Origin of the sequence: Mesorhizobium sp. dw_380 (genome assembly GCF_018588885.1) — a bacterium.
Lineage (GTDB): Bacteria > Pseudomonadota > Alphaproteobacteria > Rhizobiales > Rhizobiaceae > Mesorhizobium.
Window position 1 is genome coordinate 1 of the sequence record NZ_JAFFIW010000037.1, and the last position, 55094, is coordinate 55094.

General features: G+C 64.1%; 54 protein-coding genes (1 of these 54 running past the window's edge). 27 read left to right on the forward strand and 27 right to left on the reverse strand.

The window, feature by feature from the left end:
- Window positions 1-672 precede the first annotated feature (672 nt).
- Window positions 673-1185 carry a hypothetical protein gene (locus JT360_RS26180; protein ID WP_214475262.1) on the reverse strand — a complete coding sequence of 171 codons (513 nt, stop codon included), beginning with the start codon at window positions 1183-1185 and terminating at the stop codon, window positions 673-675.
- 406 nt (window positions 1186-1591) lie between these two features.
- On the opposite strand from JT360_RS26180, the gene JT360_RS26185 reads away from it, so the two are divergent.
- A complete protein-coding gene (locus tag JT360_RS26185; protein WP_214475264.1) occupies window positions 1592-3202 on the forward strand; it encodes a GmrSD restriction endonuclease domain-containing protein in 1611 nt (536 codons plus the stop codon).
- 155 nt (window positions 3203-3357) lie between these two features.
- Here JT360_RS26185 and lepA read toward each other — a convergent pair whose 3' ends face one another.
- Entirely contained in the window at window positions 3358-5163 is a 1806-nt protein-coding gene (gene lepA, locus JT360_RS26190; RefSeq protein WP_214475265.1) for a translation elongation factor 4, read from the reverse strand.
- 220 nt (window positions 5164-5383) lie between these two features.
- Between lepA and JT360_RS26195 the strand changes: the two genes are divergently transcribed.
- The 4 genes from JT360_RS26195 (at window position 5384) to msrA (ending at window position 8780) form a co-directional block, all read left to right on the forward strand.
- Window positions 5384-6460 carry a TadE/TadG family type IV pilus assembly protein gene (locus tag JT360_RS26195; protein ID WP_214475267.1) on the forward strand — a complete coding sequence of 359 codons (1077 nt, stop codon included), beginning with the start codon at window positions 5384-5386 and terminating at the stop codon, window positions 6458-6460.
- A gap of 306 nt (window positions 6461-6766) precedes the next feature.
- Complete coding sequence (locus JT360_RS26200) at window positions 6767-7465, forward strand: DUF1223 domain-containing protein (protein ID WP_214475269.1); 699 nt, start codon at window positions 6767-6769, stop codon at window positions 7463-7465.
- 98 nt (window positions 7466-7563) lie between these two features.
- Window positions 7564-7845, forward strand: coding sequence for a hypothetical protein (locus JT360_RS26205; RefSeq protein ID WP_214475270.1), 282 nt, complete (start codon window positions 7564-7566; stop codon window positions 7843-7845).
- 209 nt (window positions 7846-8054) lie between these two features.
- The gene (msrA, locus tag JT360_RS26210) at window positions 8055-8780 is read left to right on the forward strand and encodes a peptide-methionine (S)-S-oxide reductase MsrA (protein WP_214475272.1); all 726 of its coding nucleotides are present in this window, start codon (window positions 8055-8057) and stop codon (window positions 8778-8780) included.
- Window positions 8781-9045: 265 nt separating this feature from the next.
- Here the strand turns inward: msrA and JT360_RS26215 are convergent, their stop codons facing one another.
- From JT360_RS26215 to JT360_RS26225, 3 genes are all read right to left on the reverse strand, one after another.
- Window positions 9046-9546, reverse strand: coding sequence for a hypothetical protein (locus tag JT360_RS26215; RefSeq protein ID WP_214475274.1), 501 nt, complete (start codon window positions 9544-9546; stop codon window positions 9046-9048).
- Between the two features lie 91 nt (window positions 9547-9637).
- On the reverse strand, window positions 9638-9928 hold the full coding sequence (locus tag JT360_RS26220) for a hypothetical protein (protein WP_214475276.1): 291 nt from the start codon (window positions 9926-9928) through the stop codon (window positions 9638-9640).
- Window positions 9906-10178 (reverse strand): DUF4242 domain-containing protein, encoded by a 273-nt coding sequence (locus JT360_RS26225; protein WP_214475278.1) that lies wholly within the window; start codon window positions 10176-10178, stop codon window positions 9906-9908. The genes JT360_RS26220 and JT360_RS26225 overlap by 23 nt, the downstream gene beginning before the upstream one ends.
- 220 nt (window positions 10179-10398) lie before the next feature.
- Between JT360_RS26225 and JT360_RS26230 the strand changes: the two genes are divergently transcribed.
- Window positions 10399-12993: an ATP-binding protein gene (locus JT360_RS26230; protein WP_250889094.1), complete on the forward strand. Its 2595-nt coding sequence runs from the start codon at window positions 10399-10401 to the stop codon at window positions 12991-12993.
- Window positions 12994-13002: 9 nt separating this feature from the next.
- Here the strand turns inward: JT360_RS26230 and JT360_RS26235 are convergent, their stop codons facing one another.
- Window positions 13003-14007, reverse strand: coding sequence for a cytochrome d ubiquinol oxidase subunit II (locus tag JT360_RS26235; protein WP_214475281.1), 1005 nt, complete (start codon window positions 14005-14007; stop codon window positions 13003-13005).
- 321 nt (window positions 14008-14328) lie between these two features.
- Window positions 14329-15690: a cytochrome ubiquinol oxidase subunit I gene (locus JT360_RS26240; RefSeq protein WP_214475282.1), complete on the reverse strand. Its 1362-nt coding sequence runs from the start codon at window positions 15688-15690 to the stop codon at window positions 14329-14331.
- 319 nt (window positions 15691-16009) lie between these two features.
- Between JT360_RS26240 and JT360_RS26245 the strand changes: the two genes are divergently transcribed.
- On the forward strand, window positions 16010-16936 hold the full coding sequence (locus tag JT360_RS26245; RefSeq protein WP_214475284.1) for an ABC transporter ATP-binding protein: 927 nt from the start codon (window positions 16010-16012) through the stop codon (window positions 16934-16936).
- Window positions 16937-16950: 14 nt separating this feature from the next.
- Window positions 16951-17712 (forward strand): ABC transporter permease, encoded by a 762-nt coding sequence (locus JT360_RS26250; protein WP_214475363.1) that lies wholly within the window; start codon window positions 16951-16953, stop codon window positions 17710-17712.
- A gap of 307 nt (window positions 17713-18019) precedes the next feature.
- Here the strand turns inward: JT360_RS26250 and JT360_RS26255 are convergent, their stop codons facing one another.
- Window positions 18020-19057: a phosphatidylglycerol lysyltransferase domain-containing protein gene (locus tag JT360_RS26255; protein ID WP_214475286.1), complete on the reverse strand. Its 1038-nt coding sequence runs from the start codon at window positions 19055-19057 to the stop codon at window positions 18020-18022.
- 442 nt (window positions 19058-19499) lie between these two features.
- Here JT360_RS26255 and JT360_RS26260 point away from each other — a divergent pair, with 442 nt between their 5' ends.
- The gene (locus JT360_RS26260; protein ID WP_214475288.1) at window positions 19500-20687 is read left to right on the forward strand and encodes a flavin-containing monooxygenase; all 1188 of its coding nucleotides are present in this window, start codon (window positions 19500-19502) and stop codon (window positions 20685-20687) included.
- 78 nt (window positions 20688-20765) lie between these two features.
- Here the strand turns inward: JT360_RS26260 and JT360_RS26265 are convergent, their stop codons facing one another.
- On the reverse strand, window positions 20766-22769 hold the full coding sequence (locus JT360_RS26265; protein ID WP_214475290.1) for a PhoX family protein: 2004 nt from the start codon (window positions 22767-22769) through the stop codon (window positions 20766-20768).
- 109 nt (window positions 22770-22878) lie between these two features.
- On the opposite strand from JT360_RS26265, the gene JT360_RS26270 reads away from it, so the two are divergent.
- Together JT360_RS26270 and JT360_RS26275 are read left to right on the forward strand one after the other, a co-directional pair.
- Window positions 22879-23553: a hypothetical protein gene (locus JT360_RS26270; protein WP_352128438.1), complete on the forward strand. Its 675-nt coding sequence runs from the start codon at window positions 22879-22881 to the stop codon at window positions 23551-23553.
- 292 nt (window positions 23554-23845) lie between these two features.
- Window positions 23846-24400 carry a hypothetical protein gene (locus tag JT360_RS26275; protein ID WP_214475292.1) on the forward strand — a complete coding sequence of 185 codons (555 nt, stop codon included), beginning with the start codon at window positions 23846-23848 and terminating at the stop codon, window positions 24398-24400.
- A gap of 193 nt (window positions 24401-24593) precedes the next feature.
- On the opposite strand, the gene JT360_RS26280 is transcribed toward JT360_RS26275, so the two are convergent.
- Together JT360_RS26280 and JT360_RS26285 are read right to left on the reverse strand one after the other, a co-directional pair.
- Window positions 24594-25256, reverse strand: a complete 663-nt coding sequence (locus JT360_RS26280; RefSeq protein ID WP_214475294.1) for a response regulator — start codon at window positions 25254-25256, stop codon at window positions 24594-24596.
- Window positions 25253-26644, reverse strand: coding sequence for a sensor histidine kinase (locus tag JT360_RS26285; protein WP_214475295.1), 1392 nt, complete (start codon window positions 26642-26644; stop codon window positions 25253-25255). Before JT360_RS26285 ends, JT360_RS26280 begins: the two co-directional genes overlap by 4 nt.
- Before the next feature lie 167 nt (window positions 26645-26811).
- Between JT360_RS26285 and JT360_RS26290 the strand changes: the two genes are divergently transcribed.
- The 4 genes from JT360_RS26290 (at window position 26812) to JT360_RS26305 (ending at window position 30251) form a co-directional block, all read left to right on the forward strand.
- Window positions 26812-27150 carry a hypothetical protein gene (locus JT360_RS26290; protein ID WP_214475297.1) on the forward strand — a complete coding sequence of 113 codons (339 nt, stop codon included), beginning with the start codon at window positions 26812-26814 and terminating at the stop codon, window positions 27148-27150.
- A 28-nt stretch (window positions 27151-27178) separates the two neighbouring features.
- Window positions 27179-27880 carry a phosphatase PAP2 family protein gene (locus JT360_RS26295; protein WP_214475299.1) on the forward strand — a complete coding sequence of 234 codons (702 nt, stop codon included), beginning with the start codon at window positions 27179-27181 and terminating at the stop codon, window positions 27878-27880.
- A 300-nt stretch (window positions 27881-28180) separates the two neighbouring features.
- The gene (locus tag JT360_RS26300) at window positions 28181-28459 is read left to right on the forward strand and encodes a helix-turn-helix domain-containing protein (RefSeq protein WP_214475301.1); all 279 of its coding nucleotides are present in this window, start codon (window positions 28181-28183) and stop codon (window positions 28457-28459) included.
- 67 nt (window positions 28460-28526) lie between these two features.
- Window positions 28527-30251, forward strand: coding sequence for a SulP family inorganic anion transporter (locus JT360_RS26305; RefSeq protein WP_214475303.1), 1725 nt, complete (start codon window positions 28527-28529; stop codon window positions 30249-30251).
- Between the two features lie 56 nt (window positions 30252-30307).
- Here JT360_RS26305 and JT360_RS26310 read toward each other — a convergent pair whose 3' ends face one another.
- The 3 genes from JT360_RS26310 to JT360_RS26320 form a co-directional block, all read right to left on the reverse strand.
- Window positions 30308-30952 (reverse strand): DNA-3-methyladenine glycosylase, encoded by a 645-nt coding sequence (locus tag JT360_RS26310; RefSeq protein WP_214475304.1) that lies wholly within the window; start codon window positions 30950-30952, stop codon window positions 30308-30310.
- A gap of 13 nt (window positions 30953-30965) precedes the next feature.
- Window positions 30966-31346 carry a nuclear transport factor 2 family protein gene (locus tag JT360_RS26315; protein ID WP_214475306.1) on the reverse strand — a complete coding sequence of 127 codons (381 nt, stop codon included), beginning with the start codon at window positions 31344-31346 and terminating at the stop codon, window positions 30966-30968.
- Window positions 31347-31440: 94 nt separating this feature from the next.
- Window positions 31441-32361 (reverse strand): LysR family transcriptional regulator, encoded by a 921-nt coding sequence (locus tag JT360_RS26320; protein ID WP_214475308.1) that lies wholly within the window; start codon window positions 32359-32361, stop codon window positions 31441-31443.
- Between the two features lie 102 nt (window positions 32362-32463).
- Between JT360_RS26320 and JT360_RS26325 the strand changes: the two genes are divergently transcribed.
- Window positions 32464-33264, forward strand: coding sequence for an SDR family NAD(P)-dependent oxidoreductase (locus tag JT360_RS26325; protein WP_214475310.1), 801 nt, complete (start codon window positions 32464-32466; stop codon window positions 33262-33264).
- A gap of 121 nt (window positions 33265-33385) precedes the next feature.
- Here the strand turns inward: JT360_RS26325 and JT360_RS26330 are convergent, their stop codons facing one another.
- Window positions 33386-34246, reverse strand: a complete 861-nt coding sequence (locus JT360_RS26330) for an SMP-30/gluconolactonase/LRE family protein (protein ID WP_214475312.1) — start codon at window positions 34244-34246, stop codon at window positions 33386-33388.
- Window positions 34247-34360: 114 nt separating this feature from the next.
- Here JT360_RS26330 and JT360_RS26335 point away from each other — a divergent pair, with 114 nt between their 5' ends.
- Window positions 34361-35161 (forward strand): helix-turn-helix domain-containing protein, encoded by an 801-nt coding sequence (locus JT360_RS26335; RefSeq protein WP_214475314.1) that lies wholly within the window; start codon window positions 34361-34363, stop codon window positions 35159-35161.
- 2 nt (window positions 35162-35163) lie between these two features.
- Here the strand turns inward: JT360_RS26335 and JT360_RS26340 are convergent, their stop codons facing one another.
- Genes JT360_RS26340 through JT360_RS26350 form a run of 3 tightly spaced genes read right to left on the reverse strand, consistent with a single transcriptional unit; the run spans window position 35164 to window position 37434 of the window.
- Window positions 35164-35970, reverse strand: a complete 807-nt coding sequence (locus JT360_RS26340) for a YiiX/YebB-like N1pC/P60 family cysteine hydrolase (protein ID WP_214475316.1) — start codon at window positions 35968-35970, stop codon at window positions 35164-35166.
- Window positions 35971-36022: 52 nt separating this feature from the next.
- The gene (locus tag JT360_RS26345; RefSeq protein WP_214475317.1) at window positions 36023-36964 is read right to left on the reverse strand and encodes a CHAD domain-containing protein; all 942 of its coding nucleotides are present in this window, start codon (window positions 36962-36964) and stop codon (window positions 36023-36025) included.
- Window positions 36961-37434 carry a CYTH domain-containing protein gene (locus JT360_RS26350; protein ID WP_214475319.1) on the reverse strand — a complete coding sequence of 158 codons (474 nt, stop codon included), beginning with the start codon at window positions 37432-37434 and terminating at the stop codon, window positions 36961-36963. The genes JT360_RS26345 and JT360_RS26350 overlap by 4 nt, the downstream gene beginning before the upstream one ends.
- A 93-nt stretch (window positions 37435-37527) precedes the next feature.
- Here JT360_RS26350 and JT360_RS26355 point away from each other — a divergent pair, with 93 nt between their 5' ends.
- From JT360_RS26355 to JT360_RS26370, 4 genes are read left to right on the forward strand one after another with little or no spacing between them, the layout of a single operon-like run.
- The gene (locus JT360_RS26355) at window positions 37528-38208 is read left to right on the forward strand and encodes a CerR family C-terminal domain-containing protein (protein WP_214475321.1); all 681 of its coding nucleotides are present in this window, start codon (window positions 37528-37530) and stop codon (window positions 38206-38208) included.
- A 19-nt stretch (window positions 38209-38227) separates the two neighbouring features.
- Window positions 38228-39181, forward strand: coding sequence for an HlyD family secretion protein (locus JT360_RS26360; RefSeq protein ID WP_214475323.1), 954 nt, complete (start codon window positions 38228-38230; stop codon window positions 39179-39181).
- The gene (locus JT360_RS26365) at window positions 39178-40098 is read left to right on the forward strand and encodes an ABC transporter ATP-binding protein (protein ID WP_214475325.1); all 921 of its coding nucleotides are present in this window, start codon (window positions 39178-39180) and stop codon (window positions 40096-40098) included. Before JT360_RS26360 ends, JT360_RS26365 begins: the two co-directional genes overlap by 4 nt.
- The gene (locus JT360_RS26370; RefSeq protein ID WP_214475327.1) at window positions 40095-41231 is read left to right on the forward strand and encodes an ABC transporter permease; all 1137 of its coding nucleotides are present in this window, start codon (window positions 40095-40097) and stop codon (window positions 41229-41231) included. The genes JT360_RS26365 and JT360_RS26370 overlap by 4 nt, the downstream gene beginning before the upstream one ends.
- Window positions 41232-41466: 235 nt before the next feature.
- Here JT360_RS26370 and JT360_RS26375 read toward each other — a convergent pair whose 3' ends face one another.
- Entirely contained in the window at window positions 41467-42444 is a 978-nt protein-coding gene (locus JT360_RS26375) for a threonine/serine dehydratase family protein (RefSeq protein WP_214475328.1), read from the reverse strand.
- A gap of 147 nt (window positions 42445-42591) precedes the next feature.
- The gene (locus tag JT360_RS26380; RefSeq protein ID WP_214475330.1) at window positions 42592-42915 is read right to left on the reverse strand and encodes a hypothetical protein; all 324 of its coding nucleotides are present in this window, start codon (window positions 42913-42915) and stop codon (window positions 42592-42594) included.
- A 176-nt stretch (window positions 42916-43091) separates the two neighbouring features.
- On the opposite strand from JT360_RS26380, the gene mbfA reads away from it, so the two are divergent.
- Window positions 43092-44075: an iron exporter MbfA gene (gene mbfA / locus JT360_RS26385; RefSeq protein ID WP_214475332.1), complete on the forward strand. Its 984-nt coding sequence runs from the start codon at window positions 43092-43094 to the stop codon at window positions 44073-44075.
- Between the two features lie 213 nt (window positions 44076-44288).
- Here the strand turns inward: mbfA and JT360_RS26390 are convergent, their stop codons facing one another.
- Together JT360_RS26390 and JT360_RS26395 are read right to left on the reverse strand one after the other, a co-directional pair.
- Window positions 44289-44633 (reverse strand): antibiotic biosynthesis monooxygenase family protein, encoded by a 345-nt coding sequence (locus JT360_RS26390; protein WP_214475334.1) that lies wholly within the window; start codon window positions 44631-44633, stop codon window positions 44289-44291.
- Complete coding sequence (locus JT360_RS26395) at window positions 44630-45016, reverse strand: NIPSNAP family protein (protein WP_214475336.1); 387 nt, start codon at window positions 45014-45016, stop codon at window positions 44630-44632. The genes JT360_RS26390 and JT360_RS26395 overlap by 4 nt, the downstream gene beginning before the upstream one ends.
- A gap of 172 nt (window positions 45017-45188) precedes the next feature.
- On the opposite strand from JT360_RS26395, the gene JT360_RS26400 reads away from it, so the two are divergent.
- Window positions 45189-45863, forward strand: a complete 675-nt coding sequence (locus JT360_RS26400) for an ArsR/SmtB family transcription factor (protein WP_214475338.1) — start codon at window positions 45189-45191, stop codon at window positions 45861-45863.
- Window positions 45864-46118: 255 nt separating this feature from the next.
- On the opposite strand, the gene ligD is transcribed toward JT360_RS26400, so the two are convergent.
- Window positions 46119-48629 (reverse strand): DNA ligase D, encoded by a 2511-nt coding sequence (ligD, locus tag JT360_RS26405; protein ID WP_214475340.1) that lies wholly within the window; start codon window positions 48627-48629, stop codon window positions 46119-46121.
- 12 nt (window positions 48630-48641) lie between these two features.
- The gene (gene ku / locus JT360_RS26410; protein WP_214475342.1) at window positions 48642-49505 is read right to left on the reverse strand and encodes a non-homologous end joining protein Ku; all 864 of its coding nucleotides are present in this window, start codon (window positions 49503-49505) and stop codon (window positions 48642-48644) included.
- Window positions 49506-49589: 84 nt separating this feature from the next.
- Between ku and JT360_RS26415 the strand changes: the two genes are divergently transcribed.
- Window positions 49590-49856, forward strand: coding sequence for a hypothetical protein (locus JT360_RS26415; protein WP_214475346.1), 267 nt, complete (start codon window positions 49590-49592; stop codon window positions 49854-49856).
- Complete coding sequence (locus tag JT360_RS26420) at window positions 49853-49993, forward strand: hypothetical protein (protein ID WP_214475348.1); 141 nt, start codon at window positions 49853-49855, stop codon at window positions 49991-49993. Before JT360_RS26415 ends, JT360_RS26420 begins: the two co-directional genes overlap by 4 nt.
- A gap of 318 nt (window positions 49994-50311) precedes the next feature.
- Here the strand turns inward: JT360_RS26420 and JT360_RS26425 are convergent, their stop codons facing one another.
- The 3 genes from JT360_RS26425 to JT360_RS26435 form a co-directional block, all read right to left on the reverse strand.
- A complete protein-coding gene (locus tag JT360_RS26425; protein WP_214475350.1) occupies window positions 50312-50695 on the reverse strand; it encodes a DUF1850 domain-containing protein in 384 nt (127 codons plus the stop codon).
- Window positions 50692-52806 (reverse strand): TRAP transporter permease, encoded by a 2115-nt coding sequence (locus JT360_RS26430; protein WP_214475352.1) that lies wholly within the window; start codon window positions 52804-52806, stop codon window positions 50692-50694. Before JT360_RS26430 ends, JT360_RS26425 begins: the two co-directional genes overlap by 4 nt.
- A 228-nt stretch (window positions 52807-53034) precedes the next feature.
- Window positions 53035-53994 (reverse strand): TAXI family TRAP transporter solute-binding subunit, encoded by a 960-nt coding sequence (locus JT360_RS26435; protein ID WP_214475354.1) that lies wholly within the window; start codon window positions 53992-53994, stop codon window positions 53035-53037.
- A gap of 262 nt (window positions 53995-54256) precedes the next feature.
- On the opposite strand from JT360_RS26435, the gene JT360_RS26440 reads away from it, so the two are divergent.
- Both JT360_RS26440 and JT360_RS26445 read left to right on the forward strand, forming a co-directional pair.
- Window positions 54257-54625 (forward strand): YciI family protein, encoded by a 369-nt coding sequence (locus JT360_RS26440; RefSeq protein ID WP_214475356.1) that lies wholly within the window; start codon window positions 54257-54259, stop codon window positions 54623-54625.
- 7 nt (window positions 54626-54632) lie between these two features.
- On the forward strand, window positions 54633-55094 hold the 5' end (the start) of the coding sequence (locus JT360_RS26445; RefSeq protein ID WP_214475358.1) for an RNA polymerase sigma factor. Its footprint extends 783 nt past the window's final position; 462 of the gene's 1245 nt are visible here — the first part of the coding sequence; its start codon is at window positions 54633-54635; the stop codon falls past the right edge of the window.

Below are 55094 nucleotides of genomic sequence, written 5' to 3' on the forward strand. Positions count from 1 at the left end.
AACGCTGTCGCTTTTCTGCAAACGATGGCGATTGGCGAAAGCCGGGATGACAGCGTCCTTCGCCCCGTTTACGGGGAGAAGATGGCGGCAGCCAGATGAGGGGCGGCGCCAGCGCCTGTCTTGTTGCGACCGACGTGGACATCGGGGCGAGTAAAGCCGAGGAGGTTTCGAGGAGGCGCCCCCGGGCGACGCAGCGCGCCCTTGGTCCCCGTTTGCGGAAATGGCCGGCGCGATGCCGGTGAGACAATTGCCTGAGCCCCGCGCCGGCCACTTAGCGACCTGATGAAGGTCCGCCGCCCGAATTTTGTACCGGTCCCGTGCTGCACGATCAACCAAGCCGGGAAATTGGTACGGTTTCGTACCGAGCCCTGATTTATCGCCGGCTACGGAGAGCGTTCGGCTGTCAATGCGGGGCGGATATGCTTCGGGACTATCGCCGAAGTCAGCGCCGCCCCTCATCTGGCTGCCGCCATCTTCTCCCCGTAAACGGGGCGAAGGACGCTGTCATCGAGGCCTTCGCCAATTGCCAACGTTGAAAAAGTGGCGCTGCCATCGAGGCCAGCTTCTTTCTCCCCGTTTACGGGGAGAAATGCCCGGCAGGGCAATGAGGGGCGGCGCCAACGTTTGTCTTCCTGTCGCGGATTTCGACGGGAGCGGACATCGCCTCCCCCTTCACCGCTCATCCCTCAGCAGCGTCCAGATCCAGCCGACAAAAGTCAGCACCAGGAACGGATAGCCGGCGGCGGGCAGCGGCGCCGAGGTCGGCAGCAAGGGCGCGCCCCAGAGGATCATGCCGGCGGAGACGACAAACAGCACGGCGGCAACGAACGCGGTGAGCCGCATCCAGAGTGCAAAAGTCTTCGGCGCGCTGACCATGACCAGTGCGGCCGCCCAAAGCGTGATGCCGCCGACATAGGAGGGCACGCTGGCCTCCAGCCCCGCCGCATTGCCTGATAGCAGCAGGGTCTCGCCGGCAAGGAAGGTCAGGAAGCCCGCGGCAACGCAGTCATTGCCCAGCCGCTGGTATTTCATCGTCAGCAGTGCGGTCGCCACCACCAGTGCCGCGCCATCAATCGTCCAGAGTGTTTCGCGCAGCGGAGCGCTGGCGACGAAGGTGCCGGCGAGGCCGAAAGCGCCGCCGATGGCGAGGCCGATTGCGGCGACGGTGTCTGATGTGGTGCGCATGTGATGTTTCCCCAGCCGTGCGGAGAGGATACTGCAGGGTGGGACGTTTTCAATGGGTGGTCCGAAGTACAGTGGGAGGCGCACAAAGTGGATTGTGTTGACTGGGTCCTCGGGTAGCTCAAAATTGACCGGCCAAGGCAGCTAACCACGACCACGGCTCGATCAACTGGACGGTGTTGCTGGATGCCCTATTGCCAGTGAAGCGGATAGCGGAGGTTGAGAGCTCGGCGCTACTAGGGGACCTTTTGCCCCGGCATCAAGAATTATTCAGCCTTCGCGGAGCAACCGACTGGACAATGCAAGGGCGTCCGACTAGGATAATAATCCCAAAGTATACTTAACGCACTCACCGACTCTGCGGATCGAGCGTGATTGCCCACCATAGACAGTATAAGGATTGCAGCCAATGGCAGGCAAGCGCCTAAACTTGGATGCGCTGATTAAGCGCGAGAACGCCGATACTGTCACCCATGGACCCGGAACCATCGGCCAGGGAGGAATTCCGGTCTCAGAGCTCGCGCAAGGGCGGCTGCATTTCAGTTTGCTTCGTAAGCCTGACTTCCAGCGAGTGACCAATGACTGGGATATCGACAACGTCGTTACTCTAATCAAAAGCTTTCGTGACGGTAGCCTCATCCCGGCGCTAATCCTGTGGAAGTCTGAAGCGGGATATACTTTTGTCGTCGATGGAGCCCACCGTCTCAGCGCCTTGATCGCATGGGTGAACGACGATTATGGGGCCGGACCGATTTCCAACAAATTCTTCGACGGCCGCATCCCACGTCAGCAGCTAGAATACCACCGAGAATGCCGCAAATTGGTGGCGAACATCGGCACTTATGCGGATCTCAGCAAAGCTCTTTCTGACGAAAATCCATCTCCGGAACGTATTCGCTGGGCGTCCAATATTGGCCAACCGCTGTACGCACAATGGGTGGTTGGCGATGCGGAAATCGCCGAAAAATCTTTTCTGGCAATCAACCAGAGAGGTATTCAAATTAGCGATACTGAGAAATACATGATCATCGCACGAAAGAAGCCGAATGTTCAGGCCGCGAGGGCATTAATCAGAGCGGCAACCGGCCATGAATATGTTTCGGACTTCGATCTCTCGACCAAGGAGGCTATCTCGAGGGTTGCATCCAACACTTATGGAATAATGTTCGAGCCTGAGAGCGCGGAGCTAGGGCAGTCGATCGAGATGCCGGTGGCTGGCAAGCCTTATACCGCCGAGGCACTTCGTATAACGCTGGAACTGATTAATTTCACAAACGACATTGGTGCACTCCGAGCTCAGGAAGAGTTGCCGGACGATAGGGATGGGAAGCAGACCGTCCGATTCCTTGAGAGAGCCTACGGCGTCGTCAAGTATGTAGCTGGTAGTGGTAACGCGAGCTTGGGGCTTCACCCTTCCGTGTATTTCTGGGGCGCTGCAGGAAAGCATCACCCGTCGGCGTTTTTGGCCGTGGTCAGTTTCATCCAGTATCTCAACTTCAATAAACGGCTAATGGAATTTTGTCAGCACCGGGCTATGTTTGAGGAATTTCTGGTCAGAAACCATTCGATAATCAAACATATTCTAGGCAAGTTTGGTGGTTGGACGAAGAGTGTCCCCACCGTCCTGGCGATGTACAAGATAATTCTCGATGATCTTCGTGACGGAAAGGACTTCGATCAAATCCGATCTGGAATAATCGCAGACCATCGCTTTAGCGGTTTGGCTGAACTCATTGAGTTAGAGGGTGCGCCCAACAAGAAGGTCACGCGCGAAACCAGCCAGACGGTTCGCCGTCGCGAAATGCTTAAAACCACGTTGCGCTGCGCCATCTGCAATGCTCGATTGCCGACCACGGCGTTTAGTGACGACCACAAGAGACGAGTACAAGACGGGGGGCGGGGAAATGAAGAAAACCTGCAGCTAACCCATCCCTACTGCAATCATGGCTTTAAGGAATATCTCGTTTCTGAAGGGCTTCCGTTTCCCACGCGTCCATATTTTCTAGCCGAAGCCGCATAACAGCCGTTCAAAAAAGCGAACTCATCGGCTGAACCACCCAAGCGAATTCTCCAGACCGCTCTGACTGCTCTGGCTAACCGTTCTAATCTTTAGCTTTGGTTTCGGACGATATCAGTCGTCAGGCGCGATAAGGTGCGTGCCTTGCACTGGTCATCTCAATCCCCCATCTTCAGCGCCTGAATAAACGCCTCCTGCGGGATATCCACCTTGCCGAACTGGCGCATCCGCTTCTTGCCTTCTTTCTGCTTGTCGAGCAGCTTGCGTTTGCGCGAGACGTCGCCGCCGTAGCATTTGGCGGTGACGTCCTTGCGCAGCGCCGAGATGGTTTCGCGGGCGATGACCTTGCCGCCGATGGCGGCCTGGATCGGGATCTTGAACAGATGGTGCGGGATCAGCTCCTTCAGCTTCTCGACCATCTGCCGGCCGCGCTTTTCCGCCGCCGTGCGGTGCACCAGCATGGACAGCGCGTCGACCGGCTCCTCATTGACCAGGATCGACATCTTCACCAGATCGCCCTCGCGATAGTCGGTGAGATGATAGTCGAACGAGGCGTAGCCCTTGGAGATCGACTTCAGCCGGTCATAGAAATCGAAGACCACTTCGTTGAGCGGCAGATCGTAGGTCAGCATGGCGCGCTTGCCGACATAGGAGAGGTCGGCCTGGATGCCGCGCCGGTCCTGGCAGAGTTTCAAGATGCCGCCGAGATAGTCGTCGGGGGTGAGGATCGTGGCGCGGATCCATGGCTCCTCGATGGCCGAGATCTTCACCACGTCGGGCATGTCGGCCGGGTTGTGCAGCTCCTTCATCGAGCCGTCATTGAGGAGCAGCCGGTAGACGACGCTCGGTGCGGTGGCGATCAGGTCGAGGTTGAATTCGCGCTCCAGCCGCTCCTGGATGATTTCCAGATGCAAGAGGCCGAGGAAGCCGCAGCGATAGCCGAAGCCGAGCGCGGCGGAGGTTTCCATCTCGTAGGAGAAGCTGGCGTCGTTGAGGCGCAGCTTGCCGACGGCGGCACGCAGATCCTCGAAATCGGCGGCGTCGACCGGGAACAGGCCGCAGAACACCACCGGCTGCGCCGGCTTGAAGCCGGGCAGCGCATGCGCGGTGGCGCGCTTGTCCTCGGTGATGGTGTCGCCGACGCGGGTGTCGGCCACTTCCTTGATCGAGCCGGTGAAGAAGCCGAACTCGCCAGGGCCGAGCTCGTCGACATTGACGCGGGCCGGCGTGAACACGCCGGTGCGCTCGACCAGGTATTTCGCGCCGGTGCCCATCATGCGGATGGTCTGGCCCTTTTTCAAAACGCCGTCGATGATGCGCACCAGCACGATGACGCCGAGATAGGCGTCGTACCAGGAGTCGACCAGCATCGCCTTCAAGGGAGCGGTGGCATCACCTTCGCGCGGCGGCGGCAATTGGTGGACGATGGCTTCGAGCACGTCGGGAATGCCGAGGCCGGTCTTGGCCGAGATCAGCACGGCGTTGGAAGCGTCAATGCCGATCACCTCCTCGACCTGCTCGCGGATGCGCTCGGGCTCGGCTGCCGGCAGGTCGACCTTGTTCAGCACCACGACGATCTCGTGGTTGTTGTCGATCGCCTGGTAGACATTGGCCAGCGTCTGCGCCTCGACGCCTTGGCTGGCGTCGACCACCAGCAGCGAACCCTCGCAGGCGGCGAGCGAGCGCGATACTTCGTAGGCGAAGTCGACATGGCCGGGCGTGTCGATCAGATTGAGGATGTAGTCCTCGCCATTATTGGCGCGGTATTTCAGCCGCACGGTCTGCGCCTTGATGGTGATGCCGCGCTCGCGCTCGATGTCCATCGAGTCCAGCACCTGCTCCTTCATGTCGCGCAGCTCCAGCCCGCCGGTGGACTGGATCAGGCGGTCGGCAAGCGTGGATTTGCCATGGTCGATATGGGCGACGATGGAAAAATTCCGGATGTGGTCGAGGGGCGTGCTCATGCCGCGCGCTTTAGCAGGGGCGGCCAGCGGCGGCAAGGCTTGCGGCGCAAGGGCCGCCCTGGCGGTCACAAAGTGGCGGGCGGGGCGGCGAGCGGGGCAAAAAAGCCCGAGATACCGGCCCGGCGGACAGAGATGCTTAAACTTTGATCGATAGGATTAGACCTTGCTTTGCCGGCGCGTGGTATCTGCGCGAAGGCTAATGTCTGTCGGGGGGTAGAAAATGCTGAGAATTGCAGGCCGGTTCGCCCGTTCCCGCAGCGGGTCGATGGTCCCGCTGTTCTTTCTCATGCTGGTGCCGCTCATAACCGCTGTCGGCTTCTCGGTCGACTATACCAGCGCGGTCCAGACCCGGTCCAACCAGCAGCAGGCGCTAGATGCCGCGCTGCTGTCGATCACCACCATGGACACCACCTCGACGCTGCCGCAGCGCCAGACGGCACTGCAGGATTCCTTCATCGCCAACGGTGGCCAGGGCACCGCGACGCTGCAAACCTTCGTGGTTGCCGCCAATGGCGCCGCCAGCGCCCAGGCCACGGCAAGTTACGCCATGCCGACCGCTTTCATGCAGATCGCCAGGATCAACACGGTGCCGGTCGCAGTTGTGTCGGCGGTGAACAAGACGCCGGCCCTGGTGCAGACCACCTTCAAGGTTTCCAAGGTGTCGGGCTGGTGGAACAAGACGATGACGCTCTACGGCACGCAATTCGGAGCGACGGTCGCCAAGCCGATGATGTCGATCGAGTATACCTATAACGGCTTCGGTGATCCGAAGGGCTACGGCACCACGAACGTGTATACGATCACCAACAATGGTGGCGCCGACGTCAAGACGCTCGTCCAGTCGCAAGTGTGCACCACCGCCAGCGTGACCACTTTCACCGGTCTGCCTGCCGACGCGATCCTCCAGACCAGTGGCAGCAGGAAGTATTCAACCACCTGCGTCAACACCATGTATCCGGCCAACAGCGCCGGCGCGGCGATCGATGTCAGCCAGATGGGCGGCCTCTCCCTGCAGATGTACGTGCCGTCGGGCAACCCGCAATATCTCAAATCGGACGATGCGACGACCTCCAACCGACTCTATAGCGGCGTGGACGCGAACGCCCTGACCGAGACCGCGACCGGGCAGAAGGTCGACATCTTCACCATCGTGCCTTGTGGCGTCACCAGCTATCAAGCCTGGGAGGACGGTGGCACAACGGTGCCGACTCCGTCCTCAAATGCCGACTTCTTCTACAACGTCACCGGCAAGTGCGACTTCAACAAGCGGCCCTCGGACACAGCGCTGACGCAGTAGGGATGACACTGATGATCTCCCCCCTCGAGGGGGAGATGTCGCCAATAGGCGACAGAGGGGGTCGGCACGACGGGGCGCCAGCCTCCCTATGCCGCAAAGGGGGCCGCATCCGGTCGAACCGACCCCCTCTGGCCTGCCGGCCATCTCCCCCTCGAGGGGGGAGATCACCCGTGGCGGCGGCCGCGCCAGGTCTCCGGCCTCCTTCGGCCCTCATCACAAACCGGTGAGCGTTGTAACGAAGCGGCGGATGGCGGCGAAGTGGGGGGATGACCGGCGCATCGGAGCGCCGCCCCACGGAGCCCGCCGATGCCAAGATCCCGCCAGTTCGTCGCCCTGTCCAGCCTGGGCGCGCTCGCGCTCATGGCGTCGCTCGGCGCGGCGCAGGCCCAGCCGCTCACCGTGGTCGAGCTGTTCACCAGCCAGGGCTGCTCGTCCTGCCCGCCGGCCAACGCCAATCTCATCAAGGTCAAGGACCAGCCTGGCGTGCTGGCGCTGTCCTTCAACGTCACCTATTGGGATTATCTCGGCTGGAAGGACACGTTCGGAAAACAGGAATTCACCCAGCGCCAGGTTTCCTACGAGCCGCCGCTCGGTCATGACGGGCCGTTCACGCCGCAAGTGGTGGTCAACGGCCATGCCGATGTTGTCGGCGCGGCACCAGGCGAGATCGAGCATCTGATCGCGGCCACTGGCAAGACCAGCGGCCCTTCGCTGTCGCTCGACGGCGGCAAGGTCCGTGTCGGCGCCGGCGCCGCGCCCGGCGGCAAGGCCGACGTCTGGCTGGTGCGCTACACCAAGGGCGTCGTGCAGGTGCCGGTGGCGCGCGGCGAAAACACCGGCCGCACGCTGCCGCATGCCAATGTCGTGCATACGCTGACAAAACTCGGCAGCTGGACCGGCGATGCGGCCGCCTATGCGCTTCCCGCCGCGTCCGGCGGCCTCAGCACCGCCGTGCTGGTGCAATCGCCGGGCGGCGGGCCGATCCTCGCCGCCGCCACCAACTAGACATCTCGCCTCAGAAATTGCGCAACGCCGCATGAGCGGCGCCGCAAGACCCCCGGCCGCCAAAAGCGCGAGCCCTCACCACACCCAAGGAGACCACCATGACCGTTCTTTCCCGCCTGACGCTGCCGGCGCTCGCCCTTGCCCTGTGCTCGACGGCGCTGCTGGCCGGCGGCATAGCCCGCGCCGATGACGCCACCAACGCCATGAAGCCGGCCGCCGACGCCATGAAACCGGCAACCGATGCGATGAAGCCCGCCGATCCCATGGCCACCAACTCCATGAAGCCCGCCGCCGATGCCATGAAGCCGGCGGCGGACGCGATGAAACCGGCCGCCGACGCGATGAAGCCGGCGGCGGATGCCATGGCTCCGGCCAATTGACATTGGTCCGTGGCCATCTGTCCCTGGCGGGCTCCCTGTCCAGCCGGGGACAGTCCCCAAGGCAATTGCCGTGAAGCCGTTCTGCGCCCGGAATTGCCTCAAAAACAAAAGGGCGCACGCGAATGTGAGCCCTCGCCGCAAGTCACGGATCGCGCCATCGCGCCCGATCCAATAGAGTGATCCCAATGGAAGCCATGAGGAGTGCAACCATGACCAACATCAACAACCGTTCGACCGGCTTCGTCAGGGGTGCGCTTGCCGCACTCGCCCTGGCCGCCGCGGGCGCCGCCTTCTGGCTGACGCCGGCCGTTTCGGCCGAAGACGCGGTGGTCATCCCGCCGCCGGCGCTGGACGAAAAGGCGGCCACGGGCAGCGAGAAGGCTGTTTTCGCCGGCGGCTGCTTCTGGGGCGTGCAGGGCGTGTTCCAGCACGTCAAGGGCGTCAGCGAGGCCGTCTCCGGCTATACCGGCGGCGCCGAGGAGGACGCCGTCTACGAGACGGTCGGCACCGGCCGCACCGGCCATGCCGAGTCCGTCGAGATCACCTATGATCCGTCAAAAGTGACCTATGGCCAGCTGCTGCAGGTCTATTTCTCGGTCGCCCACAACCCGACGCATCTGAACTACCAGGGACCGGACTCCGGCACCCAGTACCGCTCGACGATCTTCGCCGAGAACGACGCGCAAAAGAAGATCGCGCAGAGCTATATCGCCCAGCTCGACAAGGCCAAGGTGTTCCCGGAGCCGATCGTCACCACGATCGAGACCGGCAAGACCTTCTACCCGGCCGAGAACTACCACCAGGACTTTTTGACGCTGAACCCGACCTATCCCTACATCGTCTACAACGACCTGCCCAAGGTGGCGAACCTGAAGCAGCTGTTCCCGGCGCTGTACAGCGAGAAACCGGTGCTGGTGCTGTCGGCGAGCAACTGAGGCTTGTAATTTTCCCCCTTGCGGGCAGGGCGATCGTATATGACTGGCTTGCGCTCTACGATTACCCCCACCCCTAACCCCTCCCCACAAGGGGGAGGGGGACTCGGTAGGCGCTGACTTCCGCAAACGCCGAGGTTTCGACGTCAAATGGATGGCACGCGGCAGCTTTCCCTCCCCCTTGTGGGGAGGGTTAGGGGTGGGGGTCCTCTTCGTAAAAAACCCATATGCGATCGCCCTGCCCGCAAGGGGGAGGTTCGCGCGCCAGCTACATGGCCTTCATTGCATCGCACGACACATCGGGGTTCATGTCAGCGAAGGTGCCTGTCGGGTTCTTTTTCCAGGCCCAGACATGCAGTTCATAGAAAGCGCCCAGGCCGTAACGGTTGGGGGCGCTGTTGAAGTTGAACAGCTGCCCTGCCAGCGATGCCGGACCTTTCGAGGTGATGTATTCGACGGCCACAAGCTTCAGCTTGCCATCGGCCGTCGGCTCGTACATCACCGCTTCCGGCTTGGCGAGATCGACCGCATCGTCTTTCAGGTAGGCCGCATTGACGTAGTGGATGCCCATGGCGCCGCCGGTGATGCCGCTGGCGCAAGGGATCGGCGCATAGCCTTCGGCAGTGGCCATCGCCACATTCTCGAAGCGGCTGTTGGCCGCCCGCACCTTCTCATCCAGCGCGCCGGTATCATGGGCATTCGCCGTGGTGGCCGCGATCGACAGGATCGACAGGTTGATGAGGTGTTTGGTCCAAAGATGGATGTTCATTTTCTCTCCATTCATTATTTAAGGTGCACCAGATTTAAGGTGCACCAGGAGCGGCCGGCCGCCCCCGTTGCTAAGTCGGATCTGGGCTGCATCAGCGGTCCAACCGGGTAAAGTCCCAGTATTGCGGCAGCTCCTCGAGATCCGGCAGGCCGATGTCTCGTCTCAGATAATCGTCCTGCGGAGGCAACCGGCGCCGACTCGAGCGCAATGGTGCGAACAGCAGCGAGGCAATCCACCGGAGAACCCGGCCCAGTAACGGGCCTCGTCCGACTGGTCTCGAAGCCGCCAACACCTCGCTGAACGAGTTGTCAGGCATGCCGCCGTCGCGGCGAAGGGCATCTTCATGCTCATCGGCGGGATCAACGGTAAAAGTAAGGGTCAAGAACCCGCACCTCCGTGATCTTGTCGACCGGCAGGGAGTTCTTCTGGGCAGTGCTGCGGATCGCTTCCGGCGACGGCGCGTCATAGATGCAGAAGCTCTGCTTCCTGTCGGGCGACACGAAGGACTGCACCCAGGTCACGCCCTTCTCCGCGTTGCGCATGATCACGCCGGCGAGCGCATCGGCGCCGGCATCGTTCATGGGCACGCTGAGGCCAGCGGGAAATGTGCGTTCGACTACATAGCGAGGCATATCAAGGTTTCCTTTTGCCGTTGATTCACGCTTGAAATGAGCGCGGCCGGACATTGATCACGCCCGCAAACGGCGCGCATCGGAGCCTTTCCCCATGTTTGGCGGGACGATTCCCCATGTTAACGACGTTAGGTACCGGAGCCACAAAGCAGATACCGGGCCGGGCTATCCTGAGCGGGAACTGGGGTGCGGCAGCGGCAACCGGGACCACCATGAGCCAATGACCATGCTTCTGGAACGGCAGACACAGCTGGCGCAACTGGACGGCTTCCTGGCGGAAGCCGCGCGCGGCCGCGGTCACGTAGCAGTGTTGTCGGGCGAGGCGGGCGCCGGCAAGTCGGCGCTTGTCGAGGCTTTCATCGGCGCGGCCAGCCACGGCACACGTGTTTTCCGCAGCGCCTGCGAAGACCTGTCGATCCCCGACCCGCTCGGGCCGCTCTACGATCTCGCCCGCGAGGCGCAATGGGCGATGCCGCAGGCGATCGACGCGCGCCGGGGCGAGCGGCTGCCGCTGTTTTCCGATGCACTCGATGTCTTCGAGGCGAGAACCCAGCCGACGCTGCTGGTGATCGAGGACCTGCACTGGGCCGATGACGCGACGCTCGACTTCGTCCGCTTTCTCGGCCGGCGCATCGCCAACACCCACATCCTGCTGCTTTTGACGGCGCGCACCGACCGCAGCGAGGGACAGGTGCGCGTGCGCCGGGCGCTGGGTGAAATTCCGGCCGGCAGCGTTGCGCGCATCGACGTGCCGCTGTTGAGCGAGGCGGCGGTGCTGTCGCTCGCCAAAGCGGCCGGCCGCGACGGCGAAGCGATCTACCGGGCGAGCGCCGGCAATGCCTTTTTCGTCACCGAACTGTTGCGCGCCGAGAATGAAACGGCGCTGCCGGCCAGCGTGCGTGACGCGGTGGTCGCGCGCGCCGAACGCCTGTCGGCCGGCGCCCGCGCGATGCTCGAGTGCGTCTCGGTGTTTCCCAGGCGCGCCGACGCCTGGGCCCTGACCGGCCTCTGCGGGATGGCCAGCGCCGCCCAGCTGGCGGAATGCGTCTCGAATGGCCTGCTCGACGATCTCGGCGAGTTCTATGCCTTCCGGCACGAGATTGCCCGCCGCGCCATCGAGACGATGCTGACGCCCAGCCACCGGCGGGCGTTCAACCAGCGGGCGCTGGCGGCGCTGCTCGAAAGAGGCGACATCGCCACCGCGCGGCTGGTCCATCACGCGGTCGAGGCGCACAATCTGGAGACGGTGCGCGAACTGGCGCCGGTCGCCGCCCGCGAGGCCTCCCGCGTCGGCGCCCATCGCGACGCCGTCGGCTACTATGAGGTCGCCTTGCTCCAGGCCGACACCTTGCCGGCGCAGGAGCGCGCGGAACTTTACGAACAATATGCCTTCGAGTGCCATCTGATCGGGCGCATCGACGAAGCCATCAAGGCACAGCAGCAGGCGCGGGCGCTGCAGCAGGCCCTTGGCAATGTGCTCAGGGAAGGCGATAGCCTGCGCTGCCTGTCGCGCTTCGCCTATCTCTTGGGCGACCGCCGGGATGCCGACCTGTTCGGCGCCCAGGCGGTGGCGCTGCTTGAGACCGTGCCAGCCGGGCCGGAACTGGCCATGGCCTATTCCAACCTCTCGCAGCTGGCGATGCTGGCCGAACGGCTCGACGAGACCCTGTCGCTGGGCGCCAAGGCGATCAAGCTCGCCGAAGAGGTCGACCGGCCGGACATTGTCTGCCACGCGCTCAACAATGTCGGGTCCGCCGAGCAGTGGCTGCGCCTGGACAATGGGCGGCTGCATCTTTCCCGCAGCCTTGAAATCGCGCTGCGGGAGAATTTTCAGGAGCACGCAGCACGCGCCTTCACCAACTGCGCCTGTTGCGGCATGAACCAGCTCGACTACAGAGAGGCTCAATCCTTCCTCGATCGCGGCATCGATTATTGCGTCGAGAACGACCTGGCGACCTGGCGCGATTATATGCACGGCGTGCGCGCGCAGTTGCGGCTGCGTCAGGGATGCTGGGACGAAGCGGCTTCCGAAGCGCTGGATGTGATCGGCAACGATCAGGCGACGGCCCTGGTGCGCTATCCCGCCTTGGTGGCGCTGGCGAAACTGCGCATTCGGCGCGGCGATCCCTCGGCCGAGCCGCTTCTGGCGGAGATGAAGCGGCTTCTGGAAAAGGGCGCCGAGCTGCAGAGGCTGCTGCCCTTTGCGGCGGTGATTGCCGAACAGGCCTGGCTGGGCGAAGCCGACAAGGACGAGGCGCTGCGGCTGATCGGCCTTGCCGAGAGCATGTCGCCGACGCGGGCGGTGTTCGCGGAGCTGGCGGCCTGGCGGCAGATGCTGGTTCCCGATATCGAGCCGGGAGACACCGCCGGCATGGCCGTGCCCTACCGGATGCTGCTAGCGCAGGACTGGCCGGGGGCCGCCTCCGCCTGGGCGGAACTCGACGCACCTTATGAACGCGCCCTGGCGCTCGCCCAGGGCGACGAGGCGGCGCAGCGGGCAGCGCTTGATATCTTCGAGAAGCTCGGCGCCCGGCCGGTCGCGAGCCGTGTGCGCGACATCATGCGCCGAAACGGCGTCATTCACATTGCTCGGGGACCGCGCCGCACCACGCGCGCCAACGGCGCCGGCCTGACCCAGCGTCAGATGGAAGTGCTGCAGCTGATCGAGCGCGGCCTGTCCAACAAGCGCATCGCCGAGCATCTCGCCATTTCGCCGAAGACCGTCGACCACCATGTCTCGGCGGTGCTGGGCAAGCTCGACGCCATCTCGCGCGGCGAGGCCACGGCAGCGGCACGGGATAGCGGGCTGATCTGATAAGGCGGATCAGTCGTAGGTCAGGTCGGTCGCCTTGCCGCCGAACACGCGGTAGGCATAGAAGGAATAGAAGATGATGATCGGCAGCACCACCACGGTGCCGACCAGGATGATGGCCAGGCTTTCCGGCGCCGACGCCGCCTGCCAGATGGTGAGACGATCCGGCACCACGAACGGGTAGAACGACCAGGCAAGGCCGGCAAAGCCGAGCACGAAGATGCCGGCCAGCGTCAGGAACGGCATCAGCGCGTGGCGGTCGCCGGGCTTCGGCAGATGGAATGTCTGCCGCCACAGCCACAGGAACAGCAGCGCCGACAGGATCGGCAGCGGCGACAAATAGAGCATCTGCGGCCAGACGAACCATTTGGCGAAGATGCGCGGGCTGGCGAAGGGCGTCGCCAGCGACACGGCGGCCATGCCGAGCGCGGCCAGCACCAGTGCGGTGCGCAGCCAGCGCACCGCCTTCCTCTGCAGTTCGCCCTCGGTCTTGTAGATCACCCAGGCGGAGCCCATGGCCGCGTAGGCCGCGGCCAGGCAGAGCGCCACCAGCGCGCCGAACGCCATGCCGCCCGGGCCGACATCGAGGCCGAGCACATAGACGCCCAGCATATAGCCCTGCGCCAGCGAGGCGATGAGCGAACCGAGGAAGAAGATACGGTTCCAGCGATGCTTGCTGCCAGCCGGCACCTTGGCACGGAAATCGAAGGCGACGCCGCGCAGGATCAACCCGACCAAGAGCACGAAGACCGGAATGTAGAGTGCGGTCAGGATGACGCCATGCGCCATCGGGAAGGCGACCAGCAGCAGGCCGACGGCCAGCACCAGCCAGGTTTCGTTGGCATCCCAGAACGGGCCGATGGCCGCGATCATCGTGTCCTGCTCGGAATCTTGCGCCGCAGCGAACAGGATGCCGATGCCAAGGTCGAAGCCGTCGAGAATGACATAGATCAGGATGGCGAGGCCCATCAGGCCGGCGAAGATCAGCGGCAGCAAGGTTGGCCAGTCATAGGTCATTTTTCGCTCTCCCAGCCACGATAGGCCGAGTGTGCGGCCCTTGAAGCAATGGTTTTTCAGATCGATTGAGGTTGGCGCTGCTCCCCACCTGCCTGCCGGCATCCTCTCCCCGTATAGTAACGGGGAGAGGGGCGCCGCCGTGGCCGGTTTCGCCAATTGTCAGCGTTGCGAGAGAGACGCCGAGGCTGCGGCCATCTCCCTTCTCCCCGTCACTATACGGGGAGAAGGTGCCGGCAGGCGGATGAGGGGCAGCGCCAGGCTTCGATGAAAGCCCCGCATCTAACCGGCCTGACCGCCAATTTCCGTCCTGCCGGTCCATGGTCACTCGCCAGCCGCCGGCTGCGACATCGGTCTGTTGAGCACGCCGGGCAGCGGCGAGGTGTCGCCGTCCTTCGCCGCCTTCAACCCCAGGTGCACCAGCACGCCGAGATAGGCGATCAGCAACAGCACGTAGAGGATGAGATAGACGGCGAGCGTCAGCGCGACGTGGCTGCCGGCCACCGGCCCGACCGCGTCGGCGGTTTTCAGCACGCCCGTCACCAGCCAGGGCTGGCGGCCGATCTCGGTCGTGTACCAGCCCGCCAATGTCGCCAGCCAGCCCGACAGCGCCATCGGCACCATCAGAAGCGCGAGCGGCTTCGGCAGGCTGTGCCGGCGCTTGAGGAAGAAGGCCGCCGACCAAGAGACAGCCAGCATCAGCAGGCCGGTGCCGACCATGATGCGGAAGCTCCAGAAGATCGGAAAGACCGGCGGATGGTTGCCGGGATAGTCGTTCAGCCCCGGCACCACGCCGCTGGTGCTGTGCCGCAAGATCAGACTCGCCCCATCCGGAATCGTGATCTCGAACCTGTTTTCCTTGGCCGCCTCATCGGGCAGCGCAAACAGGACCAGCGGCACGTTGGGGCCGGTATTCCAGTTGGCCTCCATGGCGGCGATCTTCTGCGGCTGGTGCGCAAGCGTGTTCAGCCCATGCTGGTCGCCGGCAAGGATCTGGATCGGGATCAGGATCGCCGCGGTGAAGACGCCGGTGCGCAGCGCCTTCCACATCGATTCCGAGCGGTCGCCGTTGAGATAGCGCAGCGCCGACAGCCCAGCGATCAGGAACGACACCGTCAGGCCGGAGGCAAGCAGCATATGGACCAACCGGTAGGGCATGGACGGGTTGAAGACAACAGCCCACCAGTCGACGGCGTGCGCGACGCCGTCGCGCATCTCGAAACCGGCCGGCGTCTGCATCCAGGAATTGAGCGCGATGATCCAGAAGGCGGACAGGGTGGTGCCGCCGGCCACCAGCACCGTCGCCAGCGTGTGGACGCGGTTGGAGACGCGACGGAAGCCGAACAGCATGATGCCGAGGAAGGCCGCTTCGAGGAAGAAGGCGGTGAGTATCTCGTAGGCCAGCAACGGCCCGGCAATGTTGCCGACATGCTGCATATAGCCCGGCCAGTTGGTGCCGAACTGGAAGCTCATGGTGACGCCCGATACCACGCCCATGGCAAAGGACAGCGCGAACACCTTCACCCAGGTGAAATAGGCGCGCATCCAGGCGGAATCATTGGTCGCGTTGTAGCGCAGCTTGAAGAACAGCAGCACCCAGCCAAGTGCAATGGTGATCGTCGGAAACAATATGTGGAACGAAATATTCGCGCCGAACTGCATGCGCGACAGGATGAGCGGGTCCATGGCGGGCTCCGGCTGCTAACTATTTCGGCGCAATTCCCTAGGGAAAGCACTATGCGCTTTTCCCGGGAAAACCGTTTCACACTTTTCCTGGAATTGCTCCAATACTCGCGGAGGATAGGCCCGAAGCGGGTTCAGGTCAAAGCGGCGTCCTGCCGCGAGGCTGAACGCCACAGGACAATTTTGCCGGTTGCATGAGGCGTATTTCCAGCCGGTGCCGGCCTCCATGTCGAGAACTGTCAGCAGCGCCATTGACTTCCAGTTGCGCGCAACGACATTCGGCCTATATCAGGGAACCTCTTTCAAGCAGCCGTTTTCAGCCATGCCCTCCATTCTCTCGATTTCCGGGGTCTCCAAGACCTACGCCACCGGCTTCACCGCGCTCAAGGAAGTCAATCTCGACATCAACCGCGGCGAGATCTTCGCGCTGCTCGGGCCCAATGGCGCCGGCAAGACGACGCTGATTTCGATCGTCTGCGGCATCGTCAACCGCTCGACCGGCACCGTCACGGTCGACGGCCACGACATCGGCAAGGACTACCGCGCCGCGCGCAGCCTGATCGGCCTGGTGCCGCAGGAATTGACCATCGACGCCTTCGAGAGCGTCTGGGCGACCGTCAATTACAGCCGCGGCCTGTTCGGCAGGCCGGCCAACCCGGCCTTCGTCGAGAAGGTGCTGCGGGACCTCTCGCTATGGGACAAGAAGGACGCCAAGGCGATCACCCTGTCGGGCGGCATGAAGCGGCGGCTGATGATCGCCAAGGCGCTGTCGCACGAGCCGCGCATCCTGTTCCTCGACGAGCCGACCGCCGGCGTCGATGTCGAATTGCGCCAGGACATGTGGGAGATGGTGCGCCGGCTGCGCGAGGATGGCGTCACCATCATCCTCACCACCCACTATATCGAGGAGGCCGAGGCGATGGCCGACCGCGTCGGCGTCATCAACCGCGGCGAGATCATCCTGGTCGAGAACAAGGCCGAACTGATGCGCAAGCTCGGCCGCAAGCGGCTGGTGATGGAACTGCGCAATCCGCTGACGGCCATTCCGGAAGCCTTCTCGCACTATGCGCTAGAACTGTCGCCGGATGGCGCTGAATTGACCTATACCTATGACAACCAGGCCGAGCGGCCGGGCGTCGCCTCGCTGATCCGCGACCTCGAGGCCGGCGGCATCCAGTTCCGCGATATCGACACGCAAAACAGCTCGCTCGAGGAGATCTTCGTCAATCTGGTGAGGAGGGAGCCATGAGCGTGCCTGCGAAAATGAATTTTCGTGCCGTATGGGCGATCTACCGGGTCGAGATGGCGCGTGCGTTCCGCACCGTGCTGCAAAGCATCATTTCGCCGGTCATCTCGACATCGCTTTACTTCGTCGTCTTCGGCTCCGCCATCGGCTCGCGCATCACCGAAATCGACGGCATCAGCTACGGCGCCTTCATCGTGCCGGGGCTGATCATGCTGTCGCTTCTGACGCAGTCGATCTCAAACGCCTCCTTTGCCATCTACTTCCCGAAATTCGTCGGTTCGATCTACGAATTGCTGTCGGCGCCGGTCTCCTATCTGGAGATCGTCATCGCCTATGTCGGCGGTGCGGCCACCAAATCGATCATCCTCGGCCTGATCATCCTGGCCACCGCCTCGCTGTTCGTGCCGCTCCACATCGAACATCCGTTCTGGATGCTGGCCTTCCTGATCCTGACGGCGGTCACCTTCAGCCTGTTCGGCTTCATCATCGGCATCTGGGCGAAAAGCTTCGAGCAGCTGCAGCTGGTGCCGCTGCTGATCGTCACCCCGCTGACCTTCCTCGGCGGCAGCTTCTATTCGATCCACATGCTGCCCGGCATCTGGAAGACGATCACGCTGTTCAACCCGGTTGTGTATCTGATCAGCGGGTTTCGCTGGAGTTTCTACGGCAAAGCCGACGTCTCGGTCGGCATCAGCCTCGGCATGACGCTGGTATTCCTGGCCGTCTGCATCGCCATCGTCGCCTGGATCTTCCGGACCGGTTATCGGCTGAGGAACTGACAGCCAGAACTCGGCTGCCGGGTCGATGCGGTTCCAATTCGTGGCCGCTTACAGCCATAGGTTCCATCACCGGGCGTTGACGCCGCCCCTCACCTGCCTGCCGGCATCCTCTCCCCGTATAGTGACGGGGAGAGGGGTGCCTCGTCGCCGGTTTCGCCAATTACCAGCGTCGCAAGTGTGCGCCAACGTTGCGGCCAGCCCCTTCTCCCCGTCTCTATACGGGGAGAAGTGCCCGGCAGGGCGATGAGGGGCGGCGCTGACTTCGGCAAGGCATGTCAGCCAGAAGCCCCGGTCTGGGCTACAAACCTCAAATCGCCTTGACCAGCCGCAGCAGCCCCAGCATCTCGATATAGGTCCCCTCGCGAAAGGCGATGTAGACAGGCTCCTCCACACCATGGAAGCGGCGCTTGAAGGCGGCCTGGCCCTGCAGGTTGAACCTGCGGCGGTTGACCCATGGCGACGAGTAGGCGCGCTGGAAGGTGTTGCGCCAGAAATCGCTTTCGGCAAATCCGCTCGGGGCCACGTCGACAAGCGGCGACAGGCCAAGCGTGACCACCGATATGCCTTCCTCGCGAAACCGGTCGACGGCGAATTTGGTCAGGCCGATCTCGGCGTGGGGCGAGGCATCGATATGCTTGCGCTTGAAGGCGGTGGTGTAGCCGATGACCTTGCCGTCGGAAAACAGCGGGTCGAAGTCGAGCAGGGCGATCAGCTCGCCATCGGGGCCATGCAGGACGAAACGGCGCATATCGGTGCCGAGATGATCGTAAAACGGACGGTTGAGAAAACCCATTTCCCAGCGCTTGACGATGCGGTCGCCGCGCCAGTTGTCGGAAAGCCGGGCGATCTCGTCGAGGAAGATCGTCCGCCGGTCCTCCTCAAAGGAGAAGCCCTTCTTCAACAGCCAGCGCTCGGAATAGCGCACGGTCTCGTTGCGCTTGCCGGAAAAATCATGCTCGGGCAGGACAAGGCGGGTGTCGATGCCCAGCCGGTTGACCTTGTAGCCGAGCCCCGCCAGCACGCGTGCGGTCTCCTCGCCGATCTGCACGAACCACGGGTCGCCGGCGGTCTCGACGAAGCGCCTGATGTAATCGGGCCGCCGGGATGGGGCCGCCACCGGGTCGCCAAGCGCGAAATGATGCTTCATCTTCGTGCCGAAGGCGATGTAGCCGTCGGTGTCGCCGAAATAGGAAAGCTTGGCTTGTACGGCGGTGGAATAGGCAAGCGAGAAGTCGCCGTGGTGGCGGACAATCGCCAGGCGCTCGACATGCGTCAGCGGCTGGCGCTCGACCTTGGGCGAGGCACCCTCGAGGAGTTTGTCGAAATAGATCCGCAGGGAGGGCATGGTCGAGATTCCGCGTGCCGTCTGTGGCGCGACGTGTCTGTCGACACGCAAGACGCGCCATGGCGTCTTGATTTTCGCGGGAAGCCGAAATCGGTTGCGCGTTTCGAATTCCTGCGCCGGTAACGAGATCCGCCAGCCCCCTGAGCTCGAATCAAATCACATTGCCGCGACCTGATTATCGCCGATGCCGCCGATATGCCATATAGAGCTGCAGGTATTCGGACAGAAGCGAGCAATCCGCTCCATGTCGTTGCTTCGGCCGCATTTGTGCGATGGGAGCTGTTCCGCTTGGCGGCGGAATTCCCTGGAGCGCAACCGCGGCCCGGCGCAGGGGCTCGGCAATCGGCACCAATGGCGGTATAGGTCCGGCGCGATCAAACGGTTACAGCGTGCTGCGAGCCTTGCAGGGATGCTGTAATGGTTGAATGGGACTGAAGAGTGAATGGCTGATACGACAATCAGGCCGATGTTGGAGCTGGAGGTGGCGGTCGAGCCGGCGATCGTCATCGGCGCCGGCGCGGCCGGACTGGCTGTCGCGCAGGCTTTGATCAAGGCCGGCGTGCCGACGGCGATCCTGGAAAAGGAGAGGCGGCTGGCCGAACCCTGGCATCGGCGGCACCAGCAGCTGCATCTCAACACCCATCGCGACCTCTCGGCGCTGCCCGGCCTTGTCTTCCCCGAGGACACCCCCGCCTTTCCGCACAGGAACGTCGTCATCCGCCACATGAACGATTTCCGGGAGGCGAACCAACTGCCGGTTGAGTTTGGCGTGGCCGTCGAGACCATCGTGTTCAGGGGTGACCACTGGGCGGTGCGGACCAGCGCCGGTTCACGCCTGGCACGCCACGTCATCGTCGCCACCGGTCGCGACCGGGAACCCTTCACGCCGCAATGGAAAGGCGCGCAGGGTTTCGCGGGGCGGATCATCCATTCGGCGGATTTTGGCGACGCCAAGTCCTATGCCGGCAAGAAGGTGCTGATCGTCGGCGCCGGCAATTCGGGCTTCGACGCGCTCAATCATCTGGCGCGCGTGGATACGGCCGCTCTCTGGCTGTCGGCCCGCAACGGTCCCGCTTTGCTGCCCAAGCGGGTGGGCAAGATTGCCGTGCACCGGCTATCACCGCTCATGGCGCGCTTGCCGCTGCGTGTCGCCGATGCGGTCATCGCGGCGACGCAGCGCCTGGTTTTCGGCGACCTGACCAAATTCGGCATGCCGCCGGCGCCGTCGGGCGGCGCCAGCCGCCTGACCGCGGACTACACCGCGATCGCCGCCGACGACGGCGCCGTCGCCGCCATCAAATCGGGCAAGATCGTCGTGGTGCCGGCGATACGGGAGTTCACCCGCGACGGCGTGATCCTGGCCGATGGCAGCCTGATCGATCCCGATATCGTCATTGCCGCGACAGGCTACCGCACCGGGCTGGAGCGCATGGTCGGCGATCTCGGCGTGCTCGACGGCAAGGGCGTGCCGCTCTTCAACGGCGGCGACGCCGATCCGAAACTGCCCGGCCTCTGGTTCACCGGCATGCGGCCAAGCATTCGCGGCTGCTTTGCCAATGCCGCGATACTAGGCAAGGCGATCGCCAGGCGGATCGCCGGCGCCTCCCACCTGCCCGCGGGCTCACGCTGATTTCCCTCCCAGCCGGCGGAGGAAGGGCGGCGTTCGGGACCGAACCCGTCCTTTGGATTTGCAGACCGTTGCCTGCGATCAAACCGCGATCTTGCCGCCGCCTTGCCTGGTGATGGCGACGACCGCCGGCCGCACCGGCATGTCCGGTTTGAAATCCGGCCAGCGCGTCGACGGATCCTCATAGTAGGAGGGACGGCCGAAGCCTTCCCAGTCCTCGCCGCCATCGCCCGGATGCTGGACGGCAACGAAGGCGGTCTGGTCGTCGGGCGCGAAAAGCGGGCCGCACATCTCGGCGCCGATCGGCACGCGGAAGAACAGTTTCGAGGTCGCCCGTGCCGGTCCTTCCGTGTCGACCGCCCACAGGCCGTCGGTGCGGCCGGTGGCCTTCGGGCCCTGGCCATCGGTGGCGACCCACAGGCGCCCAGCCGAATCGACCGCGCAATTGTCGGGCATGCCGAACCAGCCATTGGCGGTCGTCGCCGTCGAGAAGGTGGCGCCGACATCGGCAACCGAGGGATCACCGCATTTCAGCAGCACTTCCCACTTGCCTTTGGTGGCGGCGAAGTCGCCGCCATCCTCCGATATCTCGATGATGTGGCCGAAGGCATTTTCGGCGCGCGGGTTGGCGGCATCGACCTGCTCGGCCTTGCGCTTCGAATTGTTGGTCAGCATGACATAGACCTTGCCGTTGACGGCATTGGGCTGGATGTCCTCGGGCCGGTCCATCTTGGTGGCGCCGAGCAGGTCGGCGGCGCGCCGCGTTTCGATCAGCACGTCGGCCTGGCCCGTGAAACCGTTCTCGGCGGTCAGCGGCCCCTGGCCGAAGACGATCGGCAGCCATTCGACCGTGCCGTCCTCGGCGAACTTGGCGACATGCAGCGTGCCGTCGTCGAGCAGGTCCTTGTTGGCGGCGGGATCGTTGGGGTTGAAACGGCCTGACGTGACGAACTTATAGGCATAGTCGAAGCGCTCGTCGTCACCGAGGTAGAAGACGACGCGGCCGTCCCTGGCAACGATCGATTCGGCACCTTCGTGCTTGAAGCGGCCCATGGCCGTGCGCTTCTTCGGCGTCGAGGTCGGATCGTTGACGTCAACCTCGACGATCCAGCCGAAGCGATTGGGTTCGTTCGGTTCCTTGGCGAGGTTGAAGCGGTCGTAATGCGCGCCCCATTCATAGGCGCCTTCGGGAATGCCGAGACGCTTGTAGTTGGCGGCCTCCTTATGGCCTTCCGGCAGTTCGCCGGAGAAATAGCCGTGGATGTTCTCCTCGGCCATCACATAGGTGCCCCAGGGCGTGACGCCGCCGGCGCAGTTGTTCATGGTGCCGAAGACCTTGGTGCCGGACGGGTCGGCATTGGTCTTGACGCGTTCATGGCCGGCGACCGGACCGGACAGCGCCATTTCGGTGGTCGAGGTGATGCGGCGGTTGAGCTTGCCGTCGCGCACCACCTGCCATTTGCCCGACACCTTGCGGATCTCGACGATGGTGCCGCCATGCGCCGCCATCTCGACATCGACCTGTTCCTTGCTGAGCGGCGCGACTTCGGCCGCCTTCTTGCCGTCCTTGTCGACGATCTTGACGATGCCCGGGAACATCAGATGCGGGTTGGTGTATTCGTGGTTGACCACCAGCAGGCCATGCTCGGGCGAGCCGTCGATCTCGATATAGCCGACATAATCGTTGTTGTAGCCGAACTGCCTGGCCTGCGCCTGCGCCGACTGTTTGGCCGGGTCGAACTCCGGCGAATCGGCAAACAGCGGATCGCCCCAGCGCAGCAGCACATCCGCGTCATAGCCGGGCGCGACATGATGCTTGTCGTCGATGCCGGCCTTGAGTTCGTCGAATTTGAAGGCAGAGCCTTCCGCGGCGCGGGCATCGCCGGCGGCGATCATGGCCAGCGGGCTGACGGTGGCGGCGATCGCCGAGACGGCCAGCGATCCCCTCAGGAAACCACGGCGCGAGAACCGCGCGGCGATGATCTCGCCCAGGGTGCGGTTGTCGGTCGGGTTGATGGCCGGTCCGTCGTTTTCCTCGAGCAGGCTGGTGCGGAATCGGGCGTCGGGGGAGCGATGTTCGGTCATAAGGGCCTCTGGCTTTGGAGTGGCTGGAGCTTGTTGCCTGTTCGACCCCTTACATCCGGCCGATCACATTTTCGTGACATTGCTTTCAGCGCGAGTCCAGAGCGTCCGAATGGCGGTTCTCGCGCTGAAACCGGACCTAGGTCCCTATGCAGGCCGGTCAAAGGTCCCATTCCGGGAACGCATCAGTCGTGGGCCGGTTATGCCGAGCGGCCATTTCGGCCATGGTCGTGGCCGGCAAAAGCTCGCGCCGGAAGTTGGCGGCCCGATAAAGAGGGAGACGGAGATGAGATCGATCCCGACTCGCTGCTTCTGGCTGGCGCTGAGAGGGTCGTCGGCATTGGCGCTGGCCATTGCTCCATATCAACTCACCGTCCACGGCTCTGGTCCCGGCATCGTTCCCGCAAGCGCTCATGCCAAGGATGGCGGCGGCCAAGGCGGTGGGGGCGGCGGCGGAGGAAACGGCGGCTCCGGTGGAGGCAGCAACGGCGGCAGTGGAAACAGCGGCGGTTCCGGGCCCGGCAGCGGAGGCGCTGGCGACGATCATGGCGGAGCCGACAATTCCGGACCCGGCAACAGTGACGACCACCGCGGAGCCGACCATCATGTCAACGCGGCGACCGGCGACAAGGTCGAAGTGGACGGCAATAAGATCGAGGTCACGCATCCAGATGGTATCCAGGAAGAGATCGAGAATGGTCGTTTCGAGATGAAGGATGCCTTGGGGCGCACGATCATCGACCGCCGGGCTACCCCCGAGGATGTCAATCGTCTTCAAGCTTTGTGAAGCTGGCCAACAGGCAACGGCCAGCTTCACATGTCACCTCCGCCGCCCCCGGCGGAGGTGACTTCCATTGGCGCTTGGCCCCGCTGGCAAAATGCTGGTGCGATCCGCTCACATCAGGCGAAAGCGCGCTCATCGGCATGTGATATGGGACTTTAGTCCAACCTTGCGCTTGCAAAAGTCCTGGAGGACAAACGCAACGGTCGGAGGTCGCTTCCGGCCACCACGTCTTTCGGCGATGTTGTTGCACTGCAACCTTGGGGTGAGCGCGCCGGCTCAATCGACGGAGATCAGGATGCACGGATCGATCACGGCCCGTTATCGCCGGCTGGCGTTCGTCTCGGCTGCTGCTCTGGCGCTCGCCATCGCTCCCTATCGGATTGCCCTGCACGGCTCCGCCCCCGGAATCGACGCCGCATCGGCACAGGCTGGCAAAGGCGGCAATGGCGGCAATGGCGGCGGAAACGGTGGCGGCGGCGGCGGCGGCGGAAACGGTGGCGGTAATGGTGGTGGTGGCGGCAATAGCGGCAACGGCGGCGGCGGCAATAGTGGTGCTGGCAACAGCAGCGGCAGCAGCGGCAACAGCAACGGCAACGGCAATTCAGGAGCAGATGGCGGTGGCGCCGACTCGGGATCCGGCAAGGGCCAGGGTGACAAAGGCGCCAGCCATGTCAACGCCGCGACCGGCGACAAGGTCGACGTGGACGGCAACAAGATCACGGTCCAGCACCCCGACGGCATGACGGAAAAGATCGAGAACGGCCGTTTCAGGATGCAGGATGCGCTCGGCCGCACGATCATCGACCGCCGGGCCACGCCGGCCGACGTCACCCGTCTCAAGGCCTTGTGAAGCTGGTCAACCGGCAACGGCCAGTTTCACACGTCACCTCCGCCGCCCCCCGGCGGAGGTGACCTCGTTTTGTGCGGTCCCGCGCGATCCGCTCTGGCCTAAAGCGCGTCGAACGGAGCCATGGGACGCGCTTTAGGCGCTTGTCTCATGTATGTCGTTCTCGCAAACCGAAGTCGCTTTTCGGCGACATGCGTTATGAGCGGTTCCTGTCACGGTCGCGAAACTCACGCATCATAAGAGCCGCTTCGGTGCGGTTTCGCACATTGAGCTTCGACAGCACCCCGGTCATGTGATGCTTGACGGTCTTCTCCTGCAGCTCCAGGCGCAAGGCGACCTCCTTGTTGCTGAGCCCCTCCCCCACCAGCCGCAGGATTTCCGTCTGACGCTCGGTCAGTTGCCGCAGCCGGTCGGCCACGCCGTCGCCAGGCTGCGGGGACTGGAGATCGGAGAGCAGCCGGGCCGACAGCATCGGCGAAAGATAGCTCTCGCCGGCCACCACGTTGCGCAGGATCTCCGCAAGCGCGCGCGACCCGACACCCTTGAGGACATAGCCCTGCACCCCTGTGTTCAGGGCTTTGGTGACATCGACATTGGCCTCCGAAACGGTCAGCATGATGATCTTCTGGGCGGGATGGTCGGCAAGGATGCTTGCAACCGCGGCCAGGCCGCCGCCCGGCATGGAAATGTCGAGCAGCAGTATGTCCGGCTGCACGGTCGAGGCGATGCGTTCGGCATCCTGCGCTGTCGCGCCTTCGCCGACGATCTCGAAGCCTCCGATCTCCGACAGGCTGCGCGTCACGCCTTCGCGAAACAGCGGATGATCGTCGACAATGGCTATGCGAATGACACCAATCATGCTTGCTCCTCGACCGACAGGGTAATCACCAATCGCGTGCCTTGCGCTCCGGTCAAGGTCTCGAAATGGCCGCCAATGCTTTCGACCCGCTCCCGCAGGCCGGCGAGCCCCAGCCCCTCGACCCGCGCCGGATCGAAGCCCGGCCCGCCATCCGACACTTCGACAAAAAGTCTGCCATTTTTCATTCCGGCTCGCACCGCCTGATCCTTGGCACGCCCGTGGCGATAGGCGTTGTTCAGCCCTTCCTGCACGAAACGGTAGATGCTGATCTTCTCGGAGGCGCCAGGTTCGGGCAAATGCTTTGGCAGCGTGAGCGTCACCGACGTTCCCGTCCGGCGCTCGTGTTCGTCGACGGCGAGCCGCAATATGTCCGTCGCGGCGGCGCTCTCTATCTGCGGCAGCACGAGGCCGGTGCAGATACCGCGTATTTCGCGCATCGCATCTTCCAGCGTCTTGCGGATCATCGCCACCTCGGTCGAGCGGCTTTCGCCCCAATTGCCGTCGCCGGAAAATACCGGGCTGTCCATGCGCAGCGCCGCCAGGGCCACGAGTTGGGCCGGTCCGTCGTGAAGGTCGGCGCCGATCCGGCGCAAATATCTCTCGTTGAGTGCGGTGGCGCGACGCGACGCCCGCTGCACACGCTGCCGCAAGGCGCTGTTTTGCGTCACCAGGCCCTGCAGCTCCGACACCTGGCGGCGCAGCGCCCCGCGCTGGTCGTCAATGGTGCGGCTGGCGCGCAGGACGATGCCCGACAGGAGCAGAAAAGCCGCCAGGGTGGTGCCGGCAACGACCAGCCAGCTCGACAAAAGGGCGGATGCCAGCGTCGCTTTGAAATCGCTGGCGACCTCGTAGAATTCGGTGACGGCCACCACGTCGCCGGACCAGGGTTCGCGCACGGGATTGTAGATCTCCAGCAACGGCACGCCCGAAGACCGCTCCTTCTCTTCGTTGTCATCAAACGTATCGAACTGGGCAGCGACGCTGCCTTGGAAGGCGGAACGCAGGTGGTCGTTCAGATCGAAGCGGCGGCCGATCAAGGCGGCGTCTTTCGAATAGAGGACGGTGCCGTCGCGGCGCCAGAGCCTGAACGAAACCAGGCGCTTGCCGAGTGCGCCCTGGCCGAGCGTCTCGTCGAGCGCCTGCTTGACGGAATCGCTGAGCTCCTCGCTCTTGCGCAGGTCGGGCAGCAGCGGCGCGATCACGCTGTCGACATAAAGCGCCGTCGTGGCGGCCGAATTGCGGATGACGCCGTCCCGGATCTGCGTCGTCACCCAGGCGCCAACCACCACCATGACGACCAGAAGGCCGAAGCCGCCGGCAACGACGAATTGCAGCGCAAGGGAAAGCTCGCTCCAACGCCGCGCCAAGTTCTGAAGAATACGAATCATGGCCCCCTGACCGCCCTTCTTCGACAGGTGGGCGATGTCGGCACATTGAGCCTCAGCCTTGCCGTTGCCAAGACCTTCGTTGGAACGACGTCGCTTGACGTCCGCGCGCGCTTCGGAAACAAGTCCGCGATGCAGGCGGCGGGAGCCGCTTCGAGGGGGACGGGACGTTGAGTTTTTCGGGACTGCTGCAGCTTGGCTTTTCGACGGTGATCTTCCTTTTGGCGGCGACTGCCGCCAAGCAATGGGGACTGGCGCCGAGCCTGGGCAAGATCCTTTTGACGCTGGCGCTCTATTCGCTCGGCAATTTGATCATGCTGCGGCTGATTCGCGAATTCGGCATGTCCGTGTCGTTCAGCCTCTCGGCGGTCATCCAGCTGGTCTCGGTCAACCTCGTGGCGCTGGTGTTCTTCGGCGAACGCGTCAACGCGCTGCAGGCGACCGGTATCATGCTGGCGATCGCCGCAGTGGCGCTGATCACGCTCGGGCCCTATCTGCAAGGGCGTTGATCGAGATGAAGACAGCGGCACCGGTTCGATGAAAGACACCGCAAGCACCCTGCTCAACCTGATCGAATTCCCCGTCCTGCTGGCCGGCCTGGTCATCGCCGGCGGGCTGTGGGGCTTTGTGGAGCTGATGGAGGTGGCACGGGCAACGGCGCCGCACGCCTTCGACACCGAAATCCTGCTTGCTTTCCGCCAGGCGGGGCAACCCGGTGTTCCAGCCGGCCCGCCATGGCTGGAGGGGGCGATGCGCGACATCACCAGCCTCGGCAGCACCAGCGTGCTCGTGCTGATCACGACTGCGACGATCATCTATCTGCTCCTGATCCGAAGGCCGGGGACCGCACTTCTCATCTTCATCGCCGTGGCCGGTGGCCAGCTTCTGTCGAGCCTGCTGAAAGTCGGCGTCGACCGGCCGCGGCCCGAGCTCGTTTCGCATCTGGTCAACGAGACCTCGCTTTCCTTCCCGAGCGGCCACGCCATGCTGTCGGCGGTGACCTACCTCACGCTCGGCTCGCTGGCGGCGCGGTTCCTGCATGGCCGGGCGACCAAGGTCTACGTGCTGTCGCTCGCCGTGCTGACCACGGTGCTGGTCGGCGTCAGCCGGGTCTATCTTGGCGTCCACTGGCCGTCGGATGTGCTGGCCGGCTGGTGTGCCGGCTTCGCCTGGGCGATGCTGTGCTGGTTGGTGGCGCGGCTTCTGCAGCGGCGCAAGGTGGTGAGCGACGATGCCTGATGGGGCGCCTGACGCCCCTCAGGCTTGCCGTCAGATCAATCTGTTGATCAGGTGCCCGCAGCCCGTCAGCATGAAAACTGCCGACAGCAGGCATGCCCATGTCATCAAGGTCCTGAAAATGCTCAACCGCGTTACCCCCTAGCCCAGATTCGAAGCACCCTATCCTGCAATTCCCGGGACGTACCAGAAAGATGAACAAGGCAGCGGCGCTTACGTCTCAGACATTCATCATGATGCTTGAAACATCACAATGACCGCATTATACGTTATTTCCGCAGACTCAGACATGGGGTCCGGCCGATGATCACTGCCGCGCAGATGCGTGCCGCAAGGGCCTTGGCCGGTATCGACCAGAAGACACTCGCCGAGCGCGCCGGCGTTTCGCTTCCGACCATCCAGCGCATGGAAGCGAGCGACGGCGTGGTCAGGGGCGTGGTCGATACGCTGATGAAGGTCATCCAGGCTCTCGACGAGGCCGGGGTGGAGCTGATCGGCGAGAACCAGGCCAGCGAGCGCGGCGGCAGGGGCGTGCGCCTCAAGCCCGCCGCACCACCAGGCCTCAAAGCTGAGCCGGCATAAGTCGCGACGGCGACCGCCGACAGTCCTGCCGACGATCCCGCCGCCTTTCATGTGCGGAAGGCAGTCCATGAATCAAGCACGGCAGGCAGTGCATCGACCGGCTCAGAAGTCGGCCCATAAGTCGGCAAGGCCGACATTTTCCGAACTGTTCACGCCGAAGCTGGTCACCGTCTGGCGCGAGGGCTACACGCCGGCGCATTTCAAGGCCGATGTCGTTGCCGGGCTGACCGTCGCCATCGTTGCGCTGCCGCTGTCGATGGCGATCGCGATCGCATCGGGCGTGAGCCCGGAGCGCGGCCTCTATACCTCCATCGTCGGCGGCTTCATCATCTCGGCGTTCGGCGGCAGCCGCTTTCAGATCGGTGGGCCGGCCGGCGCCTTCATCGTGCTGGTGGCTGCCACGGTGGCGCGCGTCGGCGTCGATGGCCTGCTGCTGGCGACGATGATGGCCGGTGTGTTCCTGCTTGCCATCGGCTATCTCCGGCTCGGCACCTACATCAAGTTCATTCCCTATCCGGTCACCGTCGGCTTCACCGCCGGCATTGCCGTCATCATCTTCTCCGGCCAGATCGTCGAACTGTTCGGCTTGACCTTGCCGGGCAAGGAACCCGGACCGTTCGTGCCGAAGCTGATCGCGCTTGGCGAAGCGGCCGGCACGATCAACCCCGCGGCGACCTTCGTGGCGGTGCTGACCATCGCCACCATCGCCTTCCTGAAGCGCTGGCGGCCGAAATGGCCAGCGATGCTGATCGCCATCGCGCTCGCTTCGCTCGTCGTGGCGCTGTTTGCGCTGCCGGCCGAGACGATCGGGACGCGCTATGGCGGCATCCCGCGCAGCCTGCAATGGCCTGGTCTGCCGCCGGTCAGCCCCGGCAGGATGATCGAGGTTTTGCCGGACGCTGTCGCCTTCGCGCTGCTCGGCGCGATCGAATCGCTGCTGTCGGCCGTGGTCGCCGACGGCATGACCGGCCGGCGGCACCGGTCCAATTGCGAGCTGGTGGCGCAGGGCTTCGCCAACATCGCCTCCGCCCTGTTCGGCGGCATCTGCGCCACCGGCACCATCGCCCGCACCGCGACCAATGTGCGGGCCGGCGCGCACGGGCCGGTCTCGGGCATGGTGCATTCGGCGATCCTGCTCGTGCTGATGCTGGTGGCGGCGCCGCTCGCCAGCTATATCCCGCTCGCAGCCCTTGCCGGCGTGCTGGCGGTGGTTTGCTGGAACATGTTCGAGAAACAGGCCTTCGCCACGTTGCTGCGCGCTTCGCGCGGCGATGCGCTGGTGCTGATGGCGACCTTCCTGATCGTCGTCTTCCGCGACCTGACCGAAGGCATCGTCGTCGGCTTCGCGCTGGGCTCGATCCTGTTCATCGATCGCATGGCCAAGTCGATCGCGGTCGAGGCGGATCTGGTGCAGGACGACGTCGCCGACAGCGTCAATCCCGCCGGCGCCTACGATTCCAGCGAGGCTGTTGACGCCGAGACCATCGTCTACCGCATCTCGGGTGCTTTCTTCTTCGGCGCCGCCTCCACCGTCGGCAGCGTGCTCGACCGCATCGCCGACCAGCGCCGCAACTTCATCCTCGACTGTTCCGCCGTGCCGCTCTTCGATTCGACGGCGGCCAATGTCATCGAAAGCGCCGCGCACAAGGCGAGGCGCGCCGGCGTCCGCTTCATCATAGCGGGTGCGTCGCCGCAGATACGGCGCATGCTGATCAACCATGGCGTCAAGCGGCCGCTGGTGACCTACGCCGCCTCGATCCGCGACGCGCGAGCGCAACTGGCGGGGAACTGAGAGGCAAACACATATCGCGCCCAGCTTCAATCAGGAGGAAGAGAGCGGCCGCGTCTTTATCGGTTGAGCGATCCTGGACCGCTGACGAACGGGCTATCCCTGACATAAAAGCGAAGCAGCCGGTCGGCATCCTTCGAAATGCCGATCCTGATGCCCTGCCCGATCTCGCCGGGTTCTTGGGCATCGCCTGCGGGCCCGTGGTCATCGCGTGCGAGCCCGGGATCATCGCGCGCGAGCCATAAAGGCCCTTCGCGGCAAAGGTCGAGCCCATCGAGCGAACGATCGATCCGCAACGCCGCAGCCAACCTTCCCGGCCCGCGCGCCAGGTCGCGCAAACGCTCGACACCGCGGTTCTGCCGCATGATCGCGATGCCTTCGAGCGGCTCGAGAGCCCGGATCAGGACGCCGGTGCCGATCCCTGGCGTCTCGCTCGAGACGTTCAGCATGGTGGAGACGCCGTAGGCGAGATAGACATAGGCGTGGCCGCGCTCGAGGAACAGCGAACGATTGCGCGGGGTCATCCCCCGATAGCCGTGCCCGGCGGCGTCGCCGACGACATAGGCTTCGGTCTCGACAATGCGGCCGCTGACCCTGCCTTCCGGCAAGTCGCGCACCACCACCTTGCCGATGAGAGTGCGGGCGAGAGCTGCCGTATCGGTCGGCAGTTCCGAGCGAGGGATCGGGCTGCGGGTCATCGTCATGGCGGGCAGGGTCTCACGGCATCCGCTCGACCCATTGCGCGCGCGAGGGCCCCGGCTCGAACGGCTCGCCAAAATACTGGGTCTCGCGCGCCACCTTGCCGTCGAGGAACTCCATGATGCTGACGGTGTAGGACGGCCGCCCGTCATAGGTCAGGACATATTCGCTGACCCAGAGGTCATCCCTGCCGGTGATGCGCCGCACCGCGAAACGCTTGCGGTTCGGCTGCGCAGCGCGGGACGCCTGGATGTTGCGCCGTCCGCGGATGCGCTCGCCCGATTGCGGATAGTCGAGCACCGCATCCTCACGGTAGATCTGGTGTTCCGCTTCGAGATCTCCGGCATCGGAGGCCGCCCAGTGGTGGTCCAAGGCGGCGCGAATGTCCGCGTCTTCCATATCAAGTCTCGTTGGCCATCAGCGTGATGTGAGATTCGCCGGAGCGACATCGAGCGGCATGCGATTAATGTCCACTGTTGGAATGCGCGACATTCTACGAAAACTCGGCCTTGTGTGAGACGTCCTCGCCACAACGCATGAAATCAATGAAAGCCCTGAATGCCGCCGAAAGGAGGCGTCCGCTCGGATAATAGAGGTAGAATCCCGGCGATGGAGGACACCAATCCTCCAAGACCCGCACCAGACGCCCTTGTGCCAGTTCCTGCTTCACGTTGCTTTCAAGCGTGCAGGCCAGCCCCATCCCGGCAAGTGCCGCCTGCACCGTGAGCCCGGCATCATTCATTGTCAGAGGACCAGATACTTCAACGTCTACCTGTTCCCCCGCCTTGCGGAACGGCCAGCGATACAGCACGCCGGACTCGGTCCACCGGTAGTTTATGCATGCATGCCCGGCCAAGTCCTTCGGTGCGACCGGTATGGGATTGAGTTCGAAATAAGCAGGTGATCCGACGATGGCGGTGCGAAAGTCCGGTGTCACCCGAGCCGCAATCATGTCCTGATGCAATAACCCGCCCGGACGAACCCCTGCGTCGTAGCCGCTGCCCACAATATCGGAAAGCTGGTCCTCGACGGTCAGCTCAACATGGATGGCGGGGTAGGCTGCCGCGAAGGCCGGAAGTTTCGAAGCGACCAGTACCTCGGCTGCGACACGTGGCAAGTTCAGGCGAATGGTTCCCGCCGGGCGCTCGTGATAAACGCTCAAGCCGTCGACGGCATCCTTGATCTCGGCAAATGCCGCGGGCAGCCGGGCGAACAACGTTCGTCCGGCATCGGTCAGGGAGACGCTGCGCGTTGTGCGGTTGAGCAGCCTTGTACCGACGCGCTCCTCCAGAGCGCGGATCGTATGGCTCAAGGCGGAACGGGACAGGCCCAGCCTCGAAGCCGCTCGGACGAAACTCTGCGTCTCGGCCACCGAGACAAACGCGGTTAGCTCAGCAAAGTCACTTCCTCTCATGATTGTTGCCTTTTACTCAACAAGACATGCCGGTTATAGCTCATTTTCCAACCTATCCGCTCCTGATACGTTGATGCAAACGCAAAACAGGAGCTGGTGAATATGCTGAAGGATTTGCAGGGCAAGACGATCCTGCGGAACGATCCGGAACGTTTCGTGGGCAGGGTAGCGCTGGTTGTGGGTGCGGGAAGCGGGATCGGCAAGGCTACCGCTCTTGCATTCGGGCGCCAAGGTGCTTCGGTTGCCCTGGTTGGAAGACGCGTGCCGGAACTTGAGGCGGTAGCGAGGCAAATCGCGGAGACGGGCGGCACGGCAATGGTTGCGTCAGCCGACGTCACTCAAGAGCGCGCTGTAGAGAAAATGATTGCCGCTGTCGTGGAAGAATTTGGACGGCTGGATATCGCCTTCAACAATGCAGGCATCACGGCCTACAAGCCTATCGAGGATCTGACGGCGGATGACGTCGATCAGGTCCTTGCGACCAACGTCAAGGGTGTCTGGTTTCTTGCGAAGCACGAGGTTGCCCAGATGCGCAAGCAAGGCCACGGCGGGTCGATCGTGAACACTTCCTCGGTGGCCGCGACTGGCGGCAACGTCAACCTTTCGATCTATGCCGCTAGTAAGGGCGCGCTGGATGCCATGGTTCGCGCATTGGCGCTCGAGATCGGCCGTGACGGCATTCGCATAAACAATGTCAGTCCGGGCGTTATCGACACACCGATGACCAGCGTGCTGCCACCCGAGGTGGTCGCCGCGATCGGCGCGCACGCCGCACTCGGTCGTATCGGACAACCGGACGATATTGCCGGCGCCGTCACTTGGCTAAGCAGCCCGGAGGCGGCTTTCGTTACGGGCCAGAGCATCCTGGTGGATGGAGGCTACAATATCGGCGGTATGCGGTGATGGACGCCTGCATCGAGCAGATGTGACGATTTGCCAGGCCGTCCTCGATGATAGAGGCCGGCCCAAGGTTGTTGAGGTTGCTCAAGGTCTCGCCGACCAGCCGATGGCATCGGTCATGGGTTCAGTCGAGCTTCAACGCCGCCACCTCGCCTTCGCTCATCAGCGGCACATAGAGGATCGACTTGCCGTCCGTGCCGATGTCGGCACTGCCAGGCTTGAAATGCGCCACCGCTTCCGGCGTGCCGCCGGCCTTGTACCGGTAGAGCGTGCCGGTCATGTAGGCGGTAGCATAGATGGTGTCGCCGATGGCGATGACGCCGTCGAGGTCGGCGAATCTCTGCGCGCCGGGCAGCGGCGAAACCGCCTTGCTGGCGAGGTCGACGGCCAGCAGCCCGCCCGGCTCGGCCGTGCTGAAGTCGGGCTTGATGCCCTTGCCCCAGGAGGCGACGATCAGCCTGTTGCCATCGGCGAAGACGCCGTTGGGGGAAGCCAGCAATGCGTCCCTGACGAACAGCTCCGGCCTGTCGCCGTCGATGCGGTAGATCGTGTCGGCCAGCATGTCGGTGACATAGACATTGCCGGCTTGGTCCGAGGTCATGTCGTTCAGGAAGACGGCATCCGGCACCGCGATGCTGGCGAGGAGCTTACCGCTAGCGAGATCGACGACGCGGACCTTGGTGATGTCGGCGACATAGAGCTTGCCGCCCGCTATCGCCATGCCCTTGGGCGCGTCCATGCCGTCGGTCCAGTGCTGGGTCACCATCTTGCCGTCCATGGACAGCACGCTGAGATAGCCGTTGCCGTCGGCAACGCCCGGATTGCCTGATATGTTGGAGACGATGACGCGATTGTTGGCGGCGTCGAACAACGCTGACTCCGGCTGTTCGAGGCCGGTGGCGCGCCAGAGCTCGCCGGCCTGGACGGCGGGCGCCGTCGCGCTGCAGATGGCGACGATAAAGGCTGAGGTGACGAGGCGTTTCATGGCGGTTCTCCTGTAGTGACAGGCGGAGAGCTAGGATTTTCGATACTTTTCGGGAAGACCGATTAACGCTAGTATCGAATATCGATACGAAACTGCCGATAAGAGGTGCATGCCATGAACGGTCTGATCTTCGAAGCGCTGAAGCGGACGCTGAAGGCGAAGGGTGTCACCTATCGCGAGCTTGCCTTGCGCATGGGCGTTTCCGAGCCGACGGTGAAGCGCATCTTCCATGAGAAGAACTGCAAGCTCGACCGGCTGGTGGAGATCTGTGCTGCCGCCGGCGTCGAACTGGAAAATGTGATCGGCTCGATGAACCGGGGGCCGGGGCCGGTCAACCACATCGCGCCGGAGATCGAGCGCCGGCTCGCCGGGCGGCCGGCGCTGCTGTTCGTCTTCGTCATGCTGTCGGAGAAATTCACGCCGCAAGGCATCATGCGCTCACAAGGCCTGAGCGAGGCCTCGATGTTCCTCTATCTGCGCGATCTCGAGGAGCTCGGTCTGGTCGCGCTCGGGCGGGGCCTGACGGTGAAATTGCTGGTCGAAACGCCGATCCAGTGGAATTTCGAGGGGCCGCTCAAGCCGCTGTTCGAGATGACCAACAAGAATTTCATCGGCTGGGCCATCACCCATATCGAGAAGGAGGCGACCTTCATCAGCTTCTCCAGGCGCATGCGACCCGAGACAGCGGAGATGGTGCGGCGCGAGGCCGAGGATCTCGCCGACCGCGCCAGGCTGCTCGCCCATCACGACCAGCACACCACGCCGGAGGACGGGCTCACCGGCTACAAATGGACATTTGCGTTCGGGGCGACGCCGTTCCCCGCGATCATGCCGATCGGCCCGCACGCGCGCGATGCCGGTGCGCGGATGCCCGAGCAGTCCCTTGCAAAAAGGCGTCGCCCGCTCCCAGCGTGACGCTACTTGGCCGCCTTCGTCCCCGCGTCGGCAGCCCTGTCGTCCCAGACCATCTGTCGGTAGTCGAAACCATATTCCAGCGTCGGCTTGACGATGCGGAAAAAAGGCGACAGGTCGAAATCCCGCGGCGTGTAAAGCGAGTGGTGGCGAATGTGCAGGATTTCCTTGCGCATATAGGTCGACTGCGCCGAAGCACGGCCGGGTGCGCGGGTGATCTCGGGCAGGATCGGATAGTGGATCTGGCCATAGGCCTGGGCGATCAGCGTCGAGCAGATGGCCCGGGTCGGGTCGCCGGAACCGAACGCCAGCATTCGGCGGCGCCAGCGGACCGGCACCGGTGGCGTCGGCAGGAAATAGCGCAGCATGTCGAAAATGTTCTTGAGGTCGTACCTCAGGCCGAGCTTGCCGATCATGAACGCGACGACCTTGTCGCGGTCCTCCGGTGTCAGGCCGCTCGCCCGGCAGATGCGGGTGTTGTAAGTGCGATAGCGCGACAGCGGCACGGCGATGCAGCCTTCGGCGAGCGTGACCTCGATCAGCCGCCGCCGCTCCGTTCCGTCCTCCGGTTCGGCCAGCGCGTCGCCGACATAGAAGGCCGCATGCGACCAGGTCGACTGGGTGAGGTACTTGATCGCCGCCGAGATCTTCTGGTTGCCCTCGATCAGCAGAATGTCGCCGGGCTCCAGCGTGCGGCGCAGCGTCTCGGCATCGGACGGGGTGTAGGGCTCATAGCCGGAGGATTCTTCCTGCAGCCGGCCGGCAAGCCAGCGGCCAAGTCGATCCAGGAGCATATCGCCGGGCTTGGTCATGCCTTATGGCGATTAGCACATGCAGGCGGCCGGGCGCCAGCCGAACCGTCCGTCAGCCGGCCGCCGCGCTCGCGTCCTTCGACGGAGCGCCGGCCAGATCGTCGCGCGCCTTGCGGGCCAGCTTTTTTGTCGAACGTTTCGGGCTGTCGCCGAACAGGTCGGCGGCTTCGGCAAGACAGGATCTCCTCAGGCTCTTTTCCGAACGCTTCAGGAGCTTGCCGAGCAGCTTCGTGTCCTCGGCCGGCCCAAGCGGCTCGTCATCCGCCTCGAGCAGCGTGCGCATGACGAACACGTCGTGCAGTTCGCCGAGCCGCTCGCCCAGCGCGTCGACCGCCTTGCGCCGCGCCTTGATCGGCGTCGGCCAAAGCCTGCCCAGCAGCGACAGGTGCATGCCATGCGTCTTGGCCGCCTTGCGCAGATCGTGGAAGTCGTCGGCCTCGCCGCGCGCGCCGGCCTTGTCGAGCGCCTTCCTGGCACGTCGCAAGGTGGCGCGGGCGCCTTCGGCAAGCACGTCGGCCGCCTGTTCCGGCTGGTCGGGCAAGACAAGGCTTTCGATCCGCTTCATGCCGTCCTCGCAAGCGGCGATCGCCGCGCCGATCGCCGCTTCGAGGCCGGCGCCTTCGTGCAAATCGTGCTGGCGGGCGATCAGCCTGTCGCGCGCCGCATCGAGCCCGCCATCGGCGCTCTCCTTCGCAAAACTTGCGGCCAACCGGTCGACGGTCTCGATCAGCGCCGTCGCCTCACGTGGTCCGGCGATCAGCGCCGCCACGTTGCGATAGCACTGGTTCTCCGTCGCACAAAATGTTTCGTCTCCGGAACGAACCAGCCGCAATAGGGCACGGGCGCTCTTCAACCGCTTGCGGCATTTGTGCAGTCCCTGTTCCGGCCGGCTGCGCGCCGCATCCAGATGCAGGATTGCCTTGCCGATTTCCTCGGCAAGGATGCGCCTGACTTCGCCGGTCAGCGGCAGGCGCGGGTCGATGCGATAACTCATGCGGCGATCTCCGGAATCCCCCCGAGGGCGAGCGACGCGTTGTAGAATTTCTGCTCGCCGGTGACTTCACGGCCGAGCCATTCAGGCAGCATTTCGTCAGGCACGTCTTCCGGCGTCTCGAGTTCGGCCACCACAAGTCCCGCGAGCGCACCGCCAAAGACATCGACTTCATAGAGATGGCCGCGATGCCTAACATGGTGACGTGTCTTCTCGATGACACGCCCGAGTGCGAAAGCCAGCATCTCCACGGCGTCCGCCAAGGGGACCGGGTATTCGAATTCGTCACGCTCGCGCGCGCCGATGCCGAATTTGAGCGTCAGCTTGGCGGAAGCGCCATCGCTGATGCGGATGCGGACGGTTCGCCCGGGCGCGGCGGCGAGATAGAACTGCAGAATGCGGATATCCGCCTCGACCAGATCCCGCCATGCGGTGCCGGAAACCAGGAACTTGCGCTCGACTTCCTTGCCCATGGCCGCGCACTAAAGCGGTTGCGGCAGGCGATGGCAAGACAGAAGCGTACACAGATAATTGACTTTAATCAATCGATTGATTAAAGTGTGCTCATGATCAAATTGCCCGACGCCAAGAGTCCTCGCCGCGAGACATCTCCCGCGGAGCTGACGCGCGCCGCGCTTGTCCGGGCGGCACTGAAACTGTTCGGGCGTCAAGGTTTCGACGGCACCTCGACCCGCGAAATCGCGGCGGAGGCGCAGGCCAATATCGGTTCGATCGCCTATCATTTCGGCGGCAAGGACGGTCTTCGCACTGCCGCCGCCGACTATATCGTCGAGACCATCCAGACAATTGCTGGCCAGGCGCTGGGCAACGACCAGGCGGGAGCGACAAGCGATCCGGAGACCGCGCGCGCGCAGCTCTTCGCGGCGCTGGAGCGGATGGTCGGCTTCATCGTGGCGCAGCCGCAGGCCGGCGAGATCGTGCAATTCGTGCTGCGCGAGCTGTCGCATCCGACGGCGGCGCTCGACCGCATCTATGACGGCGTGTTCGAGCCGACGCATCGCCGGTTATGCCAGATCTGGGAGCAGGCGACAGGCGAGCCGGCCGAAAGCGAGCGCACCCGGCTCACCATGTTCACGCTGATCGGTCAGGTCATCTATTTCCGCATCGGCCGCGAAGCGGTGATGCGCCGCATGGGCTGGCACGACATCGGCGCCGCCGAGGCCGCCAAGATCGCGGCGGTCGCGACGGACAATCTCAGCGCCATACTGGCTGCCAGGAAGAGATAGGGATGAAGGGGCAAAGACCATGAGTTTTCTGTGTTCGCTGCCGCTCGCCGCACAGCTTTTTGGCGCCTGCGCGCCGGCGCCCCCGCTCGCCGTCGGCTATGTCGAAGGCGACTATGTGCTGCTGGCGCCGATCGAGGTGGCACAGGTCGAGACCGTCGCCGTGAAGCGCGGCGACCGCGTCATGCCGGGCACCACGGTGGTGACGCTGGAAAGCGCCGACGCCAAGATCGCGGTGGCGCAGGCCGAGGCGAGCCTCGCCCAGGCACAGGCGCAGCTCGCCGATCTGCAGGTCGGCAAGCGGCCGGAAGAAATCGCCGCACTCAAGGCCCAGGTCGACATGGCCAAGGCGCAGGCCGACGACGCCAAGCGCAAATACGACCGCGCCGCCGACCTGTTCAAGCGCGGCACCGGCACGCAGGCCGATTACGACACCGCCTCGGCCACGTTGGAGACCGCCAATGCGCAGGTCGGCCAGGCGCAGGCCAATCTTGCCGCCGGCGGCTTGCCGGCGCGCGCCGATACGATCAAGGCCGCCGAGAATCAGGTCAAGCAGGCGCGGGCCGCGCTGGACCAGGCACAATGGCGGCTGTCCAAGCGCATACTGGCCGCGCCGTCGCCGGGCCGCGTCAACGACGTCATCCGCAATCCCGGTGATACCGCCGGGCCGACCGCGCCGGTCATTTCGGTGCTGCCAGACGGTGCGGTGAAGCTCAGCGTCTATGTACCGGAAGCCGCCTTTTCCTCGATCAAGGTCGGCAGCCTTCTCAGCGTCCGTTGCGACGGCTGCGGCCCGGACGTGAAGGCGCGCGTCAGCTATGTCTCGCCCGATCCCGAATTCACCCCGCCGGTGATCTACTCGCTCGAGAACCGGCAGAAGCTGGTCTATCTGGTCGAGGCGCGGCCGGAGGGCGATGCGGGGCCGCTGCAGCCCGGCCAGATCGTCGACGTCGATCTTGTGGGAACAGCAAAATGAACGTCATCGACGTTCACGGCCTGGTCAAGCGGTTCGGTGACAAGACCGTCGTCGATCATGTGACGATGTCGGTCGCCGAAGGCGAGATCGTCGGCTTCCTCGGTCCCAACGGCTCGGGCAAGACCACCACCATTCGCATCATGTGCGGCCTGCTGACGCCGGACGAAGGCGAAGGCACGGTGCTGGGTTTCAACATCCGCACCGACAGTCTCAGGATCAAGCGCGAAGTCGGCTACATGACGCAGAAATTCTCGTTCTATGAGGATCTGACGATCGGCGAAAACCTCGAATTCGTGGCGCGGCTCTACCGGCTGAGGCCGGTCGAGGACTATGTCGCTAGGACGCTCGATGAACTCGGCCTGACGTCGCGCCGCAACCAGCTGGCCGGTACCTTGTCCGGCGGCTGGAAGCAGCGGCTGGCGCTGGCCGCCTGCATCATGCACCAGCCGAAACTGCTGCTGCTCGACGAGCCGACGGCCGGCGTCGACCCGAAGGCGCGGCGCGAGTTCTGGGACGAGATCCACCGCCTCGCCAGCGGCGGGCTGACCGTGCTGGTCTCCACCCACTATATGGACGAAGCCGAGCGCTGCCATCGCATCAGCTACATCTCCTACGGCAAGATGCTGGCCACCGGCACTGTCGACGAAGTGGTCAGGAATGCCGGTCTGACCACGTTCGTGCTGCAGGGCCCTCGGCTCGACACCGTGGCCGAGGCGCTTCAGGGCCGCCCCGGCGTCGACCAGGTGGCGCCGTTCGGCGCGACGCTGCATGTCGTCGGTTCTGACAAGAAGAAGCTTGAGGCGGCGCTCGCCGATGTCGAGAAGGAGCACAAGGGCGTGACGGTGGCGCCGGGCGAAACCAGCCTCGAGGACGTGTTCATCCAGTTCATGGCGGGGTCGAAGGACAATATGGCATGAACAACGTCTTTTCCTTCGCCCGGCTCGGCGCGCTGCTGACCAAGGAATTCATCCAGATGCGGCGCGACCGCATCACCTTCGCCATGATGCTCGGCGTGCCGCTGATTCAGCTGGTGCTGTTCGGCTATGCCATCAACAACGACCCGAAAAGCCTGCCGGCGGCCCTGGTGGCGACCAGCAGCGATCCCTACACGCGCGCCATGGTCTCGGCGCTGCAGACCACCGGCTACTACCGCTTCGACCATGTCGCGCAAAGCGCAGCGGAAGGAGAGTTCCTGATGGCGCGCGGCGACGTCGCCTTCGTCGTCACCATTCCCGCCGATTTCGCCCGCCGGATCGAGCGCGGCGACAAGCCGCAGATCCTTATCGAGGCCGACGCCACCGATCCGGCGGTGGCCAGCGGCGCCATCTCGACGCTCGGCACCGTCGCCAGCCAGGCGCTGCTGAGAGCGCAAGGCATGCAGGCGGCTGCGGCCGAGGCCGCCAGGGGCCAGCTCGATGTGGTGGTGCACCGGCGCTACAACCCGGAAGGCATCTCGCAATACAACATCGTGCCAGGCCTGCTCGGCGTCATCCTGCAGATGACCATGGTGATGATGACCTCGATCGCGCTGACGCGCGAGACCGAGCGCGGCACGATGGAAAACCTGCTCGCCATGCCGTCGAGCCCGCTCGAGATCATGATGGGCAAGGTGCTGCCCTATCTGGCGGTCGGCGCCGTGCAGGTGGTGGTGGTGCTGGCGGCGTCGAAGCTGCTGTTCGCCATCCCCTTCACCGGATCGATGTCGCTGCTTTTGTCGGCGGTGCTGGTGTTCGTGCTGTCGCTGGTGCTGCTCGGCTATACGATCTCGACCATCGCCCGCACGCAGATGCAGGCCCTGCAACTGACCTTCTTCTTCTTCCTGCCCTCGATCATGCTGTCCGGCTTCATGTTCCCCTATCGCGGCATGCCGGACTGGGCGCAGATCTTCGGCGAGATCTTCCCGCTGACGCATTTCCTGCGCATCACCCGCGCGGTGATGCTGAAGGGCGCGCAACTGCCGGCGGTGGCAACCGAGATCGGCTGGCTGGTGCTCTTTGTCGTGCTGTTCGCCGGCGTGGCGCTGGTGCGATTCAGGCGCACGCTGGATTAGGGTGCCGTGACGTCAGGAAATTTTGAATGTCGGCGGGACAGCACCCCCCTCTGGCCTGCCCGCCATCTCCCCCGCAAGGAGGGAGATCGGCAGCTTTGGCGCGCCGCTCCTCCGGTGACGTTGGATATTGGCGAAAGCCGGGGTGAGACCTGATCTCCCCCCTTGTGGGGGAGATGTCCGGCAGGACAGAGGGGGGTGCTCAAGCGCGACGCTTCCCGCTTGGAGCGCAGCACTCCTAAGCCGAAGCCATGATCTCAGCATAGGTGCCGAAATCGACATTGCCGCCGGACAGCACCACGGCGACGCATTTGCCCGACAGCTCGATCTCGCCTGACGACAGCGCCGCCAGCGCGACGCAGCCGCCGGGTTCGACCACCAGCTTGAGGTGGGCCATGGCGTCGCGCATCGCCTGTGCGGTCGCCCTGTCGGAGACGGCAATGGCCCCAGTGAGATTCCGGCGGTTGATCTCGAAGGTGATGACGCCGGGCTCTGCGGTCAGGATCGCGTCGCAGATCGAACTGTAGCCCGGTTCGTTCGAAACCCGGGCGCCAGCGGCCAGCGAGCGGCGCGTGTCGTCGAAATGCTCGGGCTCCACTGCCCAGACCGCCGTGCCGGGCGAGGCATCCTTGACCGCGACGGAGATGCCGCTGGTCAGGCCGCCGCCGCCGCAGGGGACAACGACCGCGTCCAGGCTGACGCCGAGCGCCCTGGCCTGTCTCATCAGTTCAAGGCCGATCGTGCCTTGCCCGGCAATGATGGCCGGATCGTCGAAGGGCGGCACCAGCACCATGCCCTTCTCGATGTAGGGGCGGACCACGGTCATGCGGTCGTCGCGAAAGCGGTCGAACGGCACCACCTCGGCGCCCATCTTGCGGACGTTGCCGACCTTCATCGCTGGCGCGTCCGCCGGCATGGCGATGACCGCCTTGACGCCGAACATGGCCGCCGAAGCGGCGACCCCTTGCGCATGATTACCCGAGGAGAAAGCGACGACGCCCCGGCTGCGTTCCGCCTCGCCCAGCGACGACAGCTTGTTGTAGGCGCCGCGGAACTTGAACGAGCCGGTGCGCTGCAGCGTCTCCGGCTTGAACAGGACGCGGCCGCCGAAGCGCTCGTTCAGCTCCTGTGATTCGATCAAGGGCGTTTCGACGATCAGGCCGGAAAGCCGCGCTGCCGCGGCATGGATGTCGGCGATGCCGGGAGGGGTGGTCATGGCGGATCCTGTGGAGATGTGGCGAACCATGGTGCACGCAAAGAGCCGGACGAAGCCAACGAAAAGATGTGACCGTTACAAAGTTGGCGGACGGCGCCAACGCCACGGCTGCACGCCCCCCTCTGTCCCGCCGACATCTCGCCAGTTTCACCCAAGCAACGTCCGCTGCCTCTTGGTCCCGCCAAGCTTGCGCCAATTGTTGAAGCGATGCGTTGCGGCGGCAAAGGAGATCTTCATCTGCTGGGAGACCGAATAGCGCGACTTGCCTTCGTCGAACATGCGGTAGCAGCATTCGACGCCCTCCTCGGTCAGCTTGCCGTCCTGCGCCTTGTTGTGCGGATTGGCGGGGTCGAACTTTTCGACCTGCTGCTCGACCAGGCCCTTCAGGCGCTGCAGGTCGGCCTCGATGCTGGCGATGAGATCGAGAACGGGCTTTGGGTCGAAATGCTGTGCGGGATGCTTTGTCGTCATGCGCTTGATCCTCGTTCTTGTCCTGGGCTCAGGCATATAGGTGAATCTTTGCCAATAATGAAGAGCCGGCAACTTTCGCAGGCTTCAACATTTCTTGACCTGCGGGCAAGCGCGCGATTGACCCGGGGCACTTCAAACCCTAGTTTAGAACAATTCTAAACTAGGGTGATTTCCTCATGCTTTCCCGCGTTTTCGGCTTCGGCCGCCGCCCGTTCGAATCGCTCTCCGAACCGGAGATCCTGGCGCTGGCCATTTCGTCAGAAGAAGATGACGGGCGCATCTACCGCGCCTATGCCGACGGGCTGGCGGAAAACTTTCCGCAATCGGCAAAAGTGTTCGAGGAGATGGCCGAGGAAGAGGATGGCCATCGCGACTCCCTGATAGAACTCTTCCGCAAGCGTTTCGGCGAGCGCATTCCGCTGATCCGGCGCGAACATGTGAAAGGCTATTTCGAGCGCAAGCCCGATTGGCTGGTGCGGCCGCTCGGCATCGAGGCCGCGCGCCGCCAGGCCGAGGCGATGGAGCGGCAGGCGTATCTGTTCTACGTCGAGGCGGCAAAGCGCACGACCGACGCCTCGACCCGCAAATTGCTCGGCGATCTGGCGGCCGCCGAACAAGGCCATGAAAGCTCGGCACATGCGTTGGAGCAGAAGCATGTGCCGGGCACGGTCAAGATCGAGGAAGCCACCGCCGAGCAGCGCCAGTTCATCCTCACCTATGTGCAGCCGGGCCTGGCCGGGCTGATGGACGGATCGGTGTCGACCCTGGCGCCGATCTTCGCCGCCGCCTTTGCCACGCACGACACATGGCAGACGCTGCTGGTCGGCCTTGCCGCCTCGATCGGCGCCGGCATTTCGATGGGCTTCACCGAGGTCGCGTCCGACGACGGCAAACTGTCGGGCCGCGGCTCGCCGTTCAAGCGCGGCCTGACCGTCGGCATCATGACGACGCTGGGCGGCCTCGGCCACGCGCTGCCCTATCTCATCCCGCATTTCTGGACGGCGACCGGCGTTGCAGCCGTGGTGGTGTTCTTCGAATTGTGGGCGATCGCCTTCGTCCAGAACCGCTACATGCAGACGCCCTTCCTGCGCGCCGCTTTCCAGGTGGTGCTCGGCGGCGCCCTGGTGTTCGCGGCAGGCGTGCTGATCGGGAATGCCTAGTTGCGAAGGTCTGCGCCGCCCCTCATCCGCCTGCCGGCACCTTCTCCCCGTATAGTGACGGGGAGAAGAAAGCTGACCTCAGCCTTGGCACTCTTCCTGCAACGCCGTCGATTGTCGAAATCGTGGAAGGGAGCGCCCCTCTCCCCGTCACTATATGGGGAGAGGATGCCGGCAGGCAGGTGAGGGGCGGCGCCAACACCAACCCACTACCATTCACCCATTTACCGCCCGGCTGTCCGCCGGTGCCTCTTCTCTCTCCGTCAGTCCATAGTCGCGCACCACGTGCGCGATGCGCAGACGGTAGCCGGCAAAGATACCGCCGCGGCCGACCTGCTGCGCCTGCCGGTGCTCTTCGGTGTTGCGCCAGGCCTTCACCGCTTCCTCGTCGCGCCAGAACGAGAGCGACAGGATGCGGTTCGGGTCGGCGAGGCTCTGGAAACGCTCGACGGAAATGAAGCCATCGATGCCGTCGAGCAGCGGCCGCAGATCGGCGGCGATGCTGAGATACGCATCGCGCCGGCCCCCGGCGGGCTGGACCTCGAAGATGACGGCGATCATGGCCTTACCTTTTCCCCTGGCATGATCCCGGTCTGAAAAGTCTGCAACTTTTCAGGATCAAGCCTTGGCGCGTGCGGGCCGGACGCCAGTTTCAGGAACATGCGGTCCTCCTTGACGATGAATCTTTCGCGGCGGGCAAACTCGTAGTTTGCCTTGCCGGCAGGGTCGGCGGCAAGCCGGGCGCGATAGGCTTCATAGGCGGCCAGGCTTTCGATGTTGTAGGCGGCGTAGGCCGTCGTGGCCGAACCCTCATGCGGTGCGAAATAGCCGATCAGGTCGGCGCCGCAGCGCGGAATGGCCTGGCCCCAGTTGCGGGCATACTCCTCGAAGGCAGCCTTGCCGAACGGGTCGATCTCATAGCGGATGAAGCAGGTGATGGTCATGGTCGTCTCCTCGAAGTCTTGCATCGACGGTTCGAGCACGGTCGAAACGTGGTTCGCATCTATGTGCTAGGCAGTTTGGTGTCAGGAGCCGTCATGGCCTGCGCTGCCGGCTGCTTGAGCTGAAGCCAGAATAATGGTTATCTCACAGGAACGCTTCGATGAGGATCAAACTATGCGCGAAGGACCCGACATTGCCCGCATCGCCAGCCTGGTCGGCGACCCGGCCCGCGCCAACATGCTGAACGCGCTGATGGGCGGCACGGCGCTGACGGCGAGCGAACTGGCCCTGGAGGCCGGCGTCTCGCTGCCGACCGCCTCCTCGCATCTGTCGAAACTGATGGAAGGCGGGCTGCTGACCTTGGCCAGCCAGGGCCGCCATCGCTATTACGGCCTCGCCGGGCCGCAGGTGGCAGGCATGATCGAGGCCATTACCGGCGTCGCGGAAGCCGTGGGCCCGAAGCGCGTGCGGCCGGGCCCGCGTGATGGAGCGATGCGCGTGGCGCGCGTCTGCTACGATCACCTTGCCGGCGAGCAGGCCGTGGCGATGCTGGACCGCCTCGTCGAAAAAGACATCCTGCTGCGCGACGACAAGGAGATCAGGCTGGGACCGTCGGCGTCGTCGCATTTCGCGGCCATGGGTATCGATGTCGGCGCGAGGCCGCGCCGCCCGGTGTGCCGCGCCTGTCTCGACTGGAGCGTGCGCCGCTCACATCTCGCCGGTACGCTGGGCGCGGCCATCCTCGACAAGATCCTTTCGGAGAAATGGGCGCGCCGCGAGAAGAACAGCCGCGCGGTGGTGTTTTCGCCGCCGGGCAAGCAGGCGTTCGAAAGGGCGTTTTTGGGTTGATCGTCTGCGGACGCTCCTTCGACTTCGTCATCCTGGGGCGAAGCAGGAGCGAAGCTCCGTCGCGAAGACCCCAGGATCCATGCCGTTAGCTCGATGCGCCGCGACGGTTCAGATGCTTGATGCCGGAAGGACGGTGAAAGATCGCTCTATTCTTCGCCGCTCTGTCATTCCTCGGCGTCACGGCATGGATCCTAGGGTCTGCGCGGCGTCGCTTCGCTCCTTGCTTCGCCCTAGGATGACGAAATCGTTGGGGGCTCACCCCCGCGTCAACGTCTTCCCCAGCTTGAAGAAATCCGCCCACGGATCGGCTTGCTTCAGCTGCTTCATCGTCGTCTTGTCGCCGATCGGGAAGGCGTTGGGCGCAAGGCCGGCCTCGATCTCGGCCCAGGTCACCGGCATCGATATGGTGGCACCTTTCTTGGCGCGCGAGGAGTAGGGCGCGACCGTGGTCGAGCCTCTGCCATTGCGCAGATAGTCGACGAAGATCTTTCCGGTGCGCGCCTTCTTCGACAGCGTCGCCGTGTAGCGGTCGGGGGCGGCCTGCTCGAGCGCCCTGGCGAAATCATGGGCGAAGTTCTTGACCTCGTCCCAGTCCGCCGACGGTTTCAGTGGCACCAGCACATGAAAACCCTTGCCGCCTGACGTCTTGACGAAGTTCGGCAGCGACAGCTCGTCGAGCTTGCCCCTGATGTCGAGCGCGGCGTCGCGCACCTTCTTGACGTCGACGCCCTCGTCGGGATCGAGATCGAAGATGATCTGGTCGGGCTGTTCCAATTTATCGATCGTGCAGCCCCAGATATGGATCTCGACCACGCCGTACTGAACCAGGGCGGCGATGCCGTCGAAATCCCGGATGAACAGGATCTCCTCGCCGTCCGTCGGGTCCTTCATCCGGGCTATCTTGTCGCTCATGCCGGCAGAGGCGTGTTTCTGGAAGAAGCGCTGGCCGCCGACGCCGTCCGGCGCGCGCACCAGGCTGAGCGGCCGATTGACGACGAAAGGCTCCATGCGCGGCCAAACCTGCGCATAATGGTCGAGCAGGCCCTGCTTGGAGATATTCTCGTCGGGCCACAGCAGCTTGTCGGGGTGGGAAAGTTTGACCGCGGTCGTCATCGTCCCGGCAGCCTTGCCCGCGCTGCTTGATGCCGGCTTGGACTTGGCCGAACTCTTTGCCGTCGATGCCTTGGGCTTTTCCTGCACGATTTCCTCCGCCGGCTTGTCCTCGCGCAATCCCTGGAACGAGGCATGGCGGATTATACGGTCGGATGTCCAACTGCGGAACTCCACTTCGCCGACAAGCTCCGGCTTGACCCAGACCAGCCCCTTGCCCTTGGGCACGGCGGCGAAGAAGGGCGAAGCCGTTGCCTTCAGCGCGTCGAGTTTCTTCTTCAGCTCATTGGCGCCCTTGCCGGAGAAGCCGGTGCCAACGCGGCCGGCATAGTGCAGCTTGCCGGCCTCGTAATAGCCGACGAGGATCGACCGCAGCCCGCGCCCGGTCTTGTCCGACGGCAAGTAGCCGCCGATGACGAATTCCTGCCGCTCCGTGCATTTCGATTTCACCCATGTCGGGCCGCGTCCGCTGCGATAGGGCGCATCGGCACGTTTCGAGACGACGCCTTCCAGCCCCATGCGGCAGGCATGCTCCAGCATGATCTTGCCGGGTTCGGCGAAATGGTCGGAGAAACGGACCGCCGCATTCTCGGGTTGCTGCCCGAGCAGATCCTGCAGGGCCTGCTTGCGCTCGACCAGCGGCTCGCGGCGCAGATCCTTGTCGTCGAGGCGCATCAAGTCGAAGACGTAATAGATGAAGCGGTTGGTTCGATTGGCGGACAGGTCCTGCTGCAGCAGCGCGAAGGACGAAACGCCGCTGTCGGCCAGCACGACGATTTCGCCATCGATGATGGCATCGCTGCATTTCAGCCCGGCGAGTTCGGCGATGATTTCGCCGCCGAATTTCTCCGTCCAGTCGAGGCCGGTGCGGGTCAGCAGCCGCACCTCTGTGCCGGCGATCTGCGCCTGCATGCGGTAGCCGTCGAACTTCACCTCGTGCAGCCAGTCCTTGCCCGGAGGTGCGTCTCGCTCCAGCGTTGCCAGTTGCGGCTCGATGAAGTCGAGGCGTTTGCCGGTCTTCACCGCGCCGGCGGCCGGCTTGTTGGACTGCCAAACCCGGGGCTTTTGACCCTTGGCTGCCTTGCCCTCGCCGACTTCCTCGATCGTCAGGCCCGACTTCACCGATTCCGGCGCTTCCTTCAGGATGTCCTCGCCGGGACGCGCCGCGGCATCGTCGGACTTGATCAGCAGCCAGTTGTCGCGTTTTTCGCCCGGGCGCGGCTTCAGGCGCACCAGATGCCACGAGCCATGCAGCTTGTGGCCCTTGAGCTCGAAGTTGATATGGCCCTTCTTCATCGCCGTGGCCGGGTCGGTCTCGGGAACCCAGCGTCCCTCGTCCCAGACGATGACCGCGCCGCCGCCATATTGGCCCTTGGGGATGGTGCCCTCGAAGGGCGCATAGTCGATCGGATGATCCTCGACATGCACGGCCAACCGCTTTTCATGCGGATCGAGGCTTGGACCGCGCGTCACCGCCCAGCTCCACAGCACGCCGCCATGTTCGAGGCGCAGATCGTAATGCAGCCTTGTCGCCGCATGTTTGTGAATGACGAAGATGCCGCCTGCCTCACCCTTCCCGCCGCGGGCAACCTTGCCGGCCGGCTCGGCCGTTTTGCGGAAATCGCGCTTGGCGTGATATTGCTCGAGGCCGGCCATCAACCAATGCTCCTATGCCGATTTGCGCTTGCGGGCGGAAGCCTTGCCCCGCTTCGGCGACGCGGCTTTCGAGGGTTTGGCGGGCTTTGCCGTTTCGTCTTGCGATGAAAGGCTCTTCTTCAGCGCATCGAACAGGTTGACGACGTTGGAGGGCTTGGGCTCCGCCTTGGTTTTCCTGGGCGCCTTGCCCGCCTTCTTGGCCCGGACGAGTTCGAGCAGGCCTTCCTCATACCGGTCCCTGAAATCGGAAGGATCGAATTTGCCCATGTGCTTGTCGATGATGTGCTCGGCCATGTCGACCATCTCGTCGTCGAGCTTGCCCGCCTCGATGTCGGCAAAGATGCTGCCCGGCTGGCGCACCGTGTCGCCATAGCGCAGCGTGGTCAGCACCATGCCCTTGCCGCGCGGCTCGATCAGGACCGGCCGCTCCCGCCTGTAAAGCACGATGCGCGCGAGTCCGGCCATCTTCTTGTCGGCGAGCGCGTCGCGGATCACGGCGAAAGCTTCCTCCGACACCTTGTCGGCCGGCGTGACGTAATAGGGCGTGTCCAGATAGATCTGCTCGATCGAGGATTTGTCGACGAAGCCGTCAAGGCTAAGCGTGTGCGAGGACTCGATCTGCACCGCTTCGATGTCTTCCTCCTCGATGTGGAGGAATTCGTCCTTGGCCACTTCATAACCCTTGACCTCGTCGCCTTCGTCTAGCGGCTTGCCGCTGAGGGCGTCGACATAGAGACGCTTGACCCTGTTGCCGGTCTTGCGGTTGAGGATGTGGAAGGAGACCTCCTCGGCGTGGGTGACGACATTGGTCAGCTCGACGGCGCAAGTTACCAGGGAAAGCTTGAGATAACCGCTCCAGGCTGGACGCAGCGCCATGACGAACTCCTGTGGTGACAGGGCGAGAACGGGCAAATTCCATTCCAGTTCCAACGCAGGCGCCAACGCGCTTCGGCGGCGAGCATGAAAATTTCTCAGATCGGCCGGAAGTTGAAACAGAACCGCGTGCAGGCGACATTCAAACGAAACATATGTGATGCAAAAGTCACACTGGGCAAAATGGCGACAAAAGGCGTGGAAACACCCCGAATCAGCCGCATTCCGGCCATGAAGCAACGGGTTTTCGACCAGAAATTAACATCACGTTCACCGACTATTCACGCCTCGATGCTATCGTTCTCGCAATTCGGAAGGGACATCCGAAAACCGGGACAGGGACCAGGTAAATGAACTTCCTTACGCACCTCATCGGCTATGCCGCCGCCCTCCGCGAATTCGTCGCGCCGACCTATCGGCCAGAGCGCTACTACATGCGCGGCCCCGGTCCGGCTTGCGCCCGCCGCGGCACTTCGCTGGGCGCGCACTGACCATGACTTTCGAACATCGCCACAACAGCCGCATTTGCAGGCCGGGCGCCGATTCGCGTGCCACCACCTATCGCGCCGAACGCCCGGTCCCCGGCGACAGGCGGCGTGCGAGACCACCACGTCTTTGATCCCGCTTGCGGCTGGCTTGGTGTCCCGGGGCACGAGCAGCCGAGGCGCGCATGAGCGACCGTCCCCCCGTCAAGTCGTCCCTCCGAGCCCTTCGATACAAATCCCGCTGATCGTCTTCGACGGCGACTGCGAGCTCTGCTCCGGCTTGGTGCGCATGGCGGTCCGGCTCGACCGCAAAAGCCGCTTCCGCTATCGAGGCTGGCTCGTGCCGCTGGATTCGCAGGGCTCCAGCACAATCGTTTCGCCCGCCTCCTTGCCCAGTTCCCGGCAGCCCTGAACCGTGCACAGCGTCCAGCCCCCGCCAGTCGCCCCGGAAGCGGCGAGAACGAGGCGTCGCTGCGGCCCGACATCAGGGGCATAGACCCACCAGCCGTCCTTCAGCACCGCGCCCTCCGGCGGTTCCATGCCGGCGCCCGAGCCCTTGATGCGCGCCTCGGTGACGCGCAGGCCTGAAGGGGTCACCTTCCAATCCTCCTCCCAGCGTGTCCGTTCCACCGAATGCGTCCATGACAGGGTGAAGGCGGCGACAGCAAGCGTCAGCGTCTTGCCGGCGACGAGGATGCACAGGCTCATGCTGTGGCCGAAGCTTGCCGCGCCCGCCAGCAATGCCAGCCGATCCATATCAGCGACAGCGCCCAGCCGGTTTCGTCTGTCAGCGGCACCGCCGCGACCAGCAGCACGCCGGCGGCGAAGGCGACAAGCCGTTCCCACCACGCCATGCGCCTGACAAGGAAGCCGACCGCGGCCGCGCCCCACAGCACGATGCCCATGCAGGCCTTGACGACGATATAGGCGACCTCGACGGGGTAGCCGAACTGGGCCGCGATCGGGCCCGCGTCCTGCAGCATCAGCGCCGGCGTGTAGACCGCCATGAACGGCACCACGAAGCCTGCGATAGCGAGCTTGGTCGCCTGGATGCCGATCTTGAGGCCGCTCTCCTTGGCCATCGGCGCCGCCGCGAAGGCGGCCAGCGCCACCGGCGGCGTAAGATCGGCCATGATGCCGAAATAGAAGACGAACATGTGGCTGACCACCAGCGGCACGCCGAGCGACAGCAGCGCCGGGCCGGCCAGCGACGAGGTGATGATGTAGTTGGGAATGGTCGGGATGCCCATGCCGAGCACCAGGCAGGTCAGCATGGTCAGCACCAGCGACAGGAACAGATTGTCCTCGCCGATCGAAATGATCCAGCCGATGAAGGTCGAGGCGATGCCGGTCAAGGTCAGCGTGCCGATGACGATGCCGACGATGGCGCAGGCGATGCCGACCGGCAGCGCGTTCTTGGCGCCCTCGGCCAGCGAGTCGACGCAGATCTGGAGCGTCTCGCGCCCGCCCCTGAATGTGGCGCAGGCGATGACGAGCGCGGCGATGACGAGGCCGAGGATGTTGACGCCGAACTTCATGAAAGAGGCTGCGGCAAGCCCGAGCGCCAGCCAGAAGACGACGCGGAAGGCGAGCGGCCCGATCGCCGCCGCCAGCGGCGTGCCGAGGATGAGCACGATGGTCAGCGCCAGTCCCATCGTCCCGGCAAACACCGGCGTGTAGCCGGCGAACAACAGGTAGATCAGGGCCGCGAGCGGCAGCACCAGCGGCCAGTGTTGGCGCACCGCGTCCCAGGGGTTGGGGAGGTCCGCCTTGGCCATGCCGCGCAAGCCCGCTTTGCCAGCCTCCAGATGCACCTGCCAGAAGCAGGCGCCGAAATACAGCAGCGCCGGGATGATCGCCGCCTTGACCACGTCGGCGTAGGGAATGTTCAGCGTCTCGGCCATGATGAAGGCGACCGCGCCCATCACCGGCGGCATGATCTGGCCGCCCATCGAGGACGTCGCCTCGACGGCGCCGGCAAAGGCCGAGCGGAAGCCGAAGCGCTTCATCAGCGGAATGGTGAACTGGCCGCTCGCCACCACATTGGCGACGCCGGAACCGGAGATGGTGCCCATCAGCGCCGAAGACAAAACGCAGACCTGCGCCGGGCCGCCGCGCCAGGACCCGACGAGACCGAGCGCGAAATCGTTGAACAGCGCGATCATGCCGGCGCGTTCGAGGAAGGCGGCGAAGACCACGAAGATGAAGATATAGGCGGCCGAGACGTAGATCGGCGTGCCGTATATGCCTTCGGTGCCATAGGCGAAAGTGTCGACGAGCTGGGCGAAATCATAGCCGCGATGGATGAAGGGCGCCGGCAGATGATTGCCGACGAAACAGTAGGCGAGGAAGATGAAGGCGATGACCGCGAGCGGCAGCCCCATCAGCCGCCTGGCCGCCTCGAAGACCAGCACCACCAGCACCGCGCCGACGATCAGGTCCGGCGTGGTGAGGAAGCCGGAGCGCCGGATGAGATCGGTATAGAACACCCAATTGTAGACGCCGGTGCCAAAGCCGAGCACGCCGAGCGCCCAGAACACGGCCTTGGCCGGCAGGCTTTTGGCGCGCAGATTGGCGATCAGGCCAAAGCCGAGCAGCAGCAGGAAGCCGACATGCATGGCCCGCACCACCTGGCTCGGGATGCTGCCATAGGCGGCGATATAGATCTGGAAGGCGGAAAAGGCGACGGCGATCAGGAAGGCGACCTTGCCGGCGGTGCCGTCGCCGAAACCCGGCGGCAGGCCTTCGACCTGCTCTTCGGGTACAGGAAGATGGAGGGTGGAGGATTCGGTTGTCGTTCCAGACGTTGCTCCGCTCATCCGACGCACTCCAGGACGACCGAACTATGGCGCGAGGCGCCCCCCTCTGCCCTGCCGGGCATCTCCCCCTCAAGTGGGGAGATTGGCAGCGGCGATGCCGGCGCTCGTCCTGCAACGACGGCGATTGGCGAAGTACATAGCGACGTCCAATCTCCCCCCTTGAGGGGGAGATGTCCGGCAGGACAGAGGGGGGCGCCTGGCGAAGACATGTCCGATTGCCACCCTGCCCTACTTCAGCAGCCCCTTCTCCTTGTAATACCGCTCGGCGCCCGGATGCAGCGGCACCGGCATGCCGTCGAGCGCCTTGGCCGGGTCGATGCCCTTGGCGGCGGCGTGCGCGGCGGCCAGCTGGTCGAGATGGTCGAACATCTGCTTGGTCATCTGGTAGGCGGTCTCGTCGGAGACGCCGGCGCGGGTGATGAGGAAATTGCCGACGGCGGCGGTGGCGACGTCCTCGCTCTGGCCTTCATAGGTGCCCTTGGGAATGACCACCGACAGATAGGGCGGGCCGATCTTGGCGACATCCTCGGCCGGCACGGCAACGACATTGATCGGCACCGAGGCGGCAAGGTCACGGATCGAGGCGACGCCGAGGCCGGCCGACTGCAGCGTGGCGTCGAGCTGGCGGTTCTTGATCAGTTCGACGGATTCGGCGAAGGGCAAATATTCGACCCGGCCGAGATCCTCGTATTTCAGCCCGGCGGCGGCGAAGATGGCGCGCGCGTTGAGCTCGGTGCCGGAGGCCGGCGCGCCGACCGACAGGCTCTTGCCCTTGAGATCGGCGAGCGTCTTGATGCCGGATTCCTGGCTGGCAACGATCTGGATGTAGTTGGGATAGATGGCGGCGATGCCGCGCAGTTTGTCGAGCTTGCCGGGGAAGCCGGCCTCGGCATTGCCCTCGGCGGCGAGCTTGACGGAATCGCCGAGAGCGAAGGCGATCTCGCCCTTGCCCTGCTGCAGCAGGTTGAGGTTCTCGACCGAGGCCTTCGTCGCCTGCACCTGGGTGCGGGCGCCGGCGATGCCCTTGCCGTAGATTTCCGACAGCGCCACGCCGAGCGGATAGTAGACGCCCGAAGTGCCGCCGGTCAGCACATTGATGAATTCCTGCGCCTTGGCCGAGGCAATGCCGACACTAAGCGACAGCGCCATCGCGCCGGCCGTAACCAACTTCGTCCTGAAATGGAGCATCTGGTTTTCCTCCCTGAAATATTGCTCGCCCCACCCACCTCCTCGATGCGAACCGGCCGAGTTTAGACAGAGAGCCGCAAATGCCAACCCGCAATTGCAGCCATTAGACGAACGATAGAGTGGACGCGTGACATCTTCCGGCTTGCGCAAGACGCGACCACGGCCGAAAGATTTTTTCGCAGCCTGTCGAAATCGGCCGCCGCCGCGCGACATACGTCTGGCCCCGCAAGGACGCGGCCTTGGAAACCACGGGAGAAAACCCATGCGATACATGCTTTTGATCAACAACGACGAAGCCGCCGTGGCGAATACGCCGCGCGAGCAAACCGAGCAGATCCTCGCGGCTTACGGCGCCTATACCGAAGCCTTGAAGAAATCCGGCGCGTGGCTGGCCGGCGATCGGCTGCGCCCGACCCAGGCAACCACCTCGGTGCGGATCGCCGATGGCAAGACCAACGTCATCGACGGCCCCTATGCCGACACCAAGGAGCAGCTTGCCGGCTTCTACATGATCGAGGCGGCCGACATCGACACCGCCATCGATTGGGCCGCACGCTGTCCGGCGGCCAGCACCGGCACCGTCGAGGTACGGCCGATCTGGGAAATGGCCGACTACGTGCCTGGGAATTGACCACCTAATGGACAGTCGTTCGGAGATCGCCCGGGCGGCCGCCGAAGCCGCCGCCCGGCAGAGCTATGGCAAGCTTGTCGCCTATCTGTCGGCGCGCACGCGCGACGTGGCGGCCGCCGAGGATGCGCTGGCCGACGCCTTTGCCGCGGCGCTCGAACGCTGGCCGAAGTCAGGCGTGCCGGAAAAGCCGGAAGCCTGGCTGCTGGCCGTGGCGCGGCGGCGGCGCGTCGATGCAGTGCGGCGGCTGCTCACCAGCGAAGCCGGCCGCGAGCATCTCCAGCTGATCGCCGATGAGATGGAGGCGAGCATGACCGACGAAGATCTGCCCGACGAACGGCTGCGGCTGATGTTCGCTTGCGCGCATCCGGCGATCGAACCAAGCGTGCGGGCACCGCTGATCCTGCAGACCATCCTCGGCTTCGATGCCGCGACGATCGCTTCCGCCTTCCTGGTGTCCCCGGCAACGATG

Bases quoted from the DNA above. Each gene is read 5' to 3' on its own strand.
- JT360_RS26240 (WP_214475282.1), bottom strand. From the start codon at position 15,690: ATGGACCCGCTCATCCTGTCGCGCATGCAGTTCGGCGCGAATATTTCG.
- JT360_RS26230 (WP_250889094.1), top strand. From the start codon at position 10,399: ATGACCATGCTTCTGGAACGGCAGACACAGCTGGCGCAACTGGACGGC.
- JT360_RS26435 (WP_214475354.1), bottom strand. From the start codon at position 53,994: ATGCTCCATTTCAGGACGAAGTTGGTTACGGCCGGCGCGATGGCGCTG.
- JT360_RS26440 (WP_214475356.1), top strand. From the start codon at position 54,257: ATGCGATACATGCTTTTGATCAACAACGACGAAGCCGCCGTGGCGAAT.
- JT360_RS26420 (WP_214475348.1), top strand. From the start codon at position 49,853: ATGAACTTCCTTACGCACCTCATCGGCTATGCCGCCGCCCTCCGCGAA.
- JT360_RS26205 (WP_214475270.1), top strand. From the start codon at position 7,564: ATGACCGTTCTTTCCCGCCTGACGCTGCCGGCGCTCGCCCTTGCCCTG.
- JT360_RS26275 (WP_214475292.1), top strand. From the start codon at position 23,846: ATGCACGGATCGATCACGGCCCGTTATCGCCGGCTGGCGTTCGTCTCG.
- JT360_RS26215 (WP_214475274.1), bottom strand. From the start codon at position 9,546: ATGAACATCCATCTTTGGACCAAACACCTCATCAACCTGTCGATCCTG.
- JT360_RS26315 (WP_214475306.1), bottom strand. From the start codon at position 31,346: ATGGAAGACGCGGACATTCGCGCCGCCTTGGACCACCACTGGGCGGCC.
- JT360_RS26265 (WP_214475290.1), bottom strand. From the start codon at position 22,769: ATGACCGAACATCGCTCCCCCGACGCCCGATTCCGCACCAGCCTGCTC.
- lepA (WP_214475265.1), bottom strand. From the start codon at position 5,163: ATGAGCACGCCCCTCGACCACATCCGGAATTTTTCCATCGTCGCCCAT.
- JT360_RS26250 (WP_214475363.1), top strand. From the start codon at position 16,951: ATGAATTTTCGTGCCGTATGGGCGATCTACCGGGTCGAGATGGCGCGT.
- JT360_RS26200 (WP_214475269.1), top strand. From the start codon at position 6,767: ATGCCAAGATCCCGCCAGTTCGTCGCCCTGTCCAGCCTGGGCGCGCTC.
- JT360_RS26375 (WP_214475328.1), bottom strand. From the start codon at position 42,444: ATGACCACCCCTCCCGGCATCGCCGACATCCATGCCGCGGCAGCGCGG.
- JT360_RS26295 (WP_214475299.1), top strand. From the start codon at position 27,179: ATGAAAGACACCGCAAGCACCCTGCTCAACCTGATCGAATTCCCCGTC.
- JT360_RS26245 (WP_214475284.1), top strand. From the start codon at position 16,010: ATGCCCTCCATTCTCTCGATTTCCGGGGTCTCCAAGACCTACGCCACC.
- JT360_RS26365 (WP_214475325.1), top strand. From the start codon at position 39,178: ATGAACGTCATCGACGTTCACGGCCTGGTCAAGCGGTTCGGTGACAAG.
- JT360_RS26270 (WP_352128438.1), top strand. From the start codon at position 22,879: ATGGCGGTTCTCGCGCTGAAACCGGACCTAGGTCCCTATGCAGGCCGG.
- ligD (WP_214475340.1), bottom strand. From the start codon at position 48,629: ATGGCCGGCCTCGAGCAATATCACGCCAAGCGCGATTTCCGCAAAACG.
- JT360_RS26415 (WP_214475346.1), top strand. From the start codon at position 49,590: ATGAAAATTTCTCAGATCGGCCGGAAGTTGAAACAGAACCGCGTGCAG.
- JT360_RS26300 (WP_214475301.1), top strand. From the start codon at position 28,181: ATGATCACTGCCGCGCAGATGCGTGCCGCAAGGGCCTTGGCCGGTATC.
- JT360_RS26345 (WP_214475317.1), bottom strand. From the start codon at position 36,964: ATGAGTTATCGCATCGACCCGCGCCTGCCGCTGACCGGCGAAGTCAGG.
- JT360_RS26395 (WP_214475336.1), bottom strand. From the start codon at position 45,016: ATGACCATCACCTGCTTCATCCGCTATGAGATCGACCCGTTCGGCAAG.
- JT360_RS26355 (WP_214475321.1), top strand. From the start codon at position 37,528: ATGATCAAATTGCCCGACGCCAAGAGTCCTCGCCGCGAGACATCTCCC.
- JT360_RS26285 (WP_214475295.1), bottom strand. From the start codon at position 26,644: ATGATTCGTATTCTTCAGAACTTGGCGCGGCGTTGGAGCGAGCTTTCC.
- JT360_RS26305 (WP_214475303.1), top strand. From the start codon at position 28,527: ATGAATCAAGCACGGCAGGCAGTGCATCGACCGGCTCAGAAGTCGGCC.
- JT360_RS26335 (WP_214475314.1), top strand. From the start codon at position 34,361: ATGAACGGTCTGATCTTCGAAGCGCTGAAGCGGACGCTGAAGGCGAAG.
- ku (WP_214475342.1), bottom strand. From the start codon at position 49,505: ATGGCGCTGCGTCCAGCCTGGAGCGGTTATCTCAAGCTTTCCCTGGTA.
- JT360_RS26180 (WP_214475262.1), bottom strand. From the start codon at position 1,185: ATGCGCACCACATCAGACACCGTCGCCGCAATCGGCCTCGCCATCGGC.
- msrA (WP_214475272.1), top strand. From the start codon at position 8,055: ATGACCAACATCAACAACCGTTCGACCGGCTTCGTCAGGGGTGCGCTT.
- JT360_RS26425 (WP_214475350.1), bottom strand. From the start codon at position 50,695: ATGAGCCTGTGCATCCTCGTCGCCGGCAAGACGCTGACGCTTGCTGTC.
- JT360_RS26350 (WP_214475319.1), bottom strand. From the start codon at position 37,434: ATGGGCAAGGAAGTCGAGCGCAAGTTCCTGGTTTCCGGCACCGCATGG.
- JT360_RS26320 (WP_214475308.1), bottom strand. From the start codon at position 32,361: ATGAGAGGAAGTGACTTTGCTGAGCTAACCGCGTTTGTCTCGGTGGCC.
- JT360_RS26280 (WP_214475294.1), bottom strand. From the start codon at position 25,256: ATGATTGGTGTCATTCGCATAGCCATTGTCGACGATCATCCGCTGTTT.
- JT360_RS26225 (WP_214475278.1), bottom strand. From the start codon at position 10,178: ATGCCTCGCTATGTAGTCGAACGCACATTTCCCGCTGGCCTCAGCGTG.
- JT360_RS26325 (WP_214475310.1), top strand. From the start codon at position 32,464: ATGCTGAAGGATTTGCAGGGCAAGACGATCCTGCGGAACGATCCGGAA.
- JT360_RS26370 (WP_214475327.1), top strand. From the start codon at position 40,095: ATGAACAACGTCTTTTCCTTCGCCCGGCTCGGCGCGCTGCTGACCAAG.
- JT360_RS26340 (WP_214475316.1), bottom strand. From the start codon at position 35,970: ATGACCAAGCCCGGCGATATGCTCCTGGATCGACTTGGCCGCTGGCTT.
- JT360_RS26260 (WP_214475288.1), top strand. From the start codon at position 19,500: ATGGCTGATACGACAATCAGGCCGATGTTGGAGCTGGAGGTGGCGGTC.
- JT360_RS26390 (WP_214475334.1), bottom strand. From the start codon at position 44,633: ATGATCGCCGTCATCTTCGAGGTCCAGCCCGCCGGGGGCCGGCGCGAT.
- JT360_RS26360 (WP_214475323.1), top strand. From the start codon at position 38,228: ATGAGTTTTCTGTGTTCGCTGCCGCTCGCCGCACAGCTTTTTGGCGCC.
- JT360_RS26430 (WP_214475352.1), bottom strand. From the start codon at position 52,806: ATGAGCGGAGCAACGTCTGGAACGACAACCGAATCCTCCACCCTCCAT.
- JT360_RS26380 (WP_214475330.1), bottom strand. From the start codon at position 42,915: ATGACGACAAAGCATCCCGCACAGCATTTCGACCCAAAGCCCGTTCTC.
- mbfA (WP_214475332.1), top strand. From the start codon at position 43,092: ATGCTTTCCCGCGTTTTCGGCTTCGGCCGCCGCCCGTTCGAATCGCTC.
- JT360_RS26255 (WP_214475286.1), bottom strand. From the start codon at position 19,057: ATGCCCTCCCTGCGGATCTATTTCGACAAACTCCTCGAGGGTGCCTCG.
- JT360_RS26195 (WP_214475267.1), top strand. From the start codon at position 5,384: ATGCTGAGAATTGCAGGCCGGTTCGCCCGTTCCCGCAGCGGGTCGATG.
- JT360_RS26185 (WP_214475264.1), top strand. From the start codon at position 1,592: ATGGCAGGCAAGCGCCTAAACTTGGATGCGCTGATTAAGCGCGAGAAC.
- JT360_RS26310 (WP_214475304.1), bottom strand. From the start codon at position 30,952: ATGACGATGACCCGCAGCCCGATCCCTCGCTCGGAACTGCCGACCGAT.
- JT360_RS26400 (WP_214475338.1), top strand. From the start codon at position 45,189: ATGCGCGAAGGACCCGACATTGCCCGCATCGCCAGCCTGGTCGGCGAC.
- JT360_RS26235 (WP_214475281.1), bottom strand. From the start codon at position 14,007: ATGACCTATGACTGGCCAACCTTGCTGCCGCTGATCTTCGCCGGCCTG.
- JT360_RS26330 (WP_214475312.1), bottom strand. From the start codon at position 34,246: ATGAAACGCCTCGTCACCTCAGCCTTTATCGTCGCCATCTGCAGCGCG.